The 57,671-nt window shown below is 31.6% G+C and carries 41 protein-coding genes and 1 pseudogene (2 of these 42 only partly in view); 28 read left to right on the top strand and 14 right to left on the bottom strand.

Translation table 11 applies throughout. The features are described 5' to 3' along the window. The 7 genes from ABD715_RS13410 to ABD715_RS13380 all read left to right on the top strand — a co-directional run. On the top strand, positions 1-459 hold the 3' end of the coding sequence (locus ABD715_RS13410) for a glycoside hydrolase family 2 protein (protein WP_344788787.1). Its footprint begins 2,370 nt before the window's first position; 459 of the gene's 2,829 nt are visible here — the last part of the coding sequence; its start codon lies beyond the left edge, outside the window; its stop codon occupies positions 457-459. Between the two features lie 83 nt (positions 460-542). Continuing rightward, on the top strand, positions 543-2,402 hold the full coding sequence (locus ABD715_RS13405) for a sulfatase-like hydrolase/transferase (RefSeq protein ID WP_344788786.1): 1,860 nt from the start codon (positions 543-545) through the stop codon (positions 2,400-2,402). A 5-nt stretch (positions 2,403-2,407) separates the two neighbouring features. After that, positions 2,408-4,393: a right-handed parallel beta-helix repeat-containing protein gene (locus ABD715_RS13400; RefSeq protein ID WP_344788785.1), complete on the top strand. Its 1,986-nt coding sequence runs from the start codon at positions 2,408-2,410 to the stop codon at positions 4,391-4,393. 18 nt (positions 4,394-4,411) lie between these two features. Beyond that, complete coding sequence (locus tag ABD715_RS13395) at positions 4,412-5,710, top strand: glycoside hydrolase family 117 protein (RefSeq protein WP_344788784.1); 1,299 nt, start codon at positions 4,412-4,414, stop codon at positions 5,708-5,710. Positions 5,711-5,728: 18 nt separating this feature from the next. Next, positions 5,729-7,726, top strand: coding sequence for a hypothetical protein (locus ABD715_RS13390; protein WP_344788782.1), 1,998 nt, complete (start codon positions 5,729-5,731; stop codon positions 7,724-7,726). Positions 7,727-7,728: 2 nt separating this feature from the next. Further along, positions 7,729-9,576 (top strand): sulfatase-like hydrolase/transferase, encoded by a 1,848-nt coding sequence (locus ABD715_RS13385; RefSeq protein WP_344788781.1) that lies wholly within the window; start codon positions 7,729-7,731, stop codon positions 9,574-9,576. 186 nt (positions 9,577-9,762) lie between these two features. Beyond that, the gene (locus ABD715_RS13380) at positions 9,763-11,298 is read left to right on the top strand and encodes an alpha-L-fucosidase (protein WP_344788780.1); all 1,536 of its coding nucleotides are present in this window, start codon (positions 9,763-9,765) and stop codon (positions 11,296-11,298) included. A 2-nt stretch (positions 11,299-11,300) separates the two neighbouring features. Here the strand turns inward: ABD715_RS13380 and ABD715_RS13375 are convergent, their stop codons facing one another. Next, positions 11,301-12,956, bottom strand: coding sequence for a tetratricopeptide repeat protein (locus tag ABD715_RS13375; protein ID WP_344788779.1), 1,656 nt, complete (start codon positions 12,954-12,956; stop codon positions 11,301-11,303). Positions 12,957-13,180: 224 nt separating this feature from the next. On the opposite strand from ABD715_RS13375, the gene ABD715_RS13370 reads away from it, so the two are divergent. The 16 genes and pseudogenes from ABD715_RS13370 (at position 13,181) to ABD715_RS13295 (ending at position 36,291) form a co-directional block, all read left to right on the top strand. Beyond that, positions 13,181-14,452: a glycoside hydrolase family 117 protein gene (locus ABD715_RS13370; RefSeq protein ID WP_344788778.1), complete on the top strand. Its 1,272-nt coding sequence runs from the start codon at positions 13,181-13,183 to the stop codon at positions 14,450-14,452. 16 nt (positions 14,453-14,468) lie between these two features. After that, a complete protein-coding gene (locus ABD715_RS13365) occupies positions 14,469-15,278 on the top strand; it encodes a sugar phosphate isomerase/epimerase family protein (protein ID WP_344788777.1) in 810 nt (269 codons plus the stop codon). A 32-nt stretch (positions 15,279-15,310) separates the two neighbouring features. Beyond that, positions 15,311-16,744: a Gfo/Idh/MocA family protein gene (locus ABD715_RS13360; protein ID WP_344788776.1), complete on the top strand. Its 1,434-nt coding sequence runs from the start codon at positions 15,311-15,313 to the stop codon at positions 16,742-16,744. Between the two features lie 31 nt (positions 16,745-16,775). After that, positions 16,776-17,798 (top strand): annotated as a pseudogene (locus tag ABD715_RS13355) (sulfatase family protein); the annotation flags it as partial. Further along, positions 17,772-18,227, top strand: coding sequence for an alkaline phosphatase family protein (locus ABD715_RS13350; protein WP_344788851.1), 456 nt, complete (start codon positions 17,772-17,774; stop codon positions 18,225-18,227). The pseudogene ABD715_RS13355 and the gene ABD715_RS13350, both read left to right, overlap by 27 nt. A gap of 19 nt (positions 18,228-18,246) precedes the next feature. Continuing rightward, positions 18,247-20,037, top strand: a complete 1,791-nt coding sequence (locus tag ABD715_RS13345) for an arylsulfatase (protein ID WP_344788775.1) — start codon at positions 18,247-18,249, stop codon at positions 20,035-20,037. 320 nt (positions 20,038-20,357) lie between these two features. Beyond that, positions 20,358-22,145 carry an arylsulfatase gene (locus tag ABD715_RS13340; protein WP_344788774.1) on the top strand — a complete coding sequence of 596 codons (1,788 nt, stop codon included), beginning with the start codon at positions 20,358-20,360 and terminating at the stop codon, positions 22,143-22,145. Between the two features lie 14 nt (positions 22,146-22,159). After that, on the top strand, positions 22,160-23,764 hold the full coding sequence (locus ABD715_RS13335) for a DUF5060 domain-containing protein (protein ID WP_344788773.1): 1,605 nt from the start codon (positions 22,160-22,162) through the stop codon (positions 23,762-23,764). A gap of 88 nt (positions 23,765-23,852) precedes the next feature. Next, positions 23,853-25,937 (top strand): LamG domain-containing protein, encoded by a 2,085-nt coding sequence (locus tag ABD715_RS13330; RefSeq protein ID WP_344788771.1) that lies wholly within the window; start codon positions 23,853-23,855, stop codon positions 25,935-25,937. A gap of 117 nt (positions 25,938-26,054) precedes the next feature. Continuing rightward, complete coding sequence (locus ABD715_RS13325; RefSeq protein ID WP_344788770.1) at positions 26,055-27,473, top strand: glycoside hydrolase family 28 protein; 1,419 nt, start codon at positions 26,055-26,057, stop codon at positions 27,471-27,473. Positions 27,474-27,479: 6 nt separating this feature from the next. After that, the gene (locus ABD715_RS13320) at positions 27,480-29,015 is read left to right on the top strand and encodes a sulfatase family protein (protein WP_344788769.1); all 1,536 of its coding nucleotides are present in this window, start codon (positions 27,480-27,482) and stop codon (positions 29,013-29,015) included. Positions 29,016-29,020: 5 nt separating this feature from the next. After that, on the top strand, positions 29,021-30,538 hold the full coding sequence (locus ABD715_RS13315; RefSeq protein WP_344788768.1) for a sulfatase family protein: 1,518 nt from the start codon (positions 29,021-29,023) through the stop codon (positions 30,536-30,538). A 5-nt stretch (positions 30,539-30,543) separates the two neighbouring features. Continuing rightward, a complete protein-coding gene (locus tag ABD715_RS13310) occupies positions 30,544-32,502 on the top strand; it encodes an arylsulfatase (protein ID WP_344788767.1) in 1,959 nt (652 codons plus the stop codon). Positions 32,503-32,514: 12 nt separating this feature from the next. Further along, the gene (locus tag ABD715_RS13305; protein ID WP_344788766.1) at positions 32,515-34,014 is read left to right on the top strand and encodes a sulfatase-like hydrolase/transferase; all 1,500 of its coding nucleotides are present in this window, start codon (positions 32,515-32,517) and stop codon (positions 34,012-34,014) included. 33 nt (positions 34,015-34,047) lie between these two features. Further along, positions 34,048-35,565, top strand: coding sequence for an alpha-L-fucosidase (locus ABD715_RS13300; RefSeq protein ID WP_344788765.1), 1,518 nt, complete (start codon positions 34,048-34,050; stop codon positions 35,563-35,565). Positions 35,566-35,589: 24 nt separating this feature from the next. Next, a complete protein-coding gene (locus tag ABD715_RS13295) occupies positions 35,590-36,291 on the top strand; it encodes a hypothetical protein (RefSeq protein ID WP_344788764.1) in 702 nt (233 codons plus the stop codon). Between the two features lie 41 nt (positions 36,292-36,332). Here ABD715_RS13295 and ABD715_RS13290 read toward each other — a convergent pair whose 3' ends face one another. Next, the gene (locus ABD715_RS13290; RefSeq protein WP_344788763.1) at positions 36,333-38,837 is read right to left on the bottom strand and encodes a LamG domain-containing protein; all 2,505 of its coding nucleotides are present in this window, start codon (positions 38,835-38,837) and stop codon (positions 36,333-36,335) included. Positions 38,838-39,143: 306 nt separating this feature from the next. Here ABD715_RS13290 and ABD715_RS13285 point away from each other — a divergent pair, with 306 nt between their 5' ends. The 4 genes from ABD715_RS13285 to ABD715_RS13270 all read left to right on the top strand — a co-directional run bounded on the left by ABD715_RS13285 (position 39,144) and on the right by ABD715_RS13270 (position 44,690). Then, positions 39,144-40,724 carry a sulfatase family protein gene (locus ABD715_RS13285; protein WP_344788761.1) on the top strand — a complete coding sequence of 527 codons (1,581 nt, stop codon included), beginning with the start codon at positions 39,144-39,146 and terminating at the stop codon, positions 40,722-40,724. A 136-nt stretch (positions 40,725-40,860) separates the two neighbouring features. Beyond that, a complete protein-coding gene (locus ABD715_RS13280; protein WP_344788760.1) occupies positions 40,861-42,156 on the top strand; it encodes a glycoside hydrolase family 117 protein in 1,296 nt (431 codons plus the stop codon). A gap of 5 nt (positions 42,157-42,161) precedes the next feature. Then, complete coding sequence (locus ABD715_RS13275; RefSeq protein ID WP_344788759.1) at positions 42,162-43,151, top strand: family 43 glycosylhydrolase; 990 nt, start codon at positions 42,162-42,164, stop codon at positions 43,149-43,151. 15 nt (positions 43,152-43,166) lie between these two features. Then, the gene (locus ABD715_RS13270) at positions 43,167-44,690 is read left to right on the top strand and encodes an alpha-L-fucosidase (RefSeq protein WP_344788758.1); all 1,524 of its coding nucleotides are present in this window, start codon (positions 43,167-43,169) and stop codon (positions 44,688-44,690) included. Positions 44,691-44,815: 125 nt separating this feature from the next. Here ABD715_RS13270 and ABD715_RS13265 read toward each other — a convergent pair whose 3' ends face one another. From ABD715_RS13265 to ABD715_RS13210, 12 genes are all read right to left on the bottom strand, one after another. Beyond that, the gene (locus ABD715_RS13265; RefSeq protein ID WP_344788757.1) at positions 44,816-45,718 is read right to left on the bottom strand and encodes a DUF6892 domain-containing protein; all 903 of its coding nucleotides are present in this window, start codon (positions 45,716-45,718) and stop codon (positions 44,816-44,818) included. Positions 45,719-45,801: 83 nt separating this feature from the next. Beyond that, a complete protein-coding gene (locus ABD715_RS13260) occupies positions 45,802-46,089 on the bottom strand; it encodes a DUF1963 domain-containing protein (protein ID WP_344788755.1) in 288 nt (95 codons plus the stop codon). A 127-nt stretch (positions 46,090-46,216) separates the two neighbouring features. Beyond that, positions 46,217-46,591 carry a VOC family protein gene (locus ABD715_RS13255; RefSeq protein ID WP_344788754.1) on the bottom strand — a complete coding sequence of 125 codons (375 nt, stop codon included), beginning with the start codon at positions 46,589-46,591 and terminating at the stop codon, positions 46,217-46,219. A 79-nt stretch (positions 46,592-46,670) separates the two neighbouring features. Next, positions 46,671-47,480, bottom strand: coding sequence for a DUF6597 domain-containing transcriptional factor (locus ABD715_RS13250; RefSeq protein ID WP_344788752.1), 810 nt, complete (start codon positions 47,478-47,480; stop codon positions 46,671-46,673). Between the two features lie 176 nt (positions 47,481-47,656). Beyond that, positions 47,657-48,238, bottom strand: a complete 582-nt coding sequence (locus tag ABD715_RS13245) for a pentapeptide repeat-containing protein (RefSeq protein WP_344788751.1) — start codon at positions 48,236-48,238, stop codon at positions 47,657-47,659. 50 nt (positions 48,239-48,288) lie between these two features. Then, the gene (locus tag ABD715_RS13240) at positions 48,289-49,509 is read right to left on the bottom strand and encodes a DUF418 domain-containing protein (protein ID WP_344788750.1); all 1,221 of its coding nucleotides are present in this window, start codon (positions 49,507-49,509) and stop codon (positions 48,289-48,291) included. A gap of 179 nt (positions 49,510-49,688) precedes the next feature. Then, positions 49,689-50,276, bottom strand: coding sequence for a hypothetical protein (locus ABD715_RS13235; protein ID WP_344788749.1), 588 nt, complete (start codon positions 50,274-50,276; stop codon positions 49,689-49,691). A gap of 72 nt (positions 50,277-50,348) precedes the next feature. Then, positions 50,349-51,365: an SAM-dependent methyltransferase gene (locus tag ABD715_RS13230; RefSeq protein WP_344788747.1), complete on the bottom strand. Its 1,017-nt coding sequence runs from the start codon at positions 51,363-51,365 to the stop codon at positions 50,349-50,351. 177 nt (positions 51,366-51,542) lie between these two features. Further along, entirely contained in the window at positions 51,543-52,589 is a 1,047-nt protein-coding gene (locus ABD715_RS13225; protein WP_344788745.1) for a PD-(D/E)XK nuclease domain-containing protein, read from the bottom strand. After that, positions 52,577-54,574 (bottom strand): Piwi domain-containing protein, encoded by a 1,998-nt coding sequence (locus ABD715_RS13220; RefSeq protein WP_344788744.1) that lies wholly within the window; start codon positions 54,572-54,574, stop codon positions 52,577-52,579. Before ABD715_RS13220 ends, ABD715_RS13225 begins: the two co-directional genes overlap by 13 nt. 242 nt (positions 54,575-54,816) lie before the next feature. Next, on the bottom strand, positions 54,817-55,605 hold the full coding sequence (locus ABD715_RS13215) for a DUF2971 domain-containing protein (protein ID WP_344788743.1): 789 nt from the start codon (positions 55,603-55,605) through the stop codon (positions 54,817-54,819). A gap of 148 nt (positions 55,606-55,753) precedes the next feature. After that, entirely contained in the window at positions 55,754-56,434 is a 681-nt protein-coding gene (locus ABD715_RS13210) for a hypothetical protein (RefSeq protein ID WP_344788742.1), read from the bottom strand. 342 nt (positions 56,435-56,776) lie between these two features. On the opposite strand from ABD715_RS13210, the gene ABD715_RS13205 reads away from it, so the two are divergent. Next, positions 56,777-57,671: the 5' portion of a sulfatase family protein gene (locus ABD715_RS13205; RefSeq protein ID WP_344788741.1), read on the top strand. Its footprint extends 653 nt past the window's final position; the window shows 895 of its 1,548 coding nt (coding positions 1-895); the start codon lies at positions 56,777-56,779; the stop codon falls past the right edge of the window.

The following is a 57,671-nucleotide window of genomic DNA, read 5'->3' as shown; positions in this document are numbered from 1 at the left end:
TCTTTTCCCGAAAAAGAAGTAGCAGGAATGAAATGGTTGGGAGATGGGCCATACAGGGTTTGGCGTAACCGCATGAAAGGAACAAAATTAAAGGTTTGGGAAAACGATTATAACAACACAATTACAGGGCAGTCTGGATATGTGTACCCAGAATTTAAAGGGTATTTCTCTAGTTTATATTGGGCAAAAATTCGTGGTAACAATAATAACGGTTTTAGTGTGTACAACCATAATACACATACTTTTTTACGTATGCTTACGCCAGATAAACCTACAGAAGCATTAAGAGGATCGGACGATACGAAATGGCCAAGTGGAGATATTTCTTTTGTTAAAAACATTTCACCTATAGGAACTAAGTTTAAGGAAATTGGAGAAATGGGGCCTACTAGTAATAAAGAAATGATTTTCGGTAACGATGACGAAATGATTAAAATTGACTTAACCTTTGATTTCTAGGTTTTTACGAAAATGGAAGAAAAGTCAAATTAAGGTTATGTAAAGAGGTTTAAATAACTTGTAATGATTTTTAAAAATATATTATGAAAGCAAAATATGTAGTATTAACCATTATAGGTGCCATTTTATTGGGAGCTATGGGGTTTAATGTTAAAGTAGATACCAATACTAATGAAAAACAACAAAAACCTAATATTCTTTGGATTGTTACAGACGACCATCGTTACGATGCAGTAAGAGCATTTAATAAGATATTACACAATAGAGAAATGAGTGAACTTGGTTACGTAGAATCGCCAAGTATAGATAAGTTAACAGAAATGGGAACAACGTTTATAAACACGTATTGTCATTCTGCAGTGTGTGCACCTTCTCGATCGGCAATGCACCTAGGGCGTTATCCTTGGCATTCTGGAGTTTATCAATTTGAATATTACAACAATACACCAGAACATTTCAAGCCAACCTTACCAGAGCAAATGGCTAGTGAAGGCTACCAAACGTTTCATGTTGGTAAATTGGGCGTACGTTTAAAAACACTTGAAAACGGTAAAACTAAAGCACATCAAATTTATCAAAACGATATTAGTTTTAAAAAAATGCATAAAGAAGGTCTTACAGACTGGGGTAAAGATTGGTTTCGTTCCATTGATGGAGAAAAGTTAGAAAGACCATTGCAAAGTGCAGAATTTCTTGTAGAACCAGATGGTACATTTTTGTATGCCTCTTTAGATTTAGAAGCGCAAAGACCAAAGTATAAAGGCATGACGGAGGCAATGAATAAGAAATACGATATTTTTCGTCACTACAACGATAAAAAAGGAAAGCACCCTGATAAAGGTATGATACTTTCTGGTGTTAGTCCGCAACCAGCAGGAAAAAACAGAGATGGACAATACAATATCGTTTTAAAAGATTATTTAAACAATAAAAATGAGAAGTTTACGGTAGGTTCTCAAACGGTAAAAGGCATTGATCCAGATAAGCCCTTATTTGTGCATTTAGGGTATAACTTTCCGCATACACCAGTATTACCTCCTGCAGATTATAGAGCTCGTTTTCAAAAGAAAAATTATAAAGTACCTGTATTAACTAAAGAAGAGTTAAAACTGATTCCGAAGCAAATTAAAGGCTTTTTTAACCACGGTGGATCTGACCATTTTACAGATGAAGAAAAACAAAAAATGATTCAGGATTATTATGCGTTCTGTGCCTATGGAGATGCTTTAGTTGGTGAAGCTGTAGATGGTTTTATTACCTATAGCGAATCTAAAAATCAACCCTGGACGGTTGTGTATGTACACGGAGATCATGGTTGGAAGTTAAATGAACACGGAGCGGTTTCTAAATGTACACCTTGGGATATAGATAGCCACAACCCAATTGTTATTGTGTCTTCAGATAAAAAGAAATTTCCTGCAGGAAAAGTGGTTGATAATTATGCAGAGTTTGTAGATATAGCGCCCACAATTTTAGCCGATGGTGGAGCTAATTTAAAATCTGAAAAGTATGCGTATTTAGATGGTATGGATATGGCAAACATAGCTAATGGAACTGCGCCTGTACGAGATTATATTATTGGCGAAAGTCATGCAGCAACAGGGCCACGAGCTTATATAAGAACTAAAGAGTATGTGTTTTCTATGCAAATTCGACCTAGAAAAACTAAAAAAGGAGAAAATATTAAATGGGCAATAAATGCACCTTACGAAAATATAGACGCTAGCTTGTACCACACCACAAAAGACCCTAAAGAAATTAACAATGTAGCCTTTAAAAAAGCGTACAGAAAGATTGCTAATAAAATGAGAGACAAGCTTACATCTATTGTTTTAGGCGATGATCGTGTAGAAATTGATTGGGAAAAATGGGGAACAGGAACTAAAACATTTCATAGCAATTTTGCTCCAGGTGCTCATGATTATAAGTTAAATTTAAAATAATAAAAATGAAGTTTAAAATACTTTCTGTCATGTGCTCTTTGGTAGTTTCATGTCATGCTTTTGCTAAAGAATACCATGTAAATGGAGCTAATACATCTAAAGGAAATGGATCTATTGAAAATCCGTTTCAAACAATAGCACAAGCTTCAAAAGTATTGAAAGCAGGAGATGTTTGTTATATTCATGAAGGTACATATTACGAAAATATTTCACCTAAAAATTCAGGCACTAAAAAGAAGCCCATCATTTTTACAAGGTATAAAGATGATATTGTCATAATATCGGCTACAAAGCCTATAGCAAATTGGGAACCGTATTCTGGAAACATTTACAAAGCAAATAACGTAAATATGGTTTTGGGCGATGGTAATAATGTTTATTACAATCATAAAAAAATGCAAATTGCACGTTGGCCAAATGATAGTGATGATAATGAATATTCTCTAGACGCTAAATTTATTGATAAAACCAAAGGAACTTGGTCAATGTCATACATCAGTAATTTAGAAATCCCGAATATAGATTGGACAGGTGGAATTATCCATTATTTGGGTGCACATAGTGGCTGCAGTTGGGAACGAGCCATTACAAATTATACTCCAAATTTACATCGCGTTCATTTTAAAACCTTACCAGATAAGTGGCCTTTTGGAAAAACACATAGCCCGCAAAGGTTAGAGAATGGGCATCGTGGTATTTTTTATTTAATGAATAAGTTAGAAGTATTAGATGCTCCAAACGAATGGTTCTACGACAAACAAACCAAAACACTCTATTTTTATGCGCCTAATGGCGAAAAACCAACTAAAGATATCGTTGAAGTTGCTACTAGAAGTCATACTGCTCAAATCTACAAAAACCATATTCATGTAAAAGGTCTTAACTTTTTTGGAGGGATGATAACCATAAAAGGAAATCATAACAAAATAACCAATTGCATGGTAAAACATGGTGCAGAAAAACTAATAACCAATTTAAACGGTGCAGCACTAAAAGATGCAGCTATCCAGGTGTTAGAAGGGTATCATAACAGTATAGAAAAATGTGTTTTAGAACACGGTACTTTAAATGGTTTATATCTTGATAGAGATGCAGAAAACACAACGGTAAAAAATAATATTGTACAATATTTTAACACCATTGGTATACACGCACATTTATTAAACAGCTCTGGGGCTCGAAATAAAATTATTAGAAATTCATTTTATGGCTCTGCAAGAGATGGTGTTAAAGTTACCGGAGATGATAGTGAGTTTGCTTACAATCATGTGCAAAAGTGTTTAATTTCTGGAGCCGATGGAGGCTTGTTTTATGTTACCGGAAGAAGTATTCCTAAAAACATAGAAGTGCATCATAACTGGTTTCATGATGCGTATTCAGATGATAATCATGCTGGTAAAAAAGCAACTGGTATTTATTTAGATAATAATGCTGCTGGTTACATAGTGCACCACAATGTAGTTTGGGATGTTGAGTGGGCAGGATTACATTTTAATTGGAACGCCATAAAAAATGAAATTTATAACAATACATTTTGGAATGTAGGTAAGCCTGAAGAAGCAGTAATAAATTCTTGGGTGCCAAAGAGAAATGGTGTTCAAACCAATGTAGAAGATAATATTTTATATAATAATTTTTCTGATGTGCGCCCTTGGTGGGATTCTGGAGATGGAAAAAAATATAGAGTTGACGAGAAAGAATTTAAAGGAAAAGAAGCCGATAACGATTTTAAAAATAACGAACAATACGCTAAACGTCCTTTTTTAGTTGAAGAAGGTAAGTTGTTTATGCCTTTTAAAGATGCTTCGGTAATTGATAAAGGTTTAAAAATTAAAAACATCACGAACAATACTAAAGGAAAAGCACCAGATTTAGGCGCTTATGAATTTGGTGGACAAGCTTGGGTTCCTGGAGTAAACTGGACACCTAAACATTTTGCATGGACGCCAGGTAGTGATTATAAAAAATTAAACACATCATCTCTAAAATAACACACTAAACTAACTAATATGAAAAAGTACCTATTAAGCATCGTAGCATGTTCTACCATATTGTTTTCTTGTCAAGAAAAGCAAGCAGAAACTGTAACTAAAAGTGAAGAATCAGTAAAAGAAGAATTTCCTTTTTTTATCCCATCAGAAAAACCAAATAGACCACTAAGTGCTGCTGTAGAGCGTAATTACGATGCGTATTCGTCTATTCGTCCAGAGCAAAACGAATTATATACGCAGTTTAAATATACAGAGTTAAAAGGCTTCGATTATAATGGAGGCGACGGAACAATAACGCGACGTGATCCTTCAAAAGTTATCTTCGAAAATGGAAAATATTACGTTTGGTACACAGGAAGAAAATCGCCTGTAAAACCCGTAGGTATGTCTAGAGCTAAAGAAGCAACCGATGTTATTCCTTCTGCAGATTGGGATTTGTCCGACATTTGGTATGCTACTTCAGAAGACGGTTTTACATGGAAAGAAGAAGGCATTGCAGTGCCTAGACCTCCAAAACCAGAGGCAGGTTGGCGTTCTGTTACCACCACAGATATTTTAAAATTTAAAGGTAAATACTATTTGTATTTTCAAGCTTTTATGGAAGCTAGTGGTTTACGTGGCGATTTTTGCCCTGTTTCTGTGGCTTGGGCCGATTCTCCTGATGGACCTTGGACGCATACAGGTAAAATTGTAATTCCAAACGGGCCAGAAGGTTCTTGGGATCAATACTCCATTCACGATCCATATCCATTAGTACACGATGGAAAAATATACTTGTATTACAAAGGTGATTTTGATAAGCGTCCAGAACTAAAACCATCTAAAATAAGAATGCAAGGATTGGCTATTGCCGAAGATCCGTTAGGCCCTTTTACAAAACATCCTTTAAACCCAGTTATTAATTCAGGTCACGAAACAACGTTGTTTCCGTTTAAAAAAGGTGTTGCAGCTATTGTGCAACGCGATGGGCAAGAACATAACACCATTCAGTATGCCGAAGATTGGGTAAATTTCGAAATTGCCTCTATTACAGAATTATTACCTGTAGCAGCTGGTCCATTTATACCAGATGCTTTTACAGACACCAAAAATGGTAGAGGTATTACTTGGGGTATTTCTCATTTTATTAATGCTGGCGGTAATTGGAGACACTCGATACTTACACGTTTTGATTGTGATTTAAGTTTGGATGTCGATGATCAAAAAATGAAAGATCACCATTATAATTATAGCCCAGAGTTTCATTATACACATGGGTTAAGTGGCGAGCAACGTAAAAGAAACGAAGCCGAAACCAATAAGTTAAAAGCTAAATAATTTTAGATCATGTTATAAATGATAAATGCACCTTTTCTATTTAAAATATTAAAATTAGCTACGTTCTGTTTATTAATGAGTGTTAATGTGGTTTGTTTTGCACAAGAAGCTGTTCAAATAGTAGTTAAGTTAAACACAAACCATGTGGTTAATGGAATTGGTGAGTTTGATAGGGAAAAATACATAACTGTTCATGCCGATTTAAAAGCGTCAGATTGGGGAGGAGATAATGTTATGCCTAATCTTAGAAGCGATTTTCTAGAAAAGTACGATGTTTATTTAGGTCGGGAATCTGGCGGATTAAGTGGTGCGCTTAAAAAAGAGACTTATCAAGATGATAAACGCCCTGGGTATCCAGATATTTCTAAAATGCGAGAATCTGCGAAAAGAAATATTAAAACTTATAAATGGAAAAAGGAAACGCAAGGGTTTGAGTATTTAGAAAACCGAACGAATAACATGTTGGTTGTATCTCAATTTCATCCGTTTTGGCCAGATGGAAATAAAAACAAATTAGGTTTAGCGTTGTCTCAAGACGATACTACTAAAAATCCATTTGGAACAGCATCTGGCGAATTCGCTGCAACATATATTAAAGAATATTATGGAGGAGAGGGAGAACCTCGACCTAAATATATGGAAGTTATAAACGAACCCGATTGGGACTTAATTCCTTCAAAAGATGCAGGTAATCAAGATGTAGAATTAGAAGCTATTGGTAAATTAGCAAAATTCCATTCTACCGTAGCTAAAAAAGTAAAGGCAGAAAATCCAGATGTGTTGGTTGGTGGTTTTACTTGTGCTTTTCCTTATTTTGAAATGTACGATTTTAAACGTTGGGAATATAGATGGAAGCATTTTATAGACTTGACAGGAGATGATATGGATTTTTGGTCGTTTCATCTTTACGATTTTCCTTGTAAGGTAGAAAGAGAAGGCAATGTGGTACAACGATGGCGAAAAGGCAGTAATATTGAAGCTACTTTAGATATGTTGGAGCAATATGCTATGATGAAGTTTGGAAAACTAAAACCACTTATTATCACAGAATATTCGGTGCAGGCGCACGAAATTAAGTTCGATCCGTGGACACCTTACCGAGATTGGCTGTATGTTAAAAGTGCGAATTCTATGTTAATAACGTTTATGGATCATCCGCAAAGCGTAGCTCTAGCAATTCCTTTTTTTACACTTAAAAGTGAATGGGGAAGAAAAGAACATCCAAGCGGCAACCCCTACAGAAGTCGTTTGCTTCGTCAGCAGTTTGAAGCAGAAGGCGAAGAAGGAGATAAGTGGGTGTATACAGACTTTATTAAATTTTATCAGCTATGGGCAGATGTAAAAGGTAAACGTTTAGACATTCAGGATAATAATTTAGATATACAAACCGATGCTTATGTGCACAAAAACAAAGTGTATATAATTGCTAATAACCTACTGCCAGAAAAAAACATTTTAAATATTGATTTACAGGGTAGTAATGACAATCCGTTGGTTAGTATAAAAAAGAAGCATTATCATTTAATAAATGGTGAAGCAGGTGTTATTGATGAAGCAGTTTATGCAACAAATAAAAGCATAGAAATAGCAGAAGAAGCTACAGTAATTTTAGAGTATACTTTCAAGAAAAAAAATAAATTAACTCACAAAACCGAAGAGATTAAATATTACGCTAAGGAGTATTATAAACAAATAAAAGGAGGCGATAACAATGTTTTTACTTTTAATCAACTGCAAATAGATACAGAAAGTAAAGCTGTTTTACGAGTTAGTATAGCACGCGATCATGGTCAAGAATTAAAACCTTTAATTACTATAAACGAAACAGAAATTAAGGTTCCAGATAACTACCAAGGCGAACCACAAACTTATCGCAATAGGTTTTATGGCACATTAGAAATTCCTGTAGATACAAGTTTACTAAAAGAAAATAATAAAATAAATGTATTGTTTAATACAGATGGTGGCCAAATAGCTAGTGTTACCATGCGTGTTTTTAATAGAAATAAAAAATAATTATGAAGAAATATAGCTTGCTTTTTGGTGTCATTTTAAGTTGTCTTTTTAGTAATATTAGAGGGCAAGAAAAACCAAATATTTTATGGATAATTACAGACGATCATAGGGCAGATGCCTTAAATTGTTTTAATAAAGCTACCACGGGAAAAGCAGAAAGTGCATTAGGTTACGTGTCTTCTCCAAACATAGACGCTTTAGCATCAGAAGGCGTATTGTTTGTAAATGCATTTACTAATTCTCCTGCTTGCGGACCTTCAAGAGGTGCCATGATAACAGGAAGATACCCTTTTAGAAACGGACATTATGCTTTCGAACAAACCCACCAAGAACCAGATTTTGTAACACCTACTGTGCCTCAAATATTAAGAAAGCAAGGATATAGAACTGCTGTTTTTGGAAAAGAAGATTCGTATATCTATGGTTGGAAAGGAAAACAAGGTTTTCATCCTTCTGGAATTTACGATTACAAAGTACACTTTAAACATGATTTACAAGCAAACGGTCTTGGCGATTTGTATACTAAAAGTAATTATGAATACATTAATGGTTCTAGAAGAAAAACAGGAAGTAAAGAGAGTGTAGTTTATAAAGATGGTACAGAGAAAAGTTATGTAATTTACAGAAAAGGGAAAGGGTTAACAGCAGAAGAGATAGCAACAAAAAAGGCAGTAGATAAGGAGTTTGATATACTTAGGGCTTATACGCAAGGTATGAAAGATTTGATTTATGGAGGCCAAAACCCGCAACCAGCAAATAAAACTGTAGATGCTAATATTTTAGCAGAGTTTAAAAATTATTTAAATAATCAAGATACTCCGTTTAAAACACTATGGGGTAAAACAGTACAAGGCGCTAATTCTAGTAAGCCTCAAATGGTTAGTCTAGGTTTTCACTTACCTCATACGCCTGTATTGCCTCCAAAACAATTTAGAGATCAGTTTAAAAATAAAAAATATAAAATACCAGATTATGATGAGGCTGAAGCTTCGAAACTTCCAGAGCAGCTAAAAAAAATATTAAGAGGCATGAAAATTCACGACATGAAAGCTAGAGATAAGCAGCAAGCTATTCAAGATTATTATGCTTTTTGTGCTTTTGGCGATTATTTAATTGGAGACGCTGTAAAAACCTTTAAAAACTATTGTAAAAAGAATAATCAAGAATTCTTAATTGTTTTTACGGTTGGCGATCATGGTTGGCAGCTAGGTGAGCAAGGAATAGAATCTAAATTTGGCCCTTGGGATAAATCCATTCACAACGCAGCTATTGTGGTCTCTTCAGATAAAATAAAATATCCAGAAGGTAAGATCAATAAAAATGCAGTCGAGTTTGTAGATTTTGCACCAACTATACTAGATGCTGCAGGAGTAAATGTAGAAAATGAGGAATATAAGTTTCTAGATGGTTTTGTTTTAGATGATGTTATGAACGGAACAAATAAGAGAGATTATATTTTAGGAGAAATGAATTTGGTATGTGGACCTCGTGCTTATATAAGAACAAAAGATTTTGCTTTTTCTATGCAAACAAGACCAAATAGAAAAGAACCTAGAGGTTTTGAAATGAATAAAAATATAGAGTGGGCCTTAACTTGTGATATTAACGATATAAGTCCTGCATTATACGATTTAAGAAAGGATCCGTTGGAAAGAAACAATGTGGCAGAAAACAAAGCATACAAAGAGTTAGTTAATTTATTTAGAAAAAAACTAGGGCAAATTGTTTTAGGTGATGGTCGCGTAGAATGCGATTGGTCTAAACAAAATAGTTACGCCATTAGTAATTTTGCGCGTGGTTCCGATGATAAAAAAATGAAGATTCCTTTGGCTATAATTCCTAAAATTTAAGGTTCCAAAAAAGTTGTTTGCATGGTAACTGTTAATAGTTATTTGGTTTAAATGTAGCTATGTGTTAAGATTTTGGCTACAAGTACATTAAACTTGTTATATATAAAAATAATCAAATAAGAAGCAAATATTAAAGTGTTGCTAATTAATTCAGTTTAAATAAAAAGATAAAACATTAATAGTAAAATGAAAATAAATAAATATAAGTGTATGTTTTTAACTGTTGCAATAGCAGCGGTAAGTTGTGTTAGTAATAAAGAAATTGGACAAAAAAGTTTGACCAATAAAAAAAGCTATACTGCAAATCATGAATCATTAAAAACTCACAAAGCTGCACCAGAATGGTTTGCAGATGCTAAATTAGGTATGTATTTTCATTGGGGGCCATACAGTGTACCTGCTTATGGTAGTGCTTGGTACCCTCACAATATGTATAAAGATAGAGGTGCTATTCGTAGACATCACGAGAAAACTTATGGTAGTATTTATGAGTTTGGTTACGAAGATTTTATTCCTATGTTTAAAGCAGAACATTTTGATCCAGAAGATTGGGCCGAATTGTTTAAAAATACAGGAGCTAAATTTGCTGGGCCTGTAGCGCAGCATCATGATGGTTTTGCCATGTGGGATAGCGAAGTAAACCCATGGAATGCTTCAGATATGGGACCCAAACGCGATATTTTAGGAGACATTTTCAAATCCTTAGAAAAAAGAGGTCTAAAAACCATAGCAACGTTTCATCATGCACGTAATGGACAACGAAATGCTAATAAACCAGAAGCATGGAAAACAGCTTACGATAGCCATTATGTATATCATCCAGATTTGCCAACATCAACTACAGACCCTAAATTGCGTAAGTTGTTTGGTAATTTTGAAACCATAGGTGAGTTTAATCAATACTGGTTAGATCAAGTTGTTGAGGTTGTAGATAAATATAGTCCAGATATTTTATGGTACGACTCATGGTTAAATTTAATTCCAGAGGATAAAAAATTAGAAATGGTTGCTCATCATTTTAATAATGGAATTAAACATAACAAAGAAGTAGTAACAGCTCACAAGCAAGAAGATTTATCTTTAGATTATAGTATTCTAGATTACGAACAAGGTGGACGAAGAGATTCTTGGCCAACACCTTGGATGACAGATATTACACTTGGTAAAAGTCGTTGGATGTATGTAGAAGGGCACCCTTATAAAACAGCAGATTTAGTTATTCGTAATATGATTGATGTTTGGAGTAAAAATGGTGTAGTGCTTTTAAATGTTTCTCCAAGAGCAGATGGTGTTATAAACCAAGAGCAGCGTAGTGTTTTAAAAGAAATTGGAGATTGGATGAAAGTACATGGAGAAGCAGTTTACGGTACAAGACCACATATTATTTTTGGTTATGGAACAGCCAGTGCAGGAGATGGACATCATGGTGGGCAATCTGCGACGGTAAACTATACAGCTAACGATGTACGTTTTACGGTAGCAAAAGATAAAAAGGCAATGTATGTATTCTTTTTAGGTAAGCCAGAACCCGGAAAACGAATTTCTATGCGAGCAATAGGCGGTTATCACCGTAACATTGCGCCATCGCCAATTAAAAAGATATCTCTATTAGGGGCAGATGTTGAGGTTGATTGGGAGTTAACTTCAGGAGATTTCTTTTTAACCATGCCAAATGTAGATATGAATAATCTAGCTACAGTTTTTAAATTCGAGTTAGAGTAGAGTTATAAATTAGCAACATAATCTTCTAGACTGTCTGCTCGTTCTAAACCAATTTTTTTACGTATTCTAGATCTAGAAATATGTACACTATGTGGTTCTATGTTTAGTATTCTAGCCATTTCTTTAGTGGAGAATTTTAGCTTTATTAGTGCTAAATGTTTTTGCTCTGTAGGAGTGCAATTAGGGTGTTTTTCTTTAAGTCTGTTATAAAAATCAGAATTAACTTCGGTAAAACGAAGGTTAAATTCATCCCATAAATCTTCAGCGCCTTTTTTATATTTATTGTTAAGCGATTTGTATGAAGAAGGCGATTTTTCTTTTAAAACCTTTAGCAATTCGTCTATAGCACTATCTTTATCTATAAGCTGCAAGGCATAAGCAGTAAGCTCTTTACTTTTAAGTTCTATTTTTGCTTTACTTCTTTCTTTTTGAATTTTAGATTGTAATTCTGTTTCAGTCTTATCTAGTAATGTTTTCTTTAGTTTTAGTCGCATTCTAGACATAAGTATCATACCTACAGCTAAAAGAATAACTAAAAAGATAATTATTTTTAACCAGAATTGTGTTTGTTCGTTCTTTTCAATGATATTATTTTTTTGCTCTAATAAAGAGTCTTTTTTTCTAATAGATTCTAAATACGTATTTTTTATTTCGAAAAGCTCGTTATAAACCCTGTTTTTAATTTCTGATAAACTGTCTTTTATCCTATTTTCAGCAATTATGAGTTTATATGCTTTCTTTGGTTTGTTTTTTAAATAGTAAAGATTTGATAGTTTGTTTAAGATATATGGAGACATTGATTTGTTGGCGTTTGATGTCTTTATGTTTTTTAAACTATTCTCGAAATAATAAATAGCACTATCGTATTCTTTTGTATTTGTTTTTAATTCGCCTAAAGAGTAATATATTCTTGTTTTAAACTTAGAGTTGTTTTCTAAAGACTTCTTTTTTACCTGATTTAAAAGTTGAGCTGCTTCAGTGGTTTTTTCTAATTTCATAAGTAAAAAACCACGTTCTACCTGGGCTGCAAGTAAACTGTAACTGGTATTTTTAATCATTTTATCAGTAAAAATACAAGAGTCAATGTATTTTAAAGCTTCATCATAATTTCCAGATTGGCGTTCGCGAGCTGCCAAGTTTAAATAGTTGGCATTTAGTTGATGGCTGTCTTGATTGTTTTTAGATGTTATTTTTTTTGAGTAATTTAAAGCTTGCTGAAGGTGAAATAGAGATTCTTTATCCTTATTAAAATTATCGTATAAGTAAGACAGTTTTCTATTAATTATAGCTTTATACGAATAATTGTCGGTTTCTTTAACTAAATATTGTGCTTGCCATAAATGCTCGAAAGACAAACTAAGTTTTCCTAATTCTTTTTGAATGTCCGAAAGGTTTACAAGACAAAGCAGTGTTTTATCTAAATCCTTTTTTTTGCTAAAATAAGAATAACATTTTGTAAGTCTATCATAAGATTTTTCAGGAAATAAAGAGCGTTCTCTAATAGCTGTTTTAGATGTTTTAGTGTAATAGGTTGTTGAGTCAATGTTTTTTTTGCTTTCTTTTTTTTGAGAATAACAATTAGAGTAAGCTAGACAAAATATAAACAAATTAAATATTAAAACTCTGTTTATTAGGTTTTTATGTTTTGTCTTGTGCATATGTGTATTTTTGTAGCAATATACTTTTTTGGTTCTACAATATAAGTAAAAACTATACATTGTATAATGTTTGTGTATGTTTTTTTAGACGTCAAAAGATGCTATTTACGTATTTTTGGTAATACGTCTTCTTATAATTTTATAAAAATAGAAGATTTATTTATTCTTAGTTAATAATCCCGTATTTTTAAGAATAAGCAACTAACTAAACTATATAAAAAATAATGAAAAACATTTTCGTATTATTAGGCCTTGTGTTCGTTTTATTTTCGTGTGAAAACAAAGAGACAACGATAAAAGAAGCTAAACAAGAAAAACCTATAAAAGATTTTCCGCATCAACTACCAAAGCAAAAACCTAATATGCAGCTTAGTCGTGCATTAAATAGATTGTACGATGCGTATCCTGCACCAAAACCTCAAGAAAACGAATTGTTTTCGCAGTTTAAATATACAGATGTAAAAGGTTTCGATTATAATAATCATGATGGAACAATAAGTAGAAGAGATCCTTCAAAAGTAATTAAGCACAATGGTAAATATTATGTTTGGTATACTTATAGAAACACACCAACACCACCACGAGGAGCAGCTGCAAGTTCAGATGTTATACCTTCGTCTGATTGGGATTTAGCAGAAATTTGGTATGCCACTAGTAATGATGGTTTTAATTGGGAAGAGCAAGGTGTTGCAATTAAACGACCAGAAAAACCTATTGTTGGCTGGAGAGCTGTTACAACTACAGATATTTTAGAGTGGAAAGGTAAGTATTATTTATACTATCAAGGTTTTATGGAGGCTAGTGGTAAGCGTGGAGACGATTGCCCTGTGGCTGTGTCTTATGCCGATTCTCCAGATGGACCTTGGACACCGTATAATAAAATTGTAATTCCAAATGGAGGTGAAGGCGCTTGGGATCAATACTCAATTCACGACCCATATCCTTTAGTTTATAAAGGTAAAATTTATTTATATTATAAATCAGATTTTGGTAAAAAAGGAGACTGGATAAGAATGCAAGGTTTAGCCACTGCAGATAATCCTTTAGGTCCTTTTACAAAACACCCATTAAACCCTGTAATTTCTTCTGGGCACGAAACCTCTTTATTTCCTTTTAAAACAGGTATTGCTGCAATGGTTTATAAAGATGGTAACGAGCATAATACCATACAATATGCCGAAGATGGTGTTAATTTCGAAATAGCTTCAATTACAGAAATGATGCCTTACGCAGGAGCACCATACGTTCCTGATGCCTTTGCAGATACTAAGGATGGTAGAGGTATTACATGGGGAATGGCTCACTTTATTTCTTTAGGAGGAAAAGGTCAATTTCACTCTATGCTAACAAGATTTGATTGCGATTTAAGTCAAGATTTACACGATCCAGAAATGAAGGAGCCTAGAGTAAAATATACACCAGAAGATTATTTTAAACGTAGTTTAAGTAAAAAACAGCGTAACCGTATAGATAAAGAAAATAATGTCCTTAAATAAGTAATGATGTATTATTATGAATAAGAGACTCTGTTGTACGCTTTTGCTAGTGTTTACAGTGGTTTTTATTGCTTTTTCTCAGAAAAATATAGGAAGTCAAGCATGGACATTTAAAGATTATTCTTTAGAAGAAACTTTAGAGAAAATATCTGCTTTAGGCTTAAAGAAAATAGAGATGTTTCCTAAACAAAGATTTAGCAGGGTAGATAGTACTTTAACAAGTTATAAAATGCCCAAAAGTCAGCTTGTAAAACTTAAGGCTTTGCTTAAAAAGTATAAGGTAAAAGTGGTGAGTTATGGTGTTATTTCTTTGAAAAAAGAGAAGGATTGGATTCACCTTTTCGAATTCGCTAAGGACATGAAAATTAAAACCATAATTACAGAGCCAGCTCAAGATCAAATAGCAACAATAGATAAATTGTGTAAGCAATACAAAATTTATGCTTCTATACATAATCATGCCAAGCCTAAAAGGCACTGGTGGAATCCTGCTAACGTAAAACAAGGCTTAATAGGTAGGAGTAAATATTTAGGTGTTTGCGCAGATGTGGGGCATTGGAAACGGTCTAATTTAGATGTTACTGCATCCCTAAAACTATTAAAAGGAAAAATAACCGAGCTGCATATTAAAGATGTTAATAAACCAAGTTCTAAAGGGAAACCAGTTCCTTTAGGGACTGGTATTATTAATTGGGAAAACGTTTTTAACGAATTAAATAGGCAAAAATTTAAAGGCAATTACATTATAGAGCATACAGCAAAAAAGTCTGTTTTAATAAAAGAGTTACAGCATAATATAGCATTTTTAAAAACTTATATTAAATAAAAAAACAACCAACCAAACTAAATGTATTAACCATGAAAAATTTATCTCGCAGAAATTTTATTAAAACCACAGGTATAAGTGCTGCAGGAGTAGCTATTTTGCCAAGTTTATTAAGTTTTTCGCCTAATGGCGTTGTTAATGTAGCTGTTATAGGAGTAGGAGGAAGAGGGATGAATAACTGGACGCAAATGCTAGGTATTCGTGGTGATAATAGAAGAGTTAAAGAAGGTTTGGAACCAAAAGGTGAAAGAAAAGCTCATGCTCATGTAAATATTGTAGCCTTTTGTGATGTAGATGATAAAGCAGCAGCTACAGCCTATAAAATGTTACCAAATGTTCCTAGATTTAAAGATTTTAGGGTCATGCTAGATAAAATGGATAAGGCTATTGATGCAGTTATTGTATCAACCCCAGACCATACCCATTTTGCAGCAACTATGGCAGCAATGGAAAGGGGGAAGCATGTTTATGTAGAAAAGCCTCTAGCTCACAATATATGGCAACTTCGTACTTTAAAAAAGGCAGCCAAACATTACGGAGTGGTTACGCAAATGGGAAACCAGGGGCATGCCTCAGATGGAATTAGAAGTGTAAAAGAATGGTACGATTTAGGTTTGCTAGGAGAGGTTAAAGAAATTCATGCTTGGTTTAATGGTCCTAAGTTCGACCCTAGTCCAAAAGGGTGGTTTTGTAAACCCGATAATTATCCTCCAATAGGTAAAACAATTCCAAAGACTTTAGACTGGAATTTGTGGCAAGGCCCAACAAAAAGAAGAGATTATAGCCCTTTTTATTTACCTAGGTTTTGGAGGCATCATTTTGAATTAGGCACAGGTATGCTTGGCGATTGGGGTTGCCATACTTTAGATGCTCCTTTTTGGTCTTTAAATTTAGGAATGCCTACATCTGTAGAGCCTGTTTTTGCTAAGTTAAGCCCTGTTCCTAGCGATTTTGGTCCAGATCAATCTGTTTTAAAATATGAATTTCCTAAGCGAGGAAAACAACCTGCAGTTACATTAAATTGGTATGAAGGAGGTAAAAAACCAGAAAATCGACCAGAATGGGGACTAAAAAATTTGCCTAATAACGGTATGTTAATGGTTGGAGATAAAAATACTGTTTTAACAGATGGTAAACCATACAATCCTAAAATTTTAATGCCAGGAGCAGCGTGGAATGATTTTAAAACAAAAGGATGGAATAAAAGTATAGCTAGAATAAAAGATGAAAGTCCACATGCAGAGTTTATTTCGGCAATTAGAAACAATGGGCCAAAACCAGGTTCTAGTTTCGAGTATGGTGCAGATCTTACAGAAGTAGCTTTGTTAGGTGCTTTAGCGCAACGCGCAAATAAAAAGATAAAATATAATGCTAAAAAAATGAAAATCACTAATCATAAAGAGTTAAATACTTATATAAAAGAAGATGTGAGAGAAGGATGGGCTTATGGCGAGAATTTGTGGTAAGGCCTAAATTTTATTAATCAATTTATAAATTATGATGAAGTTTTATTTTTTTACAATATTAACGATTCTATGTGCTTTCAATTTTAACGCACAAAATACAGATACGACTCAACCCAATGTTGTTTTAGTGTTTATTGACGACGAAGGCTATGGTGATGTGGGCTGTTACGGAGCCACAGGTTTCGAAACGCCAAATTTAGATCAATTGGCTAGCAAAGGGATGCGTTTTACTAATTTTTATTCAGCACAACCAGTTTGTAGTGCATCTAGAGCAGGTATTTTAACAGGATGTTATCCTAATAGAATAGGGGTTTCTGGTGCATTATTTCCTCATCATAAAGTAGGGTTAAATAAAAAGGAGTATACTATAGCAGAAATGTTTAAAGACCAAGGTTATGCAACAGGTATTTTTGGTAAATGGCATTTAGGTTGGCAAAAAGAGTTTTTGCCTTTACAACATGGTTTTGATGAGTATGTTGGGCTTCCGTATTCAAACGACATGTGGCCACATAATAGCGCTACAGGCCATAAATGACCTAAGGAAAATAAGCGTTCTAAAATGCCAGAATTACCATTAATTGAGGGAAACAAAAAAATAGGAGAAATAACTAGTTTAAAAGATCAAGACAAGCTAACAACGTTGTATACCGAAAAAGCAATAGATTTTATTAACAGAAAATCACATAAACCTTTCTTTGTTTATGTGCCACATACTATGGGACATATTCCTCTTGGTGTTTCAGATAAATTTAGAGGTAAAAGTAAGCAAGGTTTATATGGTGATGTTATGATGGAGATTGATTGGTCGGTAGGAGAAATTGCCAAAGCTTTAGAAAAAAATGGAGTCGCAGATAATACCATTTTTATTTTTACTACCGATAATGGACCATGGTTAAACTTTGGAAACCATGCAGGTTCATCTGGTGGGCTTCGAGAAGGGAAAACAACAAGTTGGGAAGGTGGCCAACGTGTGCCATTTATTATTCGTTGGCCAGGAAAAACTCCAGCAGGTACTGTTTGTAATAAATTGGGCTGCGCCATAGATTTATTACCATCGTTTGCTGCGATATCTAAAGGTAAGTTATCTAAAAACGAAATAGATGGTGTAGATATCACTTCACTCTGGAAAGGCGATTTTAAATCAGAGCCAAGAAAATCTATTCTTTATTATTATGGAAAAAATAATTTAAACGCTGTACGTAAAGGTAATTGGAAACTTGTTTTTCCACATGATTGGAATTCTTATAATACCAAGCCGGGTAAAGATGGTGTTGGTGGTAAAAGAATAAAAAAAACGGTTGAAAAATTAGAACTTTATAACATGGAGAGAGATCCAGGAGAGCAATATAATGTTATAGATTACAATCAAGATAAAGTAAAGGAAATTATGCTTTTAGCAAAACAAGCACGTAAAAAGTATGGAGATTTAAATGTTGGAATAAAAACGGGAAGCGGTACTCGTGAAATTGGAAAGTTAGAATAAACACGATTATAAATTTAAGATGAATATAAAGTTATTAGTAATATTAATTATTGGGGTTTCTTTCTCTGGATTTTCTCAAAAAAAGCATAATGAAAAGAAAAGGCCAAATGTTATTTTGGTATTAACAGACGATCAAGGTATAGGCGATTTAGGCTGCCATGGCAATCCATGGTTAAAAACACCACATATAGATAAATTTTATAAGCAATCTGTTAGATTTACAGATTATCACGTAAGTCCGGTTTGTACGCCTACACGTGGTGCTATTATGTCTGGTCGTTATCCTATTAATAATGGAGCTTGGGCAACTTATAAAGGAAGAGATGCTTTGTCTGGAGGGGTAACCATGGCAGATATATTTAAACAAAGCGGATATAAAACGGGCATGTTTGGTAAATGGCATTTGGGCGACAACTATCCTGTGCGTCCAACAGATAGTGGTTTTGATGTCGCTATTCATCACAAAGCAGGTGGTGTAGGCGAATTATCAGACTATTGGGGCAATAATTACTTTAACGATATGTATTATGTAAATAATAAGCCAAAACAGTTTAAAGGTTATTGTACAGATGTTTGGTTTGAAGAAGCTATCAACTTTATAGATTCAGTAAAAAATAACGATCAGCCATTTTTTATCTATTTACCAACCAATGCACCACATGGGCCACATTATGTAGAAGATAAATATGTAGAACCATATAAGGAAAAGGAAGGCAAAGAAATAGTTAATGCTAAGTTTTTTGGTATGATTGCTAACATTGATGAAAATTTTGGAAAACTTGAAGCTTATTTAAAGAAAAATAAATTAGCAGATAATACAATTTTAATTTTCATGACAGATAATGGTGCTACAGGAGGTTTAAGTCGCGATGGTAAAAGAGGCTATAATATGGGACTTCGGGGTAGAAAAGGCGATAAAGTAGAGGGAGGACATCGTGTTCCATTTTTTATTCGTTGGAAAGATGGAAAAATTTATGGAGGTAAAGACATTAATGAAACTACAGCTCATGTAGATTTAATACCAACACTAGCAAGTTTATGCAATCTAAACATACCAAAAAATAATAAATTAGATGGTGTAGATTTATCTAAGCTTTTTAAAAAGAAGCATGATAGGCTAAAAGATAGAAGTATTTTTGTTCATAACAATCAAGATTGGCGACCACCAACAGATGTTAAAATATCTTGTATTGTAAATGGGAAATGGCGATTGGTTAATGGTAAGGAGCTTTATAACATAGAAACAGACAAAAAACAGTTAAATAACATAGCGTGTAAATACCCAGATGTTGTTAAAAGGTTACTTAAGGATAACGAAACCTTTTTAAAAGTAACTAAAAAAAATGACGAGTATAATCAGTTTCCATCATCAACAATAGGTAATTTGGCTCAAGAAGAAGTAAAAGTTACAATTCAGCATGCAATAGGAGAGGATAAGCCCATTTGGAAAAGTGAACAAGTTGCACAGGGGTTAAAAAATCAAAATAATACCCATGCTTTAAATGTCGAAAAAGACGGAAGATACCGAATTTCATGCAGAAGATGGCCAAAAGAATGCTCGGGGCCAATTTTAGGCATACCAAATAAAAATCCTAAAAAATGGTTTTCTTATAAGTCTATTTCACCAAAAAAAGTGAGGATAAGTATTGCTAATCAAATACATGAAAAGGAGATAAAAGCAAACGATCACGAAGTTGTTTTTGATGTGAATTTAGAAAAAGGAAAAACATTTTTGGTAACCGATTTTATTGAAGGTAAAGAAAAATATGGTGTCTATTATAGTTATATACAACTTGTAGAAAACCTTTAATTTAAAGGTTTTAAATGTTGTAGCTTTTATAAAAGAACATATACTACATAAACACGACCATTTGTAATGTCGCTTTTCTTTAAAAGAAAATACATTTACAAGAGATTTAATAGTGTTACTATGCATTAAATTCTGATAAGAATAAAAAAGGTCTTTTTAAAATGTTTATTAAAAAAGGCTTAAAGTATTATAAGAGTAAAAATGTTACTAACAAGAAAAGAACCTCTAAAAGTTAAGATTGTAATACGCAAGTAAAAGAATAAAACAATATATAATCAAGATTATCAATGAAGATTTTGGCTAGTTTAAAAAATATTACAATGGTTTGTTTATGCTTATTCTCTTTAGGTTTAGTAGCTCAAAATAAAAAGAAACCAAACGTAATAATTATAATTACAGACGATCAAGGTTATGGAGATATAGCAGCGCATGGAAATAAGGTTATAAAAACACCTCATTTAGATAATTTGCACGATAATGGTATACGACTAACTAATTTTCATGGCGGAACCACTTGTGCTCCCAGTCGGTCGGGATTATTATCTGGAGTCGAAGGGCATCGTGCAGGTGTTTGGCATACTATAGGAGGATGTAATATTTTAAGAGAAAAATTTGTAGCTATGCCTCAAATTTTTAAAAATAACGGTTATAGTACAGGTATTTATGGAAAATGGCACTTAGGTGATGCTTATCCATATTTACCAGAAAATAGAGGGTTTGACGAAAGTGTATGCCATGGCGCTGGAGGTATAGGGCAAACTCCAGATTTTTGGAATAATGATTATTTTGATGATACTTATATGCGTAACGGTAAGCCAGAAAAATTTAAAGGATATTGTACCGATGTGTTTTTTAATGAAGCTATAGATTTTATTGAACGAAAAAAAGACAAACCATTTTTTGTCTATATATCTACAAATGCACCACATGGGCCATTAAATGTTCCCGAAAAATACTATAATATTTATAAAAATGAAACAGCAATAAATGAGCAGCAAAAGGCTTACTATGGTATGATAACTAATATAGATGATAATGTTGGCATACTGGATGAAAAATTAAAATCTTTGGGTATAAAAGATGATACTATTTTAATTTTTTTAACAGACAATGGGACAGCAGCAGGTTATAAAATTGTGAAAGGAGTCGAACAAGGTTACAATGCTGGTATGAAAGGTTTAAAAGGCTCTGCTTACGATGGTGGACACCGTGTTCCGTTTTTTATACAATGGAATAATGGCGGTTTAAAAGGAGGTAAACCTGTAGATGAGTTAACTATGAATTATGATGTTTTACCTACTTTAATGGATTTGTGCGATTTAAAAAATACAACCAATTCTCAGTTTGATGGTGTTAGCTTAAAACCTCTATTTAAGCGAAAAACAAAAAAATGGACTAATCGTTATGCTGTAGTAGATAAAAATAAGACACAACAACCTGTAAAATGGAAAATGAGTGCTGTGATGGATAATGAATGGCGATTAATTGATGGGAAAGAACTCTATCATATAAAAAAAGACATAGGTCAAAAAACAGACGTGGCAACTCAAAACCCCGAAAAAGTGAGTGAAATGAGAAAAGCTTACGAAAAATGGTGGCAATATGTATCGGAAGATTTTAGTAAATATGAAGCTTATAAGGTAGGAGGAGAAAAATCTAAAACGACTTCGTTTACAGTACACGATTTGCACTCGAACAAACCTTTAGCTTGGAATCAAGCTTATATTAGAAATCCTTTGCACGGTAAAAAACCAGCTTTAGCTAATGATGGTTATTGGATGATTGATGTGCAGGAAACGGGCGAATACGAAATATCATTATCTAGATGGCCAGAAGAGTCTGGTTTAGCGTTTACAGATACAGTAAAAACATTAGGGAAAGATAGCCCTTGGTATGTATCTAGACCATCGAGTATATCACTTAATATAGAAAAAGCTACCGTAGATGTAGCAGCTTTACATCTAGAAGAAAAGCTAAATAGTTCTAAAAAAAATATAATATTTAAAGTCAGGTTATCTCAGGGGCCACAGCAGTTAAAAGCTCATTTTATAAACACTAATAAGGAAGCTTTTTCTGCTTTTTATGTGAAAATGAAACAGTTAAATTAATTAGATTTTTTGATATGAAAAAAGCACTTTTTTATTTGTTGTTTTTGTTAGCAATTAAATTATTTGCAGCAAATAATAATACATCGTATTTAAAAAATATAAATATAGAACAGTGGGAAGTTTACGATTTTGTTTTTGTAGCTAAGCCAACCATGAAGAATCCTTTTATTGTAGACTTTAATGCAATTTTCACAAACGAAAAAGGAGAGCAATTAACATTACCAGGTTTTTATAATGGAGACAATATGTGGGTTGTTAGGTTTTCTTCATCAAAAACAGGACAATGGAAATACGAAACAAAATCCAAAATAAAAAAGTTAAATAATAAAAAAGGAACTTTTTTTGTAGCGCCAATAACCAATAAAAACAAGCATGGAGGCATTGTTGTAAAACCAGAAAACCCTCAACATTTTTATTATGAAGATGGTACTCCATATATGCAAATGGCTTATGAGTGCGATTGGTTATTTGCGCTAGATTATAAAAACAAAAAAGACGCGCCCAATACAAAAGCCTTATTAGACGATTTAGAAAAGAATAAATTTAACCAAATTGTAACAACAGTATATTCTTTTGGTGCTAAGTGGAAACGAGATCCTAAATTAAAAGATTACCCTGAATATGATTACAGCGATGACTTGTCCATTTATCCATTTTTAGGAACTAACAAAAATCCAGATTTTAGTTTACTTAATATAGACTACTTCAAGCAAATGGATAGAAGTATTGCTATGATGAATGATAGAAATATTTCGTTGCATTTAATGATTTATGTTTGGAATAAGCTAGTAACTTGGCCTGATGCCAATACAGAAGCAGATAATATGTTTTTTGATTATATTATTAAAAGATATCAAGCATACCCTAACGTTGTTTGGGATGTAGCAAAGGAAGCTTATGAAAGAAAGCGTTGTTCTCCTAAATATATTTTAGAGCGTATTAAGCGTATAAGAAAACTAGATGTTTATAAACGCTTGCTAACGGTGCATGAATACGATTTTTGCATTAAAAACCCAGAGTCTGTAGATATAATTTCGGCACAAAATTGGAGTGCTACTATTTACCACGATATGTTAAAAGTTAGGGAGGCATTTCCTAATAAACCCATATTTAATATAGAGCATGGAGGTTACGCCGAGTCTCCTTTTGAGGTGTTTCCAGGAGATTATATATCTCCAGAAATATGCTTGCGTAGAAATTATTTAATCAATTTCTCAGGAACTTACAGTACTTATTATTGGCAAGGAACATCGTGGTATGTTATGATACCAGATGCTAATAATATGCCAAATAACTTATTAAAACCTAAATACGAATATTATAAACACTTTGTTAGTTTTTTTGAAAAATATCCTTTTCAAGATTTTTCTCCAGACACAAAAAGCAATAACAGTGGCTATACTTTAACGAATAATAAAGGCGTGTTTTTAATGTATTTGCCTAAGTATAATTACCAAGCATCAATTAATTGGCAATCTCCATTTTTTGCTAAAACAGGTACCTATCAATGGTATAATACATTAACAGGGGCGTATAGTAAAGTTTTTCAGTTTAAGGGCGGACATTTTAAAAACCCTTGGTACAATAAAGCAGATGCCATTTTAATAAGAAAGCATTAATTGTGTTTCGATAAAATAACATCATATAAACTCAACAAAAAGCATTATTTTTAGCAATCATTAAATACAGAAATCATATTGATTATACATGAGGTTTAAAGCAATTTTATTTTTCACTACCGTTTTAACTATAAAACTATTTGCACAAACACCTCAATTCGAACCTTTTTTTTCTGAAGATTTAAACGCACTTTGTGAGCATGTTACACACAATTTAAAATCTAATAACAAAGATTTTGTTCGTGGTCGAGTTGTAGATTTTATTTTAAGTGCAGATAGTACTTTTACTATTAAAAATAACAGAAGGAAATCAGATTTATCTGTTAGTTTTTGGTTCTTGCCAAAAAAACTAGATGTGCACTCAGGTACACTATTTGGTGAAGAAAACTTGTTTTATTTTAGATATTTATCTAATCGTCAACTTCAGTTTAATTATTATTTAAAGAAAGATGTTAATACAGTTAGCTTGTTAAGCGATAATATATGGCAGCATATAGGTTTTAGCATAGCTCAAACAGGTGAGTTAAAAATATATTATAATGGAGATCTTGTTTTAAAAGAAAATATGCCTTCAGATTGGTGGAAGCGTAAAAGAGCAAAGTTTATTGTAGGAAACGACCGTTACGGAGTTAAGGCAGAAGGAAGTTTAGACCGTTTAAAAATTTGGAATACAGTTTTGCCCGAAGCTTATTTTAAAAAGGATTACGAGGCTTCTTTGCTTCAAACAAATTTATATCATAAGTTGTTGGCATATTTGCCATTACAGGGTAGTCTTACCGATTATTCGTCCTCGCCAAAAATAATTAAATTGGCTAAAGATGTCGATTTTATTAAAGATTCTGTTAAAGGCTTTGTCGCTAATTTTAAAACCGAAGCCTCATTTTTAAGATTAGATAAATTAAAGTTTGATAACCAAATAACCATAGCCTCTTGGGTAAAACCAATAGTAAAACCTGGAGTGGTAGGCATTGCAGGAAATACAGATTTTTCTTTACGTTATAAGCCTACAACTCAAAGCATGTGGTTTAGTGTGCCAATGATGTTTAAAATCCAAAGCACACAACCTAAAAGAGATTTAAATAGTTGGGTACATTTAGCAATTACAGTTAATTACAACCATAAAGTTAATTTTTATATTAATGGTGAGTTAGTTGATAGTAAGCCGGTAGGAGGAAATACAGGTAAAGAAGATTATATACAAATAGGAAAAAGTTTATGGGGAGATACTTTTAATGGGCAAATGAGTCAATTTGCAATTTGGAGTAAAGTATTATCATCTAAAGAAATAAAAACAGTGTACGAAGGCCAGTTGGAAGTAGATAAATTATCTTTAAATAGTTCTGCTAACTCAAAATGGTATGTAATCTATTTAGTGCTTTTAGGTCTGTTTTTAATGGCTGTATTTTTGTTTTTTCGTTTAAAAAAGAAAGGTAAGCAAGTAGAGGTTGTTAGTGGTTTTGTGCCTAAAGAGTTTCCTGTTAAAAATGCTATATTTTTATTCGATAAATTTAGAGCTTTCAATAAAGACGGAAAAGATGTCTCGCATGAGTTTACACCAACTTTGGTGCGTTTATTTAGTTTAATTTTACTCTTTCCTCGTGTTACAAAAAGATATATTAGTTCTGCAGAACTTTCAGATATTTTGTGGGAAACAGAGAGCGTTTCGCAGCAAAAAAATAACAGAGGCACAAACATGCATCGTCTCAGAAAAATTTTAAAAAATTTCGATGGACTTTCTTTAAATTATCAGAACAGAAAATGGAAGTTTGATATTAAAGATGGTGTTTTTGTCGATACTGTTTTTTATAATAATCATTCTATTAATTTGGTTGTAAATTACCCCTATAAAAACCTACAACTATGCAGACCTTTAAAAGATAAAAATTTCGATAATATTATTTTACAACTTAACGAGCAACATTTAGAGAAAGTAAGGGAGTTATGCCTAACAGCTTTAAATAATAAGCATTGGAAAATATTAAGAAAAAGTGCTAGGTTATGGTTAAGTATCGATCCGTTATCAGAGATGGCTTTAAAGTATCAAATTACCGCTTTATTAGGTTTAAATGAAAAACAATTGGCTCTTAATAGATACAAAACGTTTGTTTTAAATTATAAAGAAACACTTAACGAAAACCTTAGTGTCTCTTTTGAAGATTGTATGCTTAATTAAGCAACATATGGGCTTTATAGTAATTTAACCTTTTTCTTACCCCTTTTCTTTACCTTCTTTTTAATCGTACTATGCTTTTATTTGTATGTATACAATAAATTAGAAAAGTATTTTAAGATGAGAAAAATTAAAACCTATTTATTTTCACTAGTTATCATATCCTTAGTGTCGTGCAAAACTAAAACTGTTTGGGATGTTAGAGATTATGGTGCAGTAGGTAATAAAACAACGCTTAACACTAAAGCTATTCAACAAGCTATAGACGATTGTAATAAAGCAGGAGGCGGTACGGTTTTAGTTACAGATGGAACGTATTTATCTGGAACTATTTTATTAAAAGATAACGTGAATTTTAAAGTTGCAGAAGGCGCAACGCTTTTAGCAAGTACAAACCCTAACGATTTTCCTCCGGTAGAACCATTTATCGATGCAACAGGGCAATATAGGGGGCAATGCTTTATAGGCGCTATAGATGTAGAAAACACTATAATATCTGGAAAAGGTACTATTAATGGCCAGGGAGAAATGTTTACCCCTAAAAACATTAAGGCAACGGTAAAAAAGTTAGGGATTACATTAGCAAAACCAGATTTAACTGGTTTAGTGTCTAAAACTAATAAGTATGTAAGTAGCACTATACGAACATCTAATAGACCCTTTTTGGTGCGAATGGTACGATCAAAAAATGTAAAACTTATTGATATTCATTTACGTCAACCTGCAGCATGGACCTTACATTTTTTAGAGTGTAATAATTTTGAGGTTAATGGGATTGATATTCATAGCCATGCAAATAAGAATAATGATGCAATAGACATAGACTCTAGTACCAATGGCGTAATTAGAAACACAACTATAGACTCCGGAGACGATGCTATTTGTTTTAAATCTACGAGTCCAAAACCAACTACGAATATTGAAGTTTACGATTGTAAATTAAAAAGTAATTGGGGCGCTATAAAATTTGGAACAGAATCTATGGGAGATTTTAAAAACATTACTGTAAGAGATTGTTATGTTCATGATACAACTGGAGGTGGAATTAAAATTTTAAGTGCAGATGGTGCAAACATAGATAATATTTTAATAGAAAATATTAAAATGGAAAATGTAGAAATGCCAATCTTTATCCGTTTATGTGAGCGTCGTTTAGTTTATAGAAATGCTGATAGAAAACCAGTAGGAAGTATAAATAATGTTACTATTAGAAATATTGAAGCCAAAGTAACTAATAAAGAAGATTTAAGAGTTAAAGCAGCTACAGGATTCTTTTTCTCAGGAACTCCAAATCATAATTTAGGGCATATTTCTATAGAAAATATTAAAATTAATTTGCCTGGAGGCGGAACAAAAGAAGATGCTAAAGTTGTAGTGCCAGAAAATATTGAAGAGTATCCAGAGTTTACAAAATTAGGTGCTACACCTGCATATGGTTTGTTTGCCAGACATATTAAAAATTTAGACATGACTAATGTTTCTTTTTCACTTCGTAATAAAGATGAAAGAGAAGAGGTTATTAAAATAAATGTAAACTAGTTAAAAATGATTAAAATATTAAGAGTATGCATTTTAACACTAGTGGTTTCTAGTCAGTTATTTGCACAGCAGAAAAGTAAAAAACCAAACGTATTATTAATTTATACCGATGACCATAGGTATTCTGGTATACACGCACTAGCAGGAGAGGATGTAAAAACACCAAACATAGATAAGTTAGCTAATGAAGGAATAATATTTACAAATACTTATTTGATGGGGGCTTATAATGGAGGAACTTGTATGCCTAGTCGAGCTCAACTTTTATCTGGAAGAAAATTATTCGATTTAAAAGGAATTGGACGTACTATTCCCAAAGCGCATACTACAATAGGAGAAACCTTTCAAGCAACAGGCTACAATGCTCATTTTGTAGGTAAGTGGCATCAAGACAACCAGTCTTTAGGAAGAATGTTTACCAGCGGTGCTTCTGTTATGAGTCGTGGTATTTATTTAACAGATCATTACAGAATGCCTTTATGGAAATGGAGAAAAGATGGGAAATATAAAAAAGAAGATGCTTATATTTTTAAATATGACGAAAAAGGAAAAATTGTAAAAAGACCTGTAGAAAAAGGAGAGCAACGAGGACCTATAAATGATGAGTTTGATGGTCCTCATACTTCCGAAATTTATGCAGACGAAGCTATCGACTACATATCTCAAAACAATAGTGAGAAACCATTTTTTATGTATTTAGCTTTTCATGCGCCACACGATCCGCGTCAAGCACCCAAAAAGTACAAAGATATGTATCCAGAAAAGAAGATGAAGTTATTACCATCATATATGGCTCAACATCCTTTTGATAATGGACACATGACTATAAGAGATGAGGCCTTGGCTCCATGGCCACGAACTCCAGAAGTTGCAAAAAAACATTTATCAGATTATTATGCGATTATTACTCATTTAGATCATCAAATAGGGCGTGTAATAAAATCTTTAAAGAAAACTGGGCAGTACGATAATACTATTATTGTTTTATCTGGAGATAGCGGTTTAGGCGTTGGTAATCATGGTTTACTTGGTAAACAAAACGTGTACGATGAAGACGGTATTCATGTGCCATTTATAATATCAGGAAAAATTAAAGGTAACGGTAAACGTTTTGATGCATTTAGTTACATACACGATATATATCCAACGGTTTGTGATATAGCTAATGTAAAGATTCCAGAATCTGTTACAGGTAAAAGTTTAAAGCCTGTTATAGATGGAAAAAAAGCGCAGGTTAGAGATTACACGTATCATGCTTATAGACAGCACCAAAGAGCTTACAGAAAAGGAGATTATAAATTAATAGAATTTGTAAGAGCACCAGATAACGATAAACAACAAGGCGACTTTATAGCAGGAAGTAAAGCAACCTTACTTTTTAACTTTAAAAAAGACCCTTGGGAAACAACTAATTTGGCATTTTTACCAGAATACAAAGACATTTTAGAAAAAATGCGAAAGGAAATGAGAGCTAAAGCTATAGAATTGAATGACTATAAAGAGTATAACGATTATCCTGTAGATTTTTGGGATTATTATTAAAGGTAATGATGAAAAGACTGTTTAAATTAAATAATATTTTACTTTTTTTAGTGGCTATGCAGTCTTTGTTTGCTCAAGATTCTAGACCAAATATGGTAGTAGTATTGGTAGACGATCACGCTTTTGAAGCCATTTCAGCATACAATTCTTATTTAAAAGATTTTGCAAAAACGCCAACTATAGATAGGTTGTTTAACGAAGGTATGCGATTCGATAATTTTGCATGTAATAATTCTATTTGCTCGCCAAGTAGGGCATCAATTTTAACAGGACAATACAGTCATAAAAATGGGGTGGTATATTTAGGAGGAGCGATAAAAGAAACCGCTCCTCAATATCCAAATTTACTTCAAAAATCAGGCTATCAAACTTGGTTGGTTGGTAAATGGCATTTAGAATCGAATCCAAAAGGCTACGAAAAACATATGACTGTTAAAGGACAGGGTAAGTATTTCAATCCAACATTTAAAGGCACCGAAGGAACTTGGAAAAAAGAAGGTTATTCAACCGATGTGTATACCGATATAGCTATGGATTGGCTAAAAGATAGAGACAAAGAAAAACCTTTTTTGTTAAGTCTTCAATTTAAAGCGCCACATCACGATTACGGACATGCAGAAAGATATGATAATTTGTTAGAAAATGTTACTATTCCAGAGCCTCCAACATTATATGAAGATATTAGAAATAGCAATTCAAATTTAAAAAAGGAGTTTGTTAAAGCAAGTAAGTTTCATATGCTGTATGGAATGGACGATGTAGGATATTATGCCAGACACAAAGATGATAAAGCACCAGACGCTATGGGTAAGCATAACCCTAATAGTGATAAAGATAAAATACGTGCTGCTTACCAACATCAAATTCATAAATACATTCGCTGTATAAGTGGAAACGATGATAATTTAAAACGTGTGTTAGATTATTTAGATGCGGAAGGAATAGCAGAAAATACGGTTGTAATTTATACTTCAGATCAAGGTTATTGGCTTGGGCAACACGGATTGTACGATAAAAGGTTAATATTAGAAACGTCCATGCGAATGCCTTTTTTAATTCGATATCCCAAAATGATTAAGCCTAAATCTGTAAATAAAGATTTGTGTATAAATGTAGATATAGCACCTACATTATTAGATTTGGCAGGTGTTAATATTCCAGAATCTATGCAAGGTAAAAGTTTATTGCCTATGTTAAAAGGTGAAAAAACACCAAAAGATTGGAGAACTTCACAATTTTACAATTATTGGTCAACTCCATTTCATTATGGAATAAGAACCAAAAGATATACCTATTTAAAAATTAAAGATCATCCTGAAGAACTTTTTGACAGAAAAAAAGATCCTAATCAATTATTTAATGTTGCAGGGAAATCAAAATATAAAAAAGCGATTTCAAAACTTGAAAAAGAATTGGAAAATCAAATTAAAGAAATAGCTATAAATCCAGAAGAATTACCTGGAACAGGTAAAGAACCCTATCAGCCAGTTAAAAGGAGAGCTTCAAAAAATAAAAAGCATTAAACATTATGGTTTTTAAATTATTGAAAAAGAGTTGGTTTTATGTTGTTTTTTTAATTGTTATTTCGAGCCAATTACTTTCTGCTCAGGAATCAAGACCAAACATAGTCGTAATTTTTGCTGATGATTTAGGTTATTCAGATATTGGATGTTATGGAGGTGAAATTCAAACTCCAAATATTGATAAATTAGCAGAAGAAGGTATTCGATTTACCCATTTTATAAACGGTTCTAAATGTGCACCTTCAAGAGCATCTTTGTTAACAGGTTTATATCCCATAGAAGCTGGATGTGTTGGTCCGCCAACCCAAATGCTTAATGGCGTAACCATTGCCGAAATGTTAAAACAAGCAGGTTATAAAACATTAATGACAGGGAAATGGCACGGAAAAGAGCATCCCGTTAAAAGAGGTTTTGACCATTTTTGGGGAACCGTAAGCGGGTCATTTAACTATTTTAAGCCTGGAGCAAAACAAAAGTATATGGAAGATGCTGAGGTTTTGAAATCATTTCCTACGGAATTAAAACAAAATTTTTACACTACAGATACTTTTACTAATAAAGCTCTTAACTATTTAGATGCCCAAGAAAATAATAACGAGCCTTTTTTCTTATATGTAGCCTATAATGCTCCACATTATCCGCTTCAGGCTTGGCCAGAAGATATAGCAAAATATAGAGGTAAATATTTAAAAGGCTGGGATGTGTTAAGAGAAGAGCGGTTTCTACGTCAACAAAAAATGGGAATTGTAGCACCTAATTGGAAGCTAACAAAAAGAGATGAAAAAGTAACAGCTTGGGCAAATTATAAAAATAAAGATATTGCCGATTTAACCATGGCAACTTATGCTGCTATGGTTGATAGAATGGATCAGAATATTGGAAAACTTATAGCAAAATTAGAAGAGACAGCTAAAAGAGAAAATACGTTAATTGTTTTCTTGTCGGACAATGGCGGAAATGCAGAAGGGCATATGTGGGATGGTGTTAGTCCAAATAATAAGCCAGGATTAAAAAACTCTCAGGCAAAATTAGGTGTTGAATGGGCAAATGCTTCAAATACACCTTTTAAGAGCTACAAACGTTCTACTTTTAATGGCGGGCAAGTAACACCATTTATTGTTAGTTGGCCAAAAGGAAACTTAAAAAAAGGAGTAATTACACAACAAAAGGGAAATTTAACAGATTTAATGCCCACTTTTTTAGAATTGGCAAAAGCTACCTATCCTGAAGGTGAAACTTGGAAAGTACCAGCAGAAGGAAAATTAAAAACGTCGTGGAAAATAAGACCATTATCAGGAAAAAGTTTGGTCCCCGCTTTTTATAATGAAGGTGTAACACGTGAAAATTTTAAAGGTTATTTTCAAGGAGGTAGAATGCTAATTGCTAACGATTGGAAAATTGTTTCGAACGGTGGAGATGGAGCAATTTTACATTTGGATGACTATCCTTGGGAATTATATAATTTAAAAAATGATGGAACTGAGTCTGAAAATTTAAGTTATAAATACCCCAAATTGGTAGATTCTTTAGATGCTATTTATAGAAACTGGATAAATGATACTGATGCATATACGTCATTAAAATCACATGAATATTATCAGCCATATTATACAAAAGAGCAGCATTTAATTATAAAACAACTTTCTAAAGATAAGGAGTATAATAGTTTGTTGGCAGAAAGAAAAAACATTGGGTTAAAAATAGTTGAAGTATTGAAAAAAAGGCAATTAAAAATGAAAACTACTTTAGGTATGGAAAAGTTGCCAATGTCTTATTTTGGTATAGTTGAAGCTGGCAGAAAGTATGCTGAAATAACTTCAGAAATTAAAAGTTTGTATAATGCTTGGGATCAAAATATTATAGAAACAGATAAATACTGCGTGACATTAGGGAAAGCCTATGCTGAAGTATGGAAAATTCAAGAAAAGATTAGACCAAGAACAACTTCATTAGAAATTAATTAGATGTCGTTTACAATGAAAATTAAATTAGCATATTTGTTGTTTTTTTTATGTTTATGTACAGGATGTAATACAACACAAGGGAAGTTTAAAAAAGTAGAAAAGCCAAATATTTTAATTCTCTTTCTAGACGATTTAGATCCAAATTTTGGGTGCTATGGAAATCCCCTTGTAACTACACCAAATATAGATAAATTGGCAAGTGAAGGAATGTTGTTTACAAAGGCGTATGCAGCAGCTACAGTTTGTAGCCCCAGCCATACCACATTATTTACAGGGTGTTATGCTTCAACTATTGGAGCGCCAAACCATAGAAGTAATTATATTAATAAATTGCCAGAAGGGTATCACATTTTAACTCAGCTTATGCGAAATGCTGGTTATTTTGATGTAAACTTTAAAAGTAATGGTAATAGAATGTATAATAAATTATATGGTGCTACAGCTAAAACCGATTTAAATTTTGATAGAGGCAAACCAGAAAATAATCTAGAAAGTGGTAAGGAGGTTTTTAATCATCTTCAAATTATAGATCCAACAAATATTGCTACTTATTTTAAAGGAGGCGAATGGGGTAAAAAAGAAAAAAATCAACCGTTTTTTGCTTATGCAAATATAGAAACGGGCAAAAAACACGGTTTTATTCCTGGTAGAGCATGGGCTAAAGAAAATAATATAGATATAGATTCTACTCAAATTAATATTCCTCCTTATTATGCAGGTACAGATGAGGTTCGTTCTGTATTAACAGCAAGTATGGATGCGGTTTCTCATGTAGATTTTGAAGTAGGTAAGTTTTTAAAAGCTTTAGAGAACGAAGGTCTCGATAAAAACACCTTGGTTATTTTAGCTTCAGATCATGGAGCAACTCTGCCTAGGCATAAACAACAATTATGGTCTACGGGTCTTAAAATTCCTATGATAATTCGCTGGCCAAATCATATAAAATCGAATTCAATAAATAAAGAATTAGCAAGTATTATAGATATTGCTCCAACATGTTTAGCTGCTGCTAAAGCACCTATTCCAGAAACTATGGAGGGATTAAATCTTATAGATTTATCCACGAAAGAACGAGAATTCTTATTTGCCACAAAAGATGGGATGGGAGGTGTTTTTGATGTTTCACGCTCGGTTATTTCAAAGAAACATCAATTTATTTATCATTATTATCCAGAGATTCCTTTTACAGCAAATGGTTATGCAAAAAGGACTCTCTCTTTTAAAAGCATGGTGAAATTGCAAAAAGAAGATAAATTATCGCCTTTACAAGATATTTATTTTGCTAGTAATAAAACAGATGCTATAGAGTTGTATAATTTAGAAAAAGATATAGATCAGGTACATAATTTGGCAAAAAATAGCGCATATCAAAATCTGGTTGATAGGTATAAAAATGTTCTAGTAAAATGGCAGAAACAAACTGGTGATACTATTGTAGATGCTAGAAAACTTTTGGGTGTAACTAAAATACCTATAGGTACTATGGTTGATGATGTTTTAGGTGTAAAATAACATTATACCTTTCTTAAATAAAATATTAAAGTAATGAAGACAGATAAAACAATATTACCCCTTTTTTGCGCTATTTTATTAATGGCTTGTAATACTAAGAAAACAACTAAAATAGTTTACAAAACTTTGCCAGATCATTATAAAGCCAACTGGACGTCTTTACGTAAACACCAAACACCTAATTGGTTTGACAATTTAAAATTTGGAATATACTGTCATTGGGGACCACAAACGGTTGAGGTTAAATATGAAAAGGATGAAATTACACGTTTAGAGGCTATTGAAAAATGGAAAGGCGAAAAATTTGATGCTAAAAATTGGGTTAATGTAATGCAAAAAGCTGGAGCTCAATTTGGAGGTCCGGTAGCATGGCATGGTAGTGGCTTGGTGAATTGGGAAAGTGATATTACCGATTGGAACTCAACTAAAAAAGGACCAAAAGTAGATATTTATGGAGATTTATCTAAAGAGTTACGTAAAAGAGGTATGCCTGTTATTGCAAGCTATCATACAGGCAATTTTTGGAGCAGAATGTGGGGACAAATTTCTAAAGAAAATAAAACGTATTTAGATCCTACAAAAGATAATGCTATGTATGCTACTTTAAACAAAGGGCGAGTTGGTAATGAGATTTTTGATGCTTGGTATGCGCGAATTTCAGAATCTGTAGACAAGTATCAACCCGATATGATTTGGTTTGATACAGGTTTTGGAGGTACAGTTCCTAAAGAGTTAAGAGGGCAAATGCATAAAGGTAGACAGTTACCCGATGCGTCCAATAAATTAATAAGCGCACCAGAGTCATACCAACAAAAAATGATTAGTCATTTTTTTAATAAAGGTCTAGAATGGGGAAAAGAGGTTGAGGTTGTTTATAAAACACACGATATTCCTGTAGGTATTGGAGTTAGAGATTTAGAAGATGGTAATTTAATTGGTTTGCAGTACGATCCTTGGATGTCTGATGTTAATATGCAACGTCATTTTGAATGGCGTTCCACATGGTTTTATAACCCTGTAAATAAAGTGAAGAGTGCAGGTACATTGGTTGATATGCTTATAGATATGACAAGTAAAAATGGACGAATGTTGCTAAATGTTCCGCCTCAAGAAGATGGTACATTTGCACCAGAGATAAAAAAGGAATTGTTCGCTATTGGCAATTGGTTAAAAATAAATGGTGAAGCTATTTATGGTACTATGCCATGGGTTTTATTTGGAGAAGGACCTACAGAGGTAACTAACCCTGGACATCATGGGCAAGGAAAAAATCATGGAGAGTTAATTCCAAAATACACTGCTAAAGATATTCGTTTTACTCAAAAAGGAAAGACTTTGTATGCTATTTGTATGGATTGGCCAGAAAAGGATTTAACTATACGTAGTTTAGGGTTATATGGTAAACTTTATCCAGACGATATTAAATCTGTAAATCTTCTAGGAACTTCAGAAAAATTAAATTGGAGTATAGATGAAGCAGGTATGCATGTGCGTTTTCCAAAGAAGAAACCTTGTAATTTTGCTTATGTATTAAAAGTAGAAAGAAATTAAACGAACAAAAAAATAATCGTAAAAATGAAAAATATTATAATAACTGTTTTATTGTGTGTGTCTATAGGTGTTTTTGGTCAGTCAGAAGTTATTAACTCTTTAAAGGTAGAAAAAGGAAACTTACTTTTTTCTGATGATTTTGAGCGAAAAGAGGGGTTAGGAGATTGGACGGTACACGAGAAGTTTAATGGTGCTTTTACTATTAATAAGGGTAAATGGGTAACAAAAGAAATTGAAGGAGCTGGACATGGCTCTACAGCTCGTGTTCATTTTAATTATAAAGATGTTGTTATAGAATTCGATTTTAAATTTAGAGGCGCAAAACGGTTTAATATTGTAATGGACGATATGGCATGCAAATCTGTGTGGGCAGGACATATATGTAGAGTGTCTTTTTCTAAAAATAGTTTTACTGTACAAGATGATAAAACAGGAACTATGGATTTAAAAATTAGAAATCAAATTAAAGACAACCCAAAAAAGAAACTTGAATTAAAGGCTCTTTTAGATTCTAAAAAAACGGTTGTTAAAAACACTTTTGAAGACAATAAATGGTATCATGTCATAATAACAAAAAAAGGAGCAGTTTTAGAGTGCAAAGTAGATGGAAAAATTGCTCAAATAAAGTCTGAAGGTATTAATCATTTAAATTTAAATAAGTTTGGACCAACAATAACTGGGGCAGATATTTTATTTGATAATATAAATATGTGGTCGATTAAATAAGAAATTTATTTGTAGCATATTGTGTGGAAAAGATAATGGAGCTATTCCCAAATGTTTTCAATATCTTCTTGTAAAAACTGTTTTAAATTATATTTGAATTTTACAGTGTTAACCAATTCGTATTTTTCGCAAAAATTATCAAACAGGTAAATAGCCTTACTTTTACTACCCATTTTAATAAGCGAATTTAGTTGATAATAAAGTGCTTGCACATTAATGTTGTCTATGTTTTGAATATAAGTTGTAATTTCTAAAACAGTATTTGTTTTTCCAGCATTGTACAAGGTTTTGCAGTACAGCATTAGCAAATCTAGAATATCAAAATTTAGCGTAGATTTTTCTTCTAAGAGCCAATCTTTTTTTATTTCATATAAAAACTCACCTCTTTTTACTTTCTCAAAAAAATCTTGATAATTGGTGTTTTTAGTTTTTATAAAGTTTAACACATAAGCATAGTCTATATCAACTTTGTCGCTAAATTCAATTTTCCAGAGTTTATTTTTGTAAACCACATTAATATCATCAATATCTTTTAAGGTTTTTTTTAAAGCATTAAAAGAAACACCTCTATTATTGGCAGCTTTGTCTGGAAGAAATCCTTCCCACAAAAGCCCTGTTAATTCGCTAGTTTTTATGCCTTTTTTATTATTTAATGTGCGTAGTAAAACAAGAAGAAATAATTCTTTTATTTTAGGAGAGAAGGTGTTAGCAATATCAACTCCTTTGGCATTAATTAAACTAAATTTACCAAACAAATAAAGTGTAATGTTCTTATTGTTATGATGCTTAGAAATAGGTTTGGCTAAGTCTTTCTTTTTTTGATTTTTTTTCAATTTGAAAAACAAAAAAAGTAATAGTGCTAATAATGCAAGACTAATAAAAAATATGATAGTTCTATTTTCGTTTTCTGTTTTTGCTTTAAGCACAAGCGTGTTATTTGCAATCCATTTTATTTCGTCATCACTTAAAGCTCTGTTCCAAATTTGTAAATTATCTAAATATCCTGTAAAATAATTTTTTTGCTTAATACCATGACCTAAAAGCAAATTTGTAGAACCAATAAATGATGGTCTATTCGCAGCATTTCCAATATGTTTTCCATCAATAAATATGCTTTGTATTTGTTGCTTTAAGTTGTATTTAACAACCAAACGGTACCATTTTTCTGGAGCAACGGTGTAATTAGGTTTACAATCATTGGTGTAAAAACCAAAAGCGGGTTTTCCTGCAAGTATATTTACATGTAGCCCTTTTCTAAAGCCTTGTTGGTTATTACCTAGTATGCAGTAATTTGTTTGATTGTTTGTTGTACTGTATTTAAAATCTATAGCTATTGTAAAACTGGAATTTACAATCTTATAATGGTCTACTTCCTTTAAAGTAATAACGTTTTTATTGTCAATTTTTAATACATAACCTCTGTTTATGTCATTAATAAATTTTGTCTTGTTTTCTTTAAGGTTTTCGTCTTGTACTTCGTTTTTAAGGTTATTGTTAAACTTATAAAAAGCAGTTAAGTTTTTTGTGAGATCTAATTTTTCAGCTTTAAAATTAAAGCTTTTGTTTAAATTTGTTTTATCAGAAATTTTTATAGAGCTTGGTGTAAAGCTGTAACCCTCTTTTAAAGGTTTAAGCTCTAATGTTTTTCCTTTTTCGTAAGGGAAACTAAAGTATCTATTTGTAAACGTTTTTCTTTTATGTGCCCAATTAATATCTTTTACTATATGGGTTTCGTTTTGCACACTACCTTTTACAAAAGGGGTTTCGTTTATAATTTTTGTTAAATTAAATAGTGTGCCATTTCGTTTTAAAGAAGAATAAAAAATAAAATTAGGACGTTTACCTGTTATTTTCCAAGAGCGTAGTAAATAGTTTATACTATAGGCATTTAGATTTAGGTTATTCCAGTTTTTTGTAATGTTATTTTTAATTATATTTTGTTCTGTAAAATGTTTAACACTTAAAAATTCATTACAAATTAGAGAATCTATACTCGTTTTGTTATTTGTATTAAATGCCGAATATTTTATAATATGATTAGATGCCTTGTTTAAAGTTTTGCTTGCAGAATTACTGCTAAAAATAATTAATGGTTTTTTTAGAGTTTGTATTGTTTTAATCTCTGGCCAACGTTCTCCTTGATTTTTAAAGAAGCACTTATTGTATAAGGAAACCGATTTGAGTAAACCAATTAATTTATCGTCATTTCCATCATATTTAATAAACAAAGGGAAAATGTTGTTTTCATTTCGGTTTATTGAAGTTTTTAATAATTCGAAGAATTTTTTTAAACTTAAATGTCCTTGATCTAGTTGTAATTCGAGTTCAGAATTTTTTATCACCTTAATAGACATGCCAAAGTTTTTTTTAGAAAAATCATTTTTTAAAACAGAAATAATGCTTTCTTTTTTAGAAAATTCTGCAATAGCAAAAGACCTATCTGAAATAGTTTGCCCAATTAAAATTTGTGTAGAAAGTAACGTAAAGACAAAGAGAATTTGTATTTTATTTATAGCAAAAAGGGAGTTGTTATTTGGTGTAAACAATGGTGATATATATAATTTCTACTTTCTCAAATTTAGCGAATACTGTTTTGATTTTACTGTAATCTAACATAAAATAAGGTAACAAAAGGTTTAAAGTATTGTTTATATATTCTTTTTTTATAAACACTTAATTTGATTAATTAATTGTTTTTTAGTTGTTTAGCAATGTAGTTAAGTGTTCTGTTAAGTCTGTCTTTAAATTTTTGCTACTCATGTAATACTATCTTTTTTAATAAATGACTTGTATCTTTACTAAGTTACAAAATATTATATCGTATTTTTTATAGATGTAAAATACATGCTACAATGAGTTATAAGATGTTATCTAAGTATAGAGAATTTGTATTTTTAAATATATATTCAAGGGTGTGTATTTTCGTTTTATTTTTTTCGGTGCATAGTTGTCAAACAAAAAAAACAGTAAAAAAAGAAGTAGAAAAACGCCCAAATATATTGTTTTGTATTGTAGACGATCAATCTTTTATACATACGTCTATTAACGGAACAGCTGAAGTAAATACACCAAATTTTGATAGAATTGCAAAAAGTGGTGTTTTATTTAACAATGCCTATTGTAACGCCTCGTCTTGCGCGCCATCTAGAGCATCTATATTAACAGGTAGAAATATTTGGGAGATAGAAGAAGGAGGATTACTATTTGGAGGATTGCCAAAACAGTTTTCCACATTTTCTAGTTTACTTAAAAAAAGCGGATACGAAACAGGTTACACAGGTAAAGGTTATATGCCTGCAAGCCATAAAGAGCCATACCAAAAACAACCATTAGCAGAAGAGTTAAATGCTGTAAAATTAAATGCTCCTAAATATATAAATAGAAAAGACTATTCTGGCAACTTTAATGTTTTTATGGAAAAGAGAGTAAAAGATAAACCATTCTTTTTTTGGTATGGCTCTCACGAAGCACATAGGGCTTATAATTCTGGAGATGGCATAAAGGCAGGTAAAGATATATCTAAAATTAAAGTGCCTGGTTTTTTGCCAGATAACGATTTAATAAGAAGTGATATAGCCGATTATTATAACGAAATAGAATGGTCTGATGCACATTTAGGGCGAATGCTACAAGCTTTAGAGCATGCAGGAGAGTTAGAAAACACTATTGTTATTGTTACTGCAGATAATGGCATGCCTTTTCCAAGAGCTAAAGGAACATGTTACGATTATGGAACACATATGCCTTTGGCTGTATGTTGGGGAAATAAACTAAAAGGAGGGAATAATGTAAACGATTTTATAAGTTTTATCGATTTTGCTCCAACTATATTAGAAGCTGCGGGTATTACTATTCCAAAAGGAATAACAGGCAAGAGTTTTTTAAATGTATTACTTTCTAATAAAAGCGGTTTAGTAGATAAAAGTAGAGATAAGGTCTTTACTGCCCTAGAGCGTCACGCATATTGTAGACAAGAAGGATTAACATATCCTATACGCACCATTAGAAAAGGAGATTGGTTATATATTATGAATTTTGAACCTGATAGATGGCCTGCTGGTGATCCCGATTTTTACTCACCACATCAAGGATTTTATGGCGATATAGATAAAAGTCCGTCGCGAACCTATATTTTAGATAAGGAAGATAAAACTGCAGCAGATTATTATTTTAATATTACCGTAGGGAAACGTCCAGATGTAGAATTATATAATGTTAAAGAAGACCCATACCAACTAAACAATGTGGCGTTTAAAGAAATTAATAAAAGTTTGTGTAAAGAATTAAAGAACGAACTTTTTACATACCTATCAAAAACAAACGACCCAAGAATGATGGGAAAGGCGCCTTGGGATAATTATCCATATTATTTTGATGGTTTTTCACAAAAACATTTGTTGCCAATAGGGAAAAGAGATAATAAGAATAAATAAGAAGTTAAAAATATAGTGTTAGATACAGGTGTTTTTAGCATTTTATAGATAAAGGAAGTTAGTGTGTAATTATAATTGGTAATAAAAGGTTTTTAAAATACCATATTTAATTAATATCAGATAAAAAATATAAAATATGAGAAAGCAAAATATTGTTGTTTTAATACTTCTTTTAATAAGTATAGTTGGGTGTAATAATAAGAAAGAAGTAGTTCTAGAAAAAGAACAAAAAGGCGCATTTCCTTACCAAATGCCCGAAGAAAAACCAAATCGCCCATTAAGTGCTGCTATGAAAAGAAATTATGATGCATATTTTGGAGTAAGACCAGAAAGCAATGAGTTGTATACTCAGTTTAGATATACTAAACTTAAAGGGTTTGACTATAATGATGGTGATGGAACTATTTCGAGACGAGATCCTTCTAAAGTAATATTTGCCAATGGTAAATATTACGTTTGGTATACGCATAGAGAAACCTCGGTAGCTCCAATTGGTATTCCTCGCGCATCCGAAAGTAATGACACCATTCCTTCTGCAGATTGGGATTTGTCTGATATTTATTTTGCAACATCAAAAGATGGTTTTACTTGGGAAGAGCAAGGCGTTGCGGTGCCACGAGCAGAAAAGCCCAATCCCGGACATCGATCGGTAACGACAACCGATATTTTAGAGTGGAAAGGTAAATATTACTTGTATTATCAAGCATTTTCTGAAGCTCCCGGAAAAAATGGGGGAGATTATTGTCCTGTAGCAGTTTCGTATGCAAACTCGCCAGATGGCCCTTGGATAGCTACAAATAAAGTAGTAATTCCTAATGGTGAAAAAGGCGAGTGGGATCAACATTCTGTTCACGACCCTTTTCCTTTAGTTCATAATGGCAAGGTGTATTTATATTATAAATCAGATTTTGGAAAATCTGATACTACAAAAATGGTTCGAATGCATGGTTTAGCAATAGCCGATAATCCATTAGGACCTTTTAAAAAACACCCGCTAAACCCAATAATGAACTCTGGACATGAAACAACTTTGTTTCCGTTTAAAGAAGGCGTTGGGGCATTTACTATTCGCGATGGTAACGAAAGTAATACTATTCAATATGCCAAAGATTGGGTGAATTTTGAAATTGCATCAACTGTAGAAATGATGCCTAATGCTGCGGGTCCGTTTATAAAAGATGCTTTTACCAATACAAAAAATGGTAGAGGTATTACTTGGGGATTGTCTCACTTTGCAAGACCTCATGGAGACTGGAAACGTAACCACGTTATCTTATTGCGTTTCGATTGTGATTTAAGCCAGGATATTGATGATCAGTCAATGAAAAGACATCATGTTATACCAAAATATGATGATTTATTTAGACAAGGTTTAAGTAAAAGTCAAAAAAATAGAATTCTAAAAGAAACAAACCAATTAAACAAGGAATAAAAGTTATGAAATTTAAAGTTTTATTATTTATACCTTTTATTATTTTGTCTCATTTGGCTTTTGGTCAGTCTAATAAAATATTAATACCAAAGCAACAGCATAATTATGTTAAAATTTATCAACCTGTTGGAGATTATTTTTTTGGACCAGATACAAAGTTGTTAAAAGAAGGTAAGTGGTATGATAGGTGGATTCCTAACGATCATTGTTTTGTTAAAGGAGAAGATGGTTTTTGGCATATTTTTGGAATTACGCATCCGTATACCAATCCTGAATTAGGTAATATTCATCAAGGAGAATATGCTTCTTTTCATGCAATTTCTTCGGTAAAACATTTTAAAAAAAGTGTAAAAAAGCATCATTATAAAGATTTAAAAAAAATTCTAACACCTAAGGAACGTCCTGGAGAAATAGAAGCAAATCATGCACCTTATATTGTTAAAAAAGAAGATTTATATTATATGGTTTATGGGCACAGTCCAATGCGTTTGGCTACTTCTCCAGATCTTTATAATTGGACACCTAAGGGGAGTTTGTTTAATGAGGAAAAAGGAGCTCGCGACCCTAATTTAATACTTTATAAAGGGATTTATTATATGACATATTGCTCAGAAAAATGTGTTCGCATGCGAACTTCAAAAGATTTAATTCAATGGAGCGAGGCACAAACGATTTTAACCACAAATGCGTTCGATCCAGAATCTCCTTCTGTTATTTTTCATAATAATACATTTTATCTTTTTGTGTGTTCATGGAAAAAAGGGCAATGGGATCGAGTTAGCTTAATGGGAGCTTATACTAATAATGCGCATGTGTTTGCATCAAAAGACATTACTAATTTTGGTGTAGATAACGAAAAACAAATAACAGTATTAAAATCTCATGCTCCAGAAATTTTTCAAGATGAAGATGGGCAGTGGTATATTTCTAGTGTTGTATATCCCGACATGGGCGTAAGTATCGATAAATTAGAATGGGTAGAAGAAAAACAATAAACAAAACTTAAATATATGTTGACGAAAAATAAAAGGTTTACATTTTTATTAGTCTTTTTAATGTTAGTAACTATTACTAATGCACAAGAAACGTTTAAACCAGAATGGAAGAGTTTAAATAAACATAAAGTAACACCAGAGTGGTTTGCAGATGCCAAATTGGGCGTGTACTTTCATTGGGGGGTTTATAATGTGCCTGCAAACGGAAATGAATGGTATGGGCGTTTTATGTATGAGCACGACCGTAAGAAGAATTGGGGGAAAGATGTTTACAATTATCACACAAAAACATATGGTAGAGATAAGCATTACCATGATTTTATTCCAGAGTGGAAAGGAGAAAAATTTTCTGCAAAACGTTGGGTAGATATGTTCGAGAATATGGGAGCTAAATTTATTGGAACAATAGCAGAGCATCACGATGGTTTTTCACTTTGGGAAAGCGAAGTAAACCCATGGAACTCTAAGGTTATGGGGCCAAAAATAGATGTTGTTAAAGAAATGGCTTTGGAGGTTAAAAAACGCGATTTAAAATTTATGACAACCTTTCATCATGGTTTTCATATGATGTTTTTTCCTAAGAGAGAAAACAGTGTGTTACGTCCAGTAAGCCAGCACGCTAAAGCTTATAAAACTTTGGAGTTTCCAGAAGGTGGTAAATACGATATTTTGTATGGTAATACAAGTTATAAAGAAGAATGCGACATTTGGTTAGGTAAATTAAATGAAGTTATAGATGCTTATTGTCCAGATTATATTTGGATGGATTTTGCTCAAGGTTATGTAGAAGAAGGGTACCGTAAACAATTTTTAGCAAACTACTTTAATAAAGCAGCTACACTTAATAAAGAGGTTGTTGTAAATACAAAAGGCGATTTTTTTCCGACAGATTTAGCAGTTGTAAATGTAGAAAGAGCCACCATGGAAGATATAATGCCATTTGTATGGGTAACCGATTTTCAATTAGGAAGCTCTTGGGGTTACAATAAAGATAAACGTACTGCGCTAAATCCTGTAAAAGCCATTAGAATTTTAGCAGAAGTAGTTAGTAAAAATGGAGTAATGATTCTTGCAGCTGCGCCAATGGCAGAAGGTATAATACCAGAAGAACAAGCTAATGCTATGGCTGGTATAGGGCGTTGGTTAAAATTATATGGAGAAGCTATTTATAATACACGACCATTTGTAGAGTTTGGACAAGGACCAACTGAACTAAAAAGAAATCCTAACGACGATTGGAATGCTTACGGATCTATAAAAGCAGGTTTAAACGATTTAAATGCGCAAGATATTCGTTACACCAAAAAAGAAAAAACGGTGTATGCCATTCAATTAGGTTGGCCAGGAGCTAAGCAAGATGTTATTTTAAAAACGTTTGCAGGAAAAGCAAAGGGTATGCAGATAAAGTCAGTTAGTGTTTTGGGGAGTAAAGAGCGTATAAAATGGTCTATTTCTAAAACAGGACTAAAAGTAACTTCTCCTAAGAAAAAACCAGCAGAAGGTGATGCAGCCATTGTTTACAAAATTAAACTGAAGTAAATTATAAACAGTTTAAAAACTTAAAGCGCCCTAAAAATACATTTTAGAGTGCTTTTGTTTTATATGTTTAATCTGAGTATCTCAGCCTAAAATTAAAGATGTATATAATATTATTTGGTCTGTTTTTATATCCATTCTGATTTAATTCCCATATTATTTAATTCATCAATAACAGTGTCTTTGGCATAACATAATACGGTTTTCTTTAAGTTAGGGAATTGTTTTGCATCCATTGCAGTTTCTATGTCCCAATAATTTTCCCAACCTTCTCCAAATCGTAGAAGTTGCATATAAATGTCATTTCCACCATCCTGATAAATTTCTGTTATTTCAGATGCTAATCTTTTTGGAATCGGTAAGTCCTTAAAATATTGAGTAACTTCTTCAATTGGTTCATAGCCTTCTTCCTCAAGGTCAATATCTCTTTTTGGATACCAAAGAACAAATTCAAATAAATCAAACTTGGGTTTAATCAATTCTTTGTTATACATCAGTTCTTGAATAATTGCTAATTTAAAGCCGAAGTCTAGAAACGTGATTTCTTCCTCTTCTAATTTTTTAATCGCATATTTATTCTTTGGTATTTTGGGTAGCGAAGAGCTCTCGTAAGCCTTTATTACAAGTGCTTCAATGTTATTTTTTTTGGAAGCAAACCAAACACTAACATTGTTTAAGACTAGAGCTCCTGACGAATCACCTTTAAAAAGTTTAACTCTTTTGGTTTTGTTTAATTTATAATATGTTAAAATCTCTTCTTGGTCGAAAAGAAAATGTCCTTGAAACTTATTTTTTGAACTAAATTTAAAATCTTCTTTTTTTAATTCTAATGTTAAACTTTCTATTGATTTACCATTTTTTGAGTAAGCAAGTATTCCCAATTCATCCCAGGTGTAGATTGTATTATATTTAGTTTTTGTTTTTCTTTTAGTGGCAGAAAGTACTTTACTTAAAAGCTTAATTTCTATTGGGAAAGAAAAAGGTACATCATTGATACTAAAATTTTCTTCAGATAGTTTTATTCTAATCATATTATTTTTTTAATTGGCTACAAGGCTGTATGTATGGTTTGTTGGTGCATAGTAATAAACTATAAAATTATAAGAAGTCATTTTTAACTGCTTTCAATACTTGTATAGATTTTTAAAAACTCCTTTATTTCCAAATCTTTTTTATGAATGCAATAGGTTAAAGTTCCTGCATCCCAAAAATTAAACTCATCAATACTTTTTATATTTAATAAAACTAACCATTCATTAGGTTTTTCACCAAATTTAGTGGCAGCGTGTTCCTGAGGCAATTCGTGTTGTGTAAATACATTAGTATTTAAACCGTGAGTGTTTAATAGACTATAATGGTTATCTCTGTTTAAAGGTTGATTAATTGTCTTATTTTTAAACATTTTTTATGTGTTTAGTAACCTGTAAATTAAAGGTAGTTTACTAAAAGCAATATACGGTATTAAATACAATAGCGATTCGAGTTTACACCCAAACCGCTATTGCTTTTATATCTTGTTTTGCGTTCGCCTATTTTTTAGAGTGAAGACCAATTGTATTTCCTTCGGTATCTAGAAATATTGAGATAAATCCAAATTCTCCTATTGCTGTTTTTGATTTTAGAAGTTTTCCTCCAGCGTTTTCAATTCTCATTTCTTCAGTAGTACAATCATTAGATGCGAAATAAACAACAGTATTGTTTTCATTAGCAACATAGTTTTCTTTTTCTACCAGTGCTCCTGTTGCATTTACTCCATTGTTTTCAAAAGGGAATGTCGATTGTTTTCCCCATTCAATAGGTAGGTCTGTTAACTTAATAGCAAAAACAGTTTCATAAAATTTCTTAGCTCTTTCTAGGTTTGCCACATTAATATCAAACCAACAAACTGGATTTAAAGTATTCATATTTATCATTTTTTAAGTTCTCTACAAAATTGAGAATAGTTCGAGACTTAAAATTGTAAAAATGGGACAACACTGCTTTTTAAGAATCAAAAATTAAAGACATTTTTAAATCCTCTCCGTAAAATTCTTTAGGTGTAATTCCTGTAAATTCTTTGAAATCTTTAATAAAATGAGATTGGTCAAAATATTCATTTTCGTAGGTCAAATCAGTTAATTTTGTCTTATCGTTTTGTGAAAGTGATTTTAATGTAGCTTGAAGCCTAACAATTTTAGAAAGTTGTTTTGGGCTTAAGCCTACATTTGATGAAAATTTTCTAGCCAATATTCTCCTATTTAAACTAACGTGTTTAGACAGTTCATTAACAGAAATTTGTCCTTTGTATTTCGTAATTGTTTCTATGGTTGAGTTTATAATTCTGTCTTTTACCTCTTTACTTTTTAATAACTCCAACAGAAATGTTTCTGCTATGTTTATTCGTTCGTGGGTGTTTTTAGCATTTATAATTTCTTGCTCCAATTTCTCTCCTTTTTTACCAAATATTTTTTTTACAGCAATAGGTTTATTTTCCATTTCTTTTACAGGAATGTCGGTAAAAGGTGAAAAACCATTAGGATTAAATCGAATTACAAAAGTTCCTGTTTCACCTTTAGGCTCAACAACATAAGGTTTAGTAAGCTGACCTATTAAAAAACATCTCGGTTGCAAAAAGCTTTTTCCATTTTTAGGATGATGCCAATATAAATCGCCATAATGGAAAATTAATTTCATAGTTCCATCTGGAACAATAGTGTTTCTTGTAGGTGTATTTTTTAAAGAACTTTCTAAAGTCCAATAGCATTTTACAAAGTCTGCTAATTTGCTATTTGGTTTAAATATTTTTGGATTCACTCGGTTTCTTTTTTCTGATGATACACAAAGGTTGGGATATAAAAAGTAACGCCCTTTAATTTTAAGTACTAATGTAATAATTAATTTTACAGGTTGTTATGTGGTGGCTTTACTTTATAAAAGTTCAAATTATTATTTTCTATATTTTAGGTAAGCAATACTGTTCTAGATTTATTTTATATGTTAGCTTCTATCTTTATGTTATATTTTGTTAAAAGTCCAACCACAGTATCTAAGGTAAATTTTGCTCCATTAATTTTGTTGTTTTCAGGGTCAATTGTAAAGTTAATGGAACTTCTAAAATCAGTATTTTGTAAGTTAGTGTTTTTAAATATTGCATTTTGTAAATCACAATTGTCAAAAATAGACGAACTTAAATCACTTTCTGTAAAATCGACTTCCCGAAGTTTAGTTTTTTTAAATGAAATTTTTGAAAGCTTTCGTTTAAAAAATGACGAATGATTTAATTGACAGCTGTCTACTGTTATTAAAAAGCCAAAGTCGTTACATTTATCGAACTGTAAGCCTAACATTTTACAATCTTTAAAAAGTACATTTTGGAATCCTGATTGTAGTATATAAGCAGAACTTAAATTGCAGTCATAAAATTCGCAGTCTATAAACCTAATTTTCGATAAATCAGAATTAGAGAAATTACAATTTAAAAAGGTGCATAATTCATATTCTCCTTTTTCGAGTGCTTTATGCGAAAAGTTTTTTTTTGTATATGTTTTTTCTTCTATAAAGGGGGGATTCATTTAATCTAGGTGTTACCTTTTGTTAAATTATAAGTTTAATTTTATAAATTTTAATGTCGAATTTTTATGCGTTTTTTATAAGTTAAACTTCTCCAAGCCCATTCAAATGGTCCAAATCGATAGTGTTTTAACCAAATATTACTTAGAAATATTTGAATAGCGACAATAATTAATGCAATAAAGAACGTTGGAATTAACCCTATTTTTCCAAATAGACTAAACCCGAAATTATAAAAAATGACAACCATTAAAACCGTTTGTATAAGATAATTACTCAAAGCTGTTCTTCCTACGGGTATCAAGTATTTAAATACTTTTTTACCAATAACCGTTTGGGCAATTTTTATTATTGCCATGATATAAGATATACTAATGAGCAGTTGACCAATTAATGATAAGAATTTATAACGAATATTTTGAAGTGTAGGCAGCTCATATGGGTTGCCTCCTAATAGCTTCGCAGCAACAGTAATTATTATGCCAGCAATTAAAATGGTTAGTATTAATTTTGTAGATTTTGGTGTTTTTTTAAAGAATTCTATAGAGGCTAGGTAGTAACCTAAAAGAAAAATACCAAGGAATTTAAAATAGCCACCAGTTGGTATATAGCTTATTTGCTTCCATATAAAATTATGAATATTTAACTTGAATATTTCTATAACAGATCCCTCTCTAAAAGTATTAATAACATCTGCATTTAACATATCTGGATAGTAAATGCGAGACATTGGTGCTTTATCTGTGTTTACAGGGGTGTTAGCTTGCAGGGCTTCAGTAAATGGTAAAAGCGCAAAATCGAATAAAAATGGTAAAAAGAGAAAGAAGAGCGACCATCGAAGTAGTTTTTTGGGTTTTACATTTCGAAATAAAATAAGAATAAAACCAAAAATAGAATATGTAAGTAATATGTCGCCATACCAAAATAAAGTATGTAAAATACCTATAATTAATAAAATAAATAACCTTCTGCGATACGTTTTTAAAAAATTTGAAGCACTATCTCTGTTTTTGTTAAATTGTATATAAAAACCAACAGCAAATAAAATTGAAAATATAGTGTAAAATTTACCAGTTACAGTAATACCTAAAAAATAATATAAATTATTATCTAACTCAAAATTCGATATCTGCTTTAGCTCTTCAAAAGGCATGAATACATAACCGCTAAAAAAACTCATATTCATAAAAATAATTCCGAGTAGAGCAAATCCGCGAAGAATATCTATAATTTCTATTCTTTTATTGGGGTCAATAGGCTTACTAATTTTCATAAGAATATTTTTTATCAAATTGTATTTTTTATTTGAGTTAAATTAAAAATAACAATCTAGTATGTAAGTGTTTGCGCAACTAATTTAGCAAATAAAAACCGAATAGAAAATCTGCGAGGATTTTCGTAAGTAGGCGAGAACAAGCCATTAATTATACATGGTGTTAGGCATTTCGTTATTTATTTCCAGATTTGCCACCATTTTTTTGAATCAGTCTTTTGCTCGTTCGTTATACTCTGTGAATTTACTTTAACTTCTGCGGTTAAAGGTTTTTCAATTTGTGCTTTTTTAAATACATATCTAACAGCTTTTTCATCTGACTCAATATCCCAAAATCTCTTTCCAATAACTTTTTCAATTTGATTCCAAATAATTTCAGATGTGTCTTCAGACTTTTCTTCCACCTCAAGCTTTTCTCCTTCATCAGTCATTCGCTCATCATTTATTTCCATTATTGACCTTTTTTCAACTCCATTTTCACAATAATTTATATTGAATGCCATTGACGTTTCGGAAAGAGCAAATGTTAGGGTATTGTCATTTTTAAGAGGGAAAGATTCTGTACACATATCCATTCCAATGAACATTAAAGTTCCTTTATCGGTAAAATAGACATTACAAATACTATCTTCCGTCCAATTTGAAGAAGCGGTTTCAAAGTCAATTTCTGATTGCTTTTCAAGATTCCAGCCTAATTCCTTTTGTAGTAGGTCAAATTCTTTTTCGTAATTTTTGTTTATTGCTAAACCTGAAATATTAAATCCCATATTTTTTTCTCTTTAGTATTGTTTTTTTAATGAATGCTAACGGTTTAGTATAAGCGGTCGTTTTAATGCTACTTATACATTGTTCGGTAAAGTTATTTTATATTCAAGTTTTGGTTCGGAAGAAATTTGATATTGTGTGTCAATAATTAATGAATCCTTTAGATTTTTAGGGATCTCTTGAATAAAAAGTGGTGTAGTCAAACCACTTTCATTAATAACAATTTTCTCGTTTTTAAATACTTGTATTTCAGTAATAATTACAAGTTGATTAAATCCTTTCAACTTTTTACTTTCAATTACAGTTTTCTTTTTTGGAAATGAATTTTTTATAATTGATTGCTTTTCTGATTGCTTTTGAGGAAACATAGATTCTTTACTTACTTCAAATACTTTCTCTACTTTATTAAAATGTTTTATTTGAAGTTCTTCTGATGGGATACCTGCTTTTTTAAGGCCAAGATGTAGCTCGATTTTCTCGGGTATAAATATTGTATCCAACTTTACTTGTCTCATTAAATTTAAAAAGATTGGAACCTGTTGTTCCTTTGCCAATGCATTTTGCATTGTTTCACTTATAATAATATCAGGTTCATTTTTAGAATCTATTTTAAATTTAGTAGCATCATTATTTACTAGGTCTATATCAAACTCTTTTAATCCTAATTTAGAAATTACATTTTGTAATATTTGAAAGGTAAATGGATTTACTTCCAATAAGGTGTATTTAATATCTTCTTTTTGGTATCTAAAAATAATCGGAAGAATAAGTGTCGCAAAAGGTCCTGTTCCTGCATACAGAATATGAATTGGTTTTTTCTTTCTTTTATCTTTAATGGCTTTATCTATTCCTCGGATAAATTGTCGGGTTCTCAACAAATCATCAAGGCATAGAGCAGCCCAAAACGTACCAAGAGCTTTTCCATTTCCGTGTTCAATATCCTTTCTCCCCTCTTCGATATCCAAATCTTGTCCACAAATCACATTCAAAATGGATTTAAATTCTTTGGAAGCATTTGACAGCTTTTGGAAGTCAAGTTTGTCTTCAAAATATTCTGATGTAATTCTAATTATTTCTTTTCGGATGTCCATTATTAATTAATAATCGATATTTTTTTAATTGCAGGTAACGTTTATGTATAAGATTAGTGGCGCGTGTTTAAGCACCTAATTTAGCAAATAAGCACCAGATAGAAAATCCGCGAGGGTTTTCGTAAGTAGGCGAGAACTAGCCATTAATTATACACGTTGCTACCTGCTGGTTTTCTTTCAGTTTACCACTATAACTTCCACATTGTAATTGTGTTCTCCTTTTGTCCGTTCACCATTTAAATCATTAAAATTCGATATGTCTCTTGTCTTTTTAAATGGGTCATATACAAAGCAAAATAACTTTTCAAGCCAAATACATTTGTGATATGATTCAAAATCTACTTTTAGTTGTTCAATAAAATGTGTTTCGTTAGAATCCTTTTCTTTTATCATTTTAACTTCAATTAGAATTTTTTCTTCTCTTAGTATTAAATCTATTTTTGTAGACTTACCGCCAACTTTAGGGATTGGATCTTCGTCCCTCATATTTGGAAAAAATGACTTAACTATTACATATAGTATATCTTGTACATCATATTCATCTTTTATTTCAAATTCGGGATGACCTTTTCGTCTATCTTTGATGATTTTTTGTACTGCATTTGGAAAGTTATAAAATATATCTCGTAAAACTTCCTCTGAACTCTTAGAGATAAACATAACTTCTAAAAGTTGATTTTCTATATCTTCTAGTAAAAGTAAAGCGTGTATATCAAGGTCAGTATTAATAATTGACGTTAAAGCATTATTTATATTTTTTTCTGAAACATCATTAATTCCAAACAATTTATTTACTAAAACAGAAAATGGGTTTGTTAAATCAATATTTAGATTTTCAATTAATAAGTTTTTTAAAGAAGGCTCAATTTTACTAAGAAAAAATTGCTCTTTTATATCTCCTCTTTTGAACCTTTCAATTAGTTTATCTTCTAATTGGTCTTTTGCTCCTAAATATAATCCTGCAAATTTAAATATGTTTGAAGAAGCATCAATACCTTTGATTGATGGTTTAGAGATAATTGAAATTATTTTCTCATAAGAATCAGATTTATTTAAGTATCCATCTAATGCTATAAATTCTTCAGGCGAAAGTTCAAAATTGATGTTTTCTATTTCAGTAGATTGTATTGAAGATGAAGCATATAAATATGCTACAGTTTCAATATTATTATATTGAGAAATTTGTGTTTTATTATTCTTTATTATTTCTCTTAAATAAACCATAATTTATCTTCTACGAATTTTAATCTATCATAATCCCAATTATCAACTTTTTTAAGTTCTTCTGTCATTTTAGCCATTAATGATGGATACATTATTGTTACTGTTCTCTTAGATGGCATATAACTTCTATGTGATAAATGGGAGAACCAATAGACTTGCTTTGCTATATAGAACATACTTGTAAAAGTTGATCGTTTGTCAATATCTATTTTTAATGGAAGATCACTATTTTTTACGAAATGTAAAATTGCTGAGTGCTTGCTAAGTTGAATGTAAGAACCTGCCATAATATCGTTTCTTCCATCATTGTAGTATAGTCGAAAATTATGACCATAGGCTAAGTGTACTAAAGCAAATTCAAAATTGTAATCAGAAAGACGTTCTTTAAGATTGTTAATTGCTTTAATTTCATACTTTTCACTTGCAGATTTGAATAAATGGAAAATTAACCTAAATGTTCCTGAGCTTTTCATTTCTTCTACTAGCGGTTTTAAAGTTTCAAATAATTGATTCTCTAAGTTTTCTGCATAGTTCTCAAATGAAGATAAAGGAGAACAGTTACCTGTCATATACCTGCCATCATTATGAAAAATTTGAGCAATACCTAAAACGAATTGTCCATCTTTTGAAATAGTTGAACCAATTCCAATAACTAACTCATCCTTTAGTTTATCTTCTTTTTCTATAGTCCACGCTGTTCCTCCTAATTTGGCGTATGAGTTCAGAGCGATATTAGTCATTGTAAATGCACCTAGATTTTGTCTGATTGTTTCTATTTGTACATCTTGTGTTGGAATACCATTACCTATTAACTTCGCTTTACATTTATAATATGGAGAAAGGTTATTTGGTAATTTTTCTTGAAGTTGGTTTACAATCACATAAACTAAATCACATTCAAGTAACTCTTTGTCATAAATAGCGTGTTCATATGATTTTAAGTCTGAATCAGTAGTTTTTAGAAAATAAAAACTTAAGTTATTGAAATGAAATACTTCTTTAAGTTTTAATTCTATTTTTTTTGCAAAAACTTCTGTTTCTCCTTGATATTCAGATGGGCAAATTATTCCTAGTTTGATATTCTTATTTTGGTATTGCTCTAAAGAATAAGGCATATAAGTTTTGACCATTTGGTCATAATATCTTAGACCTTGAGTGTTTTTTCGATTACTATAAAAATACCTTTGTGGTTTATGTATAATTTCTGATTTAATGATGTCATTTTCAAATGGAAGATACCTTTTAGATATTGATGATATATTCAATCCAAATGGAAGTTCTAATTTATTCTTACTCTTCTCTAGCCAATTGTAAAAATTATTTATAATTTGAAAAGAAGTAGAATTTTGATTCTCTCTAGTTCTAGTAGTTTCATAATTTTCCGTAGCACCTCTCGATTCTAAAAATCGGTTGATTGATTGTCTATTAGCAAAAATTATATCTTCTTTTCCTTTTAAACCACTAGTATCAATTCCATTTTTTTCAAATTCTTGTTTAGACCAAGTAAATCTATTTTTTAATGAACTAGATAAAGTGAAACCTAATAGTAGCTTTTCTTCTTTATAGCAAAAGTATGGTGAAAAATGCACGACACGATTAATCTCTAATCCTTTAATTGAGTTTTGAAGTACATCTTTTGAAGAAATTATTTCCCAAGTATTTGAGTATTTATTTTTGAAAATTCTATAGGAATCAGTTTCTTTCAATAAATCAATAACTCCATTTTCAATAATACGAGATAGTATTTTCGGGTTATCATCTAAATTGATTTTAAAATCAGGTAATTGTTTGAACTCACTTTTGAACTCATTGACACTCCAAACAAGTATTTTGTCATTTTCTCTATAAAAAGTACATTTTTCGTTAGAATCTCTTAAACTTATAAAATCTTCTTTGCTTTGATAGTCAGAGTAATTGAGCGCTTTTGTAGAGACTTCTTTTAAGTCAATTTCTACTTGATAAAAGTTTAAAAAAAGTCCACTCATTTATTTTTTAGTTCTAATTGTTAATTTTTAGTTCAACTTGCAGGTAACGGACTTGTGTATTAAACGTAGCGTGCAAAAAGACACTAACCTTTCGGATAAACACAGAGCCGAATTTTTATATTTTGTTTTTAATTTTTCTCTTTTTAAAAGCCAAATTAAAAATTTGGCGGTCTTTCTAAGTATACACAAACCTTTCGGTTTAGTGCTTATTAGCTATGTTTTATACACCATGTTAGGCATTGTTATTTTTCCGCATTGTACTTTAATATTTCCTCTTTCAGTCCGAGGTCATATTCGTAAGTTTCCAAAGTTATTGGATTTATGTCCAATCTATGAAAATTCGGTAAATGCCCTTTGTCACAAAATAGTTTTACAGTTTCCATAATCTCTTTTGGGTCAGATTTTACTCCGAATACTACTTTTTTTATTTCATTAATATTAAGAACAACATCGATATTTTTTCCATCATTTACTTCATTGAATTTTTTAGAGTCAAAACCTTCTTTATGAATTACTAAACGAACCTCTTGTTCATATTCCCAAACATCAGATTTGTAAGTCGCTAGGTAAAGTGGTAAATCCTCACTTTCCATATTTCTAGAATCTCTTTCGTTTCTTAATGAATTGCAATAAGTGATTTCAATTGGTACTGGGTCTCCTCCAGAATAATTCTCTTGAGTTAGTTCAGGAAATTCAATTTCAAAACACGCACCTTTATGAGAATTTCCATAGTGTGACCACATTAATTTAGATGTTTTGTCAATATAAGATTTCGAAAAGCAGGTAATGTAAATTTTACTACTGAGTCTAATAAACGCTTCATTTGCAAGAGCTTTCACAACATCAGTATTCGATTTGTCTTCTTTTACAATTTTAGACCATTCTGTAGGTACTAAATATGGATTAGCTTCATATGGGTCGTTAAATTGGTCTCCTCTTGTGAATCTTAATTTTTCGTGTTCAATTATTAAATTCAATGTTTCAATTGAACAAAATTTATATGCTGAACCTTTAAAAAATGGAATGTTCATTGGTTGGTTTTAATAATGCCTAACAATAGTATTACCACAACAGTAATACATACTAAAGTTTTAATCTGTACGAAAATACTATAATTAACAGAGAAAGCAAGATTTTACCTATTTTAATTATGGAGGTTAATAATAGCTATAAAAAAAGTTATTCAATTTTCCTGCCATCTAAATATCTTACACGTTTATAGGCGTATTCTTTAAAAAAACCTAATTTATCTATTCTAATAATAGACCAAGTAGTATCTATTCTAGAGTTGTTGTTATTTGGGTTAAAATCGTCATCGTAATACGATATAGTCATCATATCCATAATATCGTTGCTAATCCATTTTCCGTATTTATCGCCTAACCATCCGCTTTCGTCTCCTGTAAAAGCTATAGCGCCCATGTTAATAATTTTTAACGATTTTTTTTCTGTGGTAACCGCATAAAGTGTTTTACAACAGGTACCATTTTCGTAAGTAAAAGTAAACAAGTTGTAAGCGGGAAATTCTTTATATGCTTTAAAACAAAAGGCATCAAAATTATTAGGGTCTAAGTATTCTTGGTCTCCTATAACTGTTTTCTGGCTACTTAAAAATTTAGAAATAAAAGCCTTGGGTATTCTGTTTTTTAATTTGCAAACTTTGGTATAAACATCAACATGGTTTTCTATTTTACTTGTTTTAGATTTTACATAGTTAAAATCGAATTTAGATAAATACCGAGTAGAATCTATAACAAACGTAACATTTGGTTTTGCTAACCTATTGTAATTTTTAGCATGTATTAAATACCAAAATATAGGAAGAGCAATTAGTATAAAAAAGCTGTGTTTTTTTATCAAAAAAGTAAAGTTTTATCTTAAAGCAAAGGTAAATTATTTTATGGTTAAAAAAAGAAAACCAAGCTATGCGTCGTGTTTATTTGTTTTATATATGGTCTTATTAAGTGGTGTATTAAGTCTATACTAAGTGTAAAGCACGCTATTTTAATGGCTAGACTGTAAATTGCAATTATAGTATTTAAAAAGTACTAAGCAATATAAAAAGAGTAGGCCATAAATGGTGTTAACTAAAACATATGAAGTCTTATGTTTTGTTTATTAAATAGAAATTTGAAAAATAAACAAGCCCGAAAAAAGCAGAATTAATAAACCTAACTAAAAGTTTTATAGCAATAAAAACCTATGAGTTTAAAAAAAGTAAGTAACCGTATTAAAACGCCAAAAGTATTAAAGGGCTTATTGCTTATAACTTTGTTTGTAAACGAGTTATTAATAGCACAACCTAAACAACCAAACATATTGTTTGCCATTGCAGACGATATGTCTCATGCAAGTGCTTATGGATACAAGTTTTTAAAAACACCACATTTTGATAAAATATCTAAAGAAGGTTTGTTGTTTAATAATATGTTTACGCCTAGCAGTAAATGTTCGCCATCTAGAGCGGTATTGGTAACAGGACGAAACCCTTGGCAAATAGAAAATGCAGCAAATTTAACACCAATTTGGCCAGATAAATTTAAAAGTTTTATAGAGGTTTTAGGCGAAAACGGATATAAAACAGGTTATACAGGCAAAGGTTGGGGACCAGGTATGTTTAAAAAAGGTAAGAAAAGAGCACTTACAGGAAAAGAATACAACGCTATTAAAAATAAAAATGTGCCCGCTTCAGGTATTAATAAAATAGATTATGCAGCAAATTTTAAAACCTTTTTAGATGAAAAACCTAATGAGACTCCTTTTTTCTTTTGGTATGGCTGTAAAGAACCTCACCGAAGTTATCAATTTAAATCTGGAGTTAAAAATGGTAAAAAACTATCGGATATTGATTTTTTACCAACCTTTTGGGGTAATTCTGAAGCTGTAAAACACGATATTCTTGATTACGCAGTAGAGGTAGAGCATTTTGACAATCATTTAGGAAAAATATTAGACTATTTAAAAAGTAAAGGCGAACTAGATAATACTCTAATTATTGTTACGTCAGATAATGGCATGCCTTTTCCTAGGTATAAAGGGCATCCTTTCGATTTTGCTACACGAGTACCTTTTGCTGTAAAATGGCCAAAACACATTG

Origin of the sequence: Postechiella marina (assembly GCF_039538365.1) — a bacterium.
Taxonomy (GTDB): Bacteria; Bacteroidota; Bacteroidia; order Flavobacteriales; family Flavobacteriaceae; genus Postechiella; species Postechiella marina.
This window is presented reverse-complemented; position numbering and strand designations above follow the sequence as displayed.

Coding starts and splice junctions, on each gene's coding strand:
- ABD715_RS13405 (WP_344788786.1), top strand. CDS start 543: ATGAAAGCAAAATATGTAGTATTAACCATTATAGGTGCCATTTTATTG.
- ABD715_RS13400 (WP_344788785.1), top strand. CDS start 2,408: ATGAAGTTTAAAATACTTTCTGTCATGTGCTCTTTGGTAGTTTCATGT.
- ABD715_RS13395 (WP_344788784.1), top strand. CDS start 4,412: ATGAAAAAGTACCTATTAAGCATCGTAGCATGTTCTACCATATTGTTT.
- ABD715_RS13390 (WP_344788782.1), top strand. CDS start 5,729: ATGATAAATGCACCTTTTCTATTTAAAATATTAAAATTAGCTACGTTC.
- ABD715_RS13385 (WP_344788781.1), top strand. CDS start 7,729: ATGAAGAAATATAGCTTGCTTTTTGGTGTCATTTTAAGTTGTCTTTTT.
- ABD715_RS13380 (WP_344788780.1), top strand. CDS start 9,763: ATGAAAATAAATAAATATAAGTGTATGTTTTTAACTGTTGCAATAGCA.
- ABD715_RS13375 (WP_344788779.1), bottom strand. CDS start 12,956: ATGCACAAGACAAAACATAAAAACCTAATAAACAGAGTTTTAATATTT.
- ABD715_RS13370 (WP_344788778.1), top strand. CDS start 13,181: ATGAAAAACATTTTCGTATTATTAGGCCTTGTGTTCGTTTTATTTTCG.
- ABD715_RS13365 (WP_344788777.1), top strand. CDS start 14,469: ATGAATAAGAGACTCTGTTGTACGCTTTTGCTAGTGTTTACAGTGGTT.
- ABD715_RS13360 (WP_344788776.1), top strand. CDS start 15,311: ATGAAAAATTTATCTCGCAGAAATTTTATTAAAACCACAGGTATAAGT.
- ABD715_RS13345 (WP_344788775.1), top strand. CDS start 18,247: ATGAATATAAAGTTATTAGTAATATTAATTATTGGGGTTTCTTTCTCT.
- ABD715_RS13340 (WP_344788774.1), top strand. CDS start 20,358: ATGGTTTGTTTATGCTTATTCTCTTTAGGTTTAGTAGCTCAAAATAAA.
- ABD715_RS13335 (WP_344788773.1), top strand. CDS start 22,160: ATGAAAAAAGCACTTTTTTATTTGTTGTTTTTGTTAGCAATTAAATTA.
- ABD715_RS13330 (WP_344788771.1), top strand. CDS start 23,853: ATGAGGTTTAAAGCAATTTTATTTTTCACTACCGTTTTAACTATAAAA.
- ABD715_RS13325 (WP_344788770.1), top strand. CDS start 26,055: ATGAGAAAAATTAAAACCTATTTATTTTCACTAGTTATCATATCCTTA.
- ABD715_RS13320 (WP_344788769.1), top strand. CDS start 27,480: ATGATTAAAATATTAAGAGTATGCATTTTAACACTAGTGGTTTCTAGT.
- ABD715_RS13315 (WP_344788768.1), top strand. CDS start 29,021: ATGATGAAAAGACTGTTTAAATTAAATAATATTTTACTTTTTTTAGTG.
- ABD715_RS13310 (WP_344788767.1), top strand. CDS start 30,544: ATGGTTTTTAAATTATTGAAAAAGAGTTGGTTTTATGTTGTTTTTTTA.
- ABD715_RS13305 (WP_344788766.1), top strand. CDS start 32,515: ATGAAAATTAAATTAGCATATTTGTTGTTTTTTTTATGTTTATGTACA.
- ABD715_RS13300 (WP_344788765.1), top strand. CDS start 34,048: ATGAAGACAGATAAAACAATATTACCCCTTTTTTGCGCTATTTTATTA.
- ABD715_RS13295 (WP_344788764.1), top strand. CDS start 35,590: ATGAAAAATATTATAATAACTGTTTTATTGTGTGTGTCTATAGGTGTT.
- ABD715_RS13285 (WP_344788761.1), top strand. CDS start 39,144: ATGAGTTATAAGATGTTATCTAAGTATAGAGAATTTGTATTTTTAAAT.
- ABD715_RS13280 (WP_344788760.1), top strand. CDS start 40,861: ATGAGAAAGCAAAATATTGTTGTTTTAATACTTCTTTTAATAAGTATA.
- ABD715_RS13275 (WP_344788759.1), top strand. CDS start 42,162: ATGAAATTTAAAGTTTTATTATTTATACCTTTTATTATTTTGTCTCAT.
- ABD715_RS13270 (WP_344788758.1), top strand. CDS start 43,167: ATGTTGACGAAAAATAAAAGGTTTACATTTTTATTAGTCTTTTTAATG.
- ABD715_RS13265 (WP_344788757.1), bottom strand. CDS start 45,718: ATGATTAGAATAAAACTATCTGAAGAAAATTTTAGTATCAATGATGTA.
- ABD715_RS13260 (WP_344788755.1), bottom strand. CDS start 46,089: ATGTTTAAAAATAAGACAATTAATCAACCTTTAAACAGAGATAACCAT.
- ABD715_RS13255 (WP_344788754.1), bottom strand. CDS start 46,591: ATGAATACTTTAAATCCAGTTTGTTGGTTTGATATTAATGTGGCAAAC.
- ABD715_RS13245 (WP_344788751.1), bottom strand. CDS start 48,238: ATGAATCCCCCCTTTATAGAAGAAAAAACATATACAAAAAAAAACTTT.
- ABD715_RS13240 (WP_344788750.1), bottom strand. CDS start 49,509: ATGAAAATTAGTAAGCCTATTGACCCCAATAAAAGAATAGAAATTATA.
- ABD715_RS13235 (WP_344788749.1), bottom strand. CDS start 50,276: ATGGGATTTAATATTTCAGGTTTAGCAATAAACAAAAATTACGAAAAA.
- ABD715_RS13230 (WP_344788747.1), bottom strand. CDS start 51,365: ATGGACATCCGAAAAGAAATAATTAGAATTACATCAGAATATTTTGAA.
- ABD715_RS13225 (WP_344788745.1), bottom strand. CDS start 52,589: ATGGTTTATTTAAGAGAAATAATAAAGAATAATAAAACACAAATTTCT.
- ABD715_RS13220 (WP_344788744.1), bottom strand. CDS start 54,574: ATGAGTGGACTTTTTTTAAACTTTTATCAAGTAGAAATTGACTTAAAA.
- ABD715_RS13215 (WP_344788743.1), bottom strand. CDS start 55,605: ATGAACATTCCATTTTTTAAAGGTTCAGCATATAAATTTTGTTCAATT.